The sequence below is a fragment of the Nostoc sp. DSM 114167 genome, assembly GCF_052692655.1.
This window is the reverse complement of record NZ_CP195116.1, coordinates 4,916,371-4,972,364: the sequence shown is the minus strand read 5'-3', so window position 1 is coordinate 4,972,364 and position 55,994 is coordinate 4,916,371. Positions and strand designations below refer to the sequence as shown.

Below are 55,994 nucleotides of genomic sequence, written 5' to 3'. Positions count from 1 at the left end.
ACTGGGGAATGGTGAATATCGCTTAGATGGCGTTCCCCGGATGCGAGAACGACCGATGGGCGACTTGTTGACGGTACTGCAAACGGGTGGAGCAACTGTTAACTTTGAAGGACACTCAGGGTTTATGCCCTACACCGTCTATAGTCGGCAATTCGCTGGCGGAAATTTTCGCTTGAAAGCAAACCAAACAAGTCAGCAACTTTCGGCATTACTGATGATTGCGCCTTATGCTCAACAAGACACAATTGTTGAGGTTGAAGGTACGCTGGTTTCTCAGTCTTACGTGAAAATGACCTGTCGTCTGATGGCAGATTTTGGCGTGGAGGTGATGCAAATTGGCGATAATAAGTTTCAGATTAAAGCAGGTCAACGTTACCAAGCTCGACATTACACAGTCGAACCCGATGCGTCAAATGCTTCTTACTTTTTTGCCGCCGCTGCTGTCACGGGTGGACGGGTGCGGGTAAAACATTTGACCAAACAATCTTGTCAAGGTGATATTCTCTGGCTGAATGTTTTAGAACAGATGGGTTGCGAAATTAAGGATGCGGATGATTACACCGAAGTGACGGGGCCGAAGCAATTGCAAGGCATCGACATTGATATGAATGATATCTCGGATTTAGTGCAAACATTAGGAGCGATCGCCCCCTTCGCCAGTTCACCAATTACCATTCGTAACGTGGAACATATTCGATATAAAGAAACCGACCGAATTAAAGCTGTGGTTACAGAGTTGCGGCGGCTAGGAGTTGAAGTTGAAGAATTCGCAGATAGACTGAAAATTGAGCCTGGCCCAATCACCCCAGCAGCGATTGAAACTTATCACGATCATCGAATGGCGATGGCTTTTGCTGTCACTGGCTTGAAGGTTCCAGGGATTGTAATTAAAGATCCTGGTTGCACAGCCAAGACTTTTCCAGATTACTTTACCCGATTTTCCCAAATGTTAGAGCAATAAGAGCTATTTTCGCTAAACGCATACCAATTCAATTAATGATTGCAATACATTCTTGGGTGAAGACGCGATTCATCGCGTCTCTACAAGAAATGGTGTATTTGTCGCATTCTTTTTTTTATTGGTATTACTTTTTCAATGCCAGAGTTAAGCCATCGGCGATCGCTACTACACTAAGACTAACTCGCTGGTCTTGATGCAGTTTTTGATTAAAGGCACGAATTCTTTTAGTTCTATTATCTTGCACTTCGGGGTCGGCAACCCTACCTGACCAGAGAACATTATCGAGCGCAATCAATCCCCCCGGACGCACTAATTGCAGCGATCGCTCATAATAGCCATCATAGTTGCTCTTATCTGCATCGATGAAGACAAAATCAAAAGTTTCTGCTTCTCCTGTTGCCAGTAACCGATCCAAAGTCTGCAAAGCTGGGGCAATATGCAGTTGAATTTTATCCGCCACTCCAGCTTGTTGCCAATAACGTCTAGCGATCGTTGTAAATTCTTCACTAATATCGCAGGCTACTACCTTACCGTCGCTCGGTAATGCCAATGCCACCACCAGGGAACTATAACCTGTAAATACCCCAATATCCAAAGTTTTCTTAGCTCCCAACAATTGCACCAGTAATGCCAAAAACTGCCCTTGTTCGGGAGCAATTTGCATTCTACCTATGGGATACTGGGCTGTTTCGTGTCTGAGTTGGGTTAAAATTTCCGGTTCTCGAAGAGAGACTGACAGTAAATAGTCGTGGAGGTTTTGTTCGAGTCCTAGTGTTTTAGTTGTCATGGAAATTGGGGATTGGGCATTAGGGATTGGGCATTGGGCATGGAGAATAGCGAATGAGTTTTTAATACTCGTGGACGAGTCTTTAATACTCGTGAATGAGTCTTTTTTACTCGTGGATGAGTCTTTGATACTCGTGGATGAGTCTTTTTTACTCGTGGACGAGTCTTTTTTACTCGTGGATGAGTCTTTGATACTCATGGACGAGTCTTTTTTACTCGTGGACGAGTCTTTGATACTCATGGACGAGTCTTTGATACTCGTGGACGAATCTTTTTTACTCGTAGACGAGTCTTTGATATTCGTAAATGATTTTTTTAAAGCCAAAATTATATTTAAATGCAACTCAGTATGATAAACAAAACGATGTCTACAACGGGCTACGCCTACGCTCAGGATATTTTAAATCATGCCAAACCTTAAAGAAGATGATAACGCTCTGCGCGAGGTGTTGACCCAAGCCAAAATCATCGCTGTTGTGGGTCACTCTGATAAACGCGAACGCACCAGTTATCAAATCGCCCAATTCTTGCGGCACAAAGGCTATACAGTTTATGCCGTCAACCCGCAAATTAAAGAAATTGACGGTCAACCCAGTTATGCTGCACTCCAAGAATTACCCGAACCTGTGGATATTGTTAACGTGTTTCGTCGTTCTGAGTACTTGCCAGAAATTGTAGATGAAGCAATTTCCATCACTGCTAAAACTGTGTGGACACAACTGGGTATCTGGCATCAACCATCAGCACAAAAAGCTATAGATGCAGGACTTAATGTGGTTATGGATGCTTGTATCAAAATTGAATATCTGCGGCTGAGAGTAGGATTAACAGGGAATATTTAGTTTTTATGCCTACAGATATTCTAACAATCATTTAGATTGTAATTCTTATGCAAAAAGCGTAATTTACCGCCGTAGGCATCTCACAAACATTAGACTTCTTGGCATTTGTCGGGAAAAGGGAAAAGGGGAAGGTGGGGTCCCCTCTGGGGATAAGGGGCGGGGGAAAAGGTTCTGCAAAAGTCCCTTTCCCCTTTAACCTTTACCCTTTTCCCCCTCTTGCAAAAGTGCTTTTTGCAAGAGGTCTATTCTATGTATGTGTAGAGATATTGCATACCAAGTGTTTGTTTGAGTTACTTGCTTAAACCCTTCTAGAATAAAAACTATTGTAGGTAATTTTATTACTAAAGTTGTTTTTATTGTGGGAGGTTATGATGAGCCGTCCAATAATTCTTGGTATTGTCGGCGACAGCGCGGCTGGTAAAACAACGCTAACGCGAGGAATCGCTCAGGTACTCGGGCCAGAAAATGTCACGCTCATTTGTACAGATGATTATCACCGTTACGATCGCCAACAACGTGCAGAAATTGGTATCACTGCTCTTCACCCCGACTGCAATCACTTAGATATTATGCAGCAACATCTGTCGCTGCTACGCACAGGACAACCAATTCTTAAGCCAGTTTACAGCCATAAAACCGGCACATTCGAGCCACCGCAGTATATCAAGCCCAATAAATTCGTAATCATTGAGGGATTACTCGGTTATTCTACCCGTGGTGCTCGTGATTCCTACGATGTGAAAGTTTATCTTGCACCCCCTGAAGAACTACGCAGAAAGTGGAAAGTCAAGCGGGATACCCAAAAGCGCGGCTACACAGATGAACAGGTACTAGCAGAATTAGAAAAGCGCGAACCAGATTCAGCAGAGTTTATCCGTCCGCAGCGGCAATGGTCTGATATAGTCATTAGTTTTTATCCACCCACAGGGGAAGATGATGAAACCAATGGACATCTGAATGTCCGTCTGGTACTACGTCCAACAATTCCCCACCCAGATTTTACCCAGATTGTCAACTCTGGCTATGGTAATTCTGACTCAGCGATCCGTCTAGGGTTAGACAGGGATATGAGTAAGCCTGTAGATGTCTTAGAAGTTGATGGTCATGCCACCTTAGACCAGGTGAATAAGCTAGAGCATATTATTTGTTCTGATATGCCCCATTTACGAAGTATTTGCGATCGCGAAAGTAATCCAGAACTGGGTAAAATTGCTGGTACAACTGGAGAAACACTGCAAAGTTATCCTCTGGCTCTGACTCAGTTGATTATTACCTACCACATGCTCAAAGCAACGCAAATTCATCAGTAATTAGCGAAAAGAAAGGGGTTTAAATGGTTTGCGATCGCGTGTAGTGTTGGCTACTGAATTATGCGATACCTACGGCGGTAAACTATGCCCTTTGCTGACGCTATTCAAAGTTCAGATGCAGAAACGCGTCCTTTAATTGGTTCATACTCATCTTCTAGCAACCAGAGTTGAGCCTCTTCTTAATTTGAACAAGTTATAACTTTATAACCTAGTATCGATTTTCTGCATCAAATCCTCTGTATAAAATAGCGGGATGCTTGACCTTTATGAACTGATTCTGTAGCCAGAGGATTACTAACGTAACTGGTAGCCTACACCCCATATACGTAAAATATTACGACAACCATCTTCAAAAGCTTCTTGAAAATTTATCATTTGAAAGCTCGATAGCACCCAAGAAAGCTGCTCATAATCACAATCTTGATAGACAATTGGAATAATCTTATTTTCAAAACGATTCTGTTGGAGGGCGAATATTAACTCCCGCTTAACCCACATTGAACCTACTGAGCTTGGAGAAAGTACTACAAGGAACCAATCACATCTTTTTAGTGCATTTCCAATCTCATCATGCCATTGTTGTGCACCTAAAATGTTCGTTTTGCTGTACCAAACTGGAATGCCATGATGACGTAGAACTTCTGCTAATTTAGAAACAAATTCTTGATCTTGGCTTGAATGGGAAAGAAAAGCTTCACTTGGTATCATTATTTAGAAAATCCACTTCTGTTAAGCAGCAGCTTTTTTGAGAGCTTGGGTAATATTTCTCAAACCTTCCTCATCATGCTCAAGATTTGATAAGTAAATTATCCCAAATTTCTTCAGAATCCAGGGAATTTCTAGTTCTAATTGAGAAATTTGTTCAGAAGGAGCAGCAAGGACAGGAATTACCCGACCTTTATAGCCCTGTTCGCCTAGAGCATAGCCTACTTCGGCATTCATGTAGGGAGAAGAAACTGAGTTAGGCGTTAGTAAAATAACCATTGCATCAGACTCTCGAAGCTCATTAGCAATAACTTCTGCCCAGTTATCGCCTGGAAAGAATTGAGTATCGTCCCAAACTTGGAAATCTGCATTTCGCAGAGCATCAGCAATTTGCCAAGCTAACTTTCTATCTTGAGAGTTGTAGCTGATAAATACCTTCATCTCATCTCCTATCTCAAGTATGTTCGATTAATAGACTAAATCCAATTTTATCTAAATCTTGTGGCAAGTATTTGAGAAGATGGTGTTATCAAAGGTATCTCTACATAGGAACTAGAGGTAAAACTCCCCAAAATTAAAGATTTTCTCAAATAAAGATGATTTTGAGAGCAAACGAGGGATAACTAAGGATAGTTCGATGTGTGGTGCTATTTTCTTAGTTTAATATGACCTATTGCCTCAGAATTGCCGACTTACCTACAAATGAGCGTCCGCGTGAGCGATTAATGACGCATGGTGCAAAAATTTTAGCCACAGCCGAGTTAATCGCAATTCTTCTAGGCACTGGTCAAGGGCCAGGAAAATTATCTGCTGTGGGTTTGGGACAATATATCTTGAGCGAATTAGCCAAACACCAACGCGATCCTTTGGTAGTTCTGCGAGAAGTTAGCCCTGCTGAATTGATGCAAATTTCTGGTGTTGGCCCGGCGAAGGCGACAAGCATTTTAGCAGCAATTGAATTGGGTAAACGCGCCTTTCAATCACGTCCCAATGATGGCACATTAATTGATAGCCCACTTGCTGCTGCTGCTACCCTCAGCCAAGATTTAATGTGGCAGATACAAGAACGTTTTGCAGTGGTGCTGTTAGATGTCAAGAATCGCTTATTGGGTACGCAAGTAATTACCATTGGCACTGCAACTGAAACCCTAGCCTCTCCCCGTGATATTTTTCGAGAAGTTATTCGTCAAGGCGCAACGCGGGTAATAGTTGCCCACAACCATCCTTCTGGGAACCTTGAACCCAGCCAGGAAGATATAGAATTGACGCGTCAGTTATTAGCAGGGGCGCAGCTTTTGGGCATTCCAGTACTAGATCATCTGATTTTGGGCAATGGCAATCATCAAAGTTTACGGGAACTGACAACCTTGTGGGATGAGCATCCACAGGGGGATTAGTGAAAAAGCAGAGGAGCAGCACTTCTCTGCGAGACGCTCCGCGAACGGCTACGCTCAGTGAACGAGGGGCAGGGGGGCAGAGGGGCAGGGGGGACAAGGGAGACAAGGGGGACAGGGGGATAAGGGGACGAAAGGTGAGAACTTGCAACAAGTCTTTCCCCTTGTCCCCAATTCTCCTTGTCTCTAAGTCCTCTTCCCCCTGCTTTAATTATTTACGCCGACCTACTTATTACTTACTTTCCTGCATACTTCTAACTAGTTTAGTCACTAGCTTTCTGGGAGTAAATCTTACAGATTCAGCAAGTAACTTATTTTTAATTCCAGGAACGACAACAGTTTTGTTTTCAAATAGACCACGATAGCCGATTTCGGCTACTGTTTCCGCAGTCATAATTTTTTGACCGCTTACTAGCTTTGAGTCTTCCATTGCGGCTCTTTGTTGAAAACCAGATTCGGTAGGCCCTGGACAAAGCGCCGTTACAGAAACGCCTGTACCTTCTAATTCATTTGCGATCGCTTCTGAAAATGATAAGACATAAGCTTTACTAGCGTAGTATACTGCCATCAGCGGGCCCGGTTGAAAAGCAGCCGTGGAAGCCAGGTTTAATATTTTTCCAGACCCCCGTTTAACCATACCTTTGAGAAATAACTTGGTTAAATGTGTCAGACATAAGATATTGACTTGTAGCAATTGCATTTCAGCATTCAGGTCAATTTCATTAAATAATCCGTAGGTAGCAAACCCGGCATTGTTCACCAACACATCAACATTAATCGATGCTTGTTCTAGCTCAGTGAAAATTTCTTCTGGGGCTGATGGGTTAGACAAATCCTTGGAAATAACTTTGACATCAATGCCAAATTTCTTTTTCAATTCATCGGCAATTTTATTCAGCTTTTCCAGGCTTCTAGCTACCAACACAAGATTGTAACCATCTTGAGCAAATAATTTCACAAATTCATAACCGATGCCGCCAGATGCACCAGTAATAAGAGCCGTTTGTTTGCGATTAGTCTGCATAATTTTTCCTTTTGTTATTTGTTATTTGTCATTTGTTATTTATTATTCTCCTCTGCTCCTCGTTCACTGAGCGTAGCCGAAGTGCTGCTCCCCTGCTCCCTTCATTGCCATTGGGAAATTTCCAAGCGAACTGCTGCATTTGTTCCTAAAACTTTTTGACCGCGTTCAGGTAAAGTAACATACGCAACATATACATCTGAACTAGATTCGGAAGTTGGATTTAATTTTGTTACTGGCTCTTTATCTTCAGAATTCCAACTGTATTTAGCCTCATAAGTGCTATTTGATTCGGCAACATCAGTAATTAGATAGTCAGACCACAAAGGTACTTGGTCGAGATGATGGTCGCGTAACCAATTCGTCTCTTGTTTTGTAAAGGAATGCAGTGCTAAACGCAGGGCATATCTACAGGTATTATCATCATTGACTGAGTTTCTGGGGATTAAGAAAGCTGTAAATAGCGGAATAGGTTTATCTGTTCGGGTTAACTCTTGTGTAATTGGGCAATAATGAGCGATCGCTTGCTCATATATTGGAATAGGAAGACCACGCAAAGCCACTCTAGTTTCCAGTTGATAAAAGTTTTTGTCCAGGTCTTTTAACTCAACATTGCTCAGAGAGAGTTTTATCTGGATATCACCAAACAAAAATCGTTGCAGGTTTTGATAACCTTCTTCGGAGTTCAATATGCCATAAGGCCCACCATGAGAGCGATGAACATAAGCACGATGAGATCCAAGGATATAAGCTTTATCAATCTGAACTAGACCATCACTTTTCACTCCAACAAGATTGCGTGAAAGACCAAAAGCTTCTTCATAATCATGTGCATTCGTGCCGATTAGAGAAAAAACGCGGCTTGGCGAAAATGCAGGATCTATACTTTGTAATTGTTGTAGCTGAAAGTTATCGGGTAACTCAGCCGTTGACTTTATACCAGGTGTTAAATACTGGTACATCCGCAGAGGGCCAAAGTCATCAGAATTATTCAATTGAAACCTGTCCCTAAGATTTTCAATTAAGCCACCCCCGACCTCAAAATAAATACCGCCATGAGGTGTAGCGTAGGTAAAGAATTTGTCAATGCTATCGCCAGCTTGCTCGCCTTGTTCTGGATAAATCTTTTCAATCAAACTGCGACAAACAAGGCCGCCCATTGAGTGGGCAACCAGATAAATTTTATCAGCACCCGTCGTTTTTTTGACATTCTGGATCAAGTCTCTTAAACCCTTAGCTATCTCCTCCATCTCCTGCCGGACTACACTTGAGGAGCCAAAGCTAGATGTAGATATATCATAAAATCGATAGATCCAAATAGTTTTATGAAGTCGATCGGACAATCTTTTAATTTGATTGCTCACATTCTGATTATCAACAATCGGTTGATAACCATGATCGGTCATTAGCCGCAGCAATGGACTCTCGAAAAAAAACTTCTGAGGATTTTCCTTCTCATCTACTCGAATATGAGTTGAACCACTATTGAATCCATAAAATGGATCGTTGACTGTTTGCTCAACGTCTTTTTGTGTACCTGCATATCCACGAACGAAGACGATTGGTAAATACTGCATATATATCCTTGCTATTTAATCAATATTTTTTCTCGTTCCCAGATTTAACCTGGAAACGAGTGCAGAATATCAAGACAAGTTGTCTTAGTACAAACATTTTATTAATTCGTAGCAAATTCTCTGCGTTTAAAACACTACGATATTACATGGGAGCTGTACTTAGAAAGTTTTCACGAACTCAATTAGGGCTTTCTTGTCTTCATCTGGGAGATTTGAGCCAAAATAATGACCCTCATCTTCTACAAAGTCAGGAGATTTGTTGGCTCTTAAAAGTACACGTGCCAATTTACCCTTAATTCCACCGCCTGGTTTCAAGTCTTGAAAAAGGTTGCCGAGATTGAGAGATGTAATCGCTTCTCTCATATTGATGCTTGCCAGCAAATTCACAGGTGTACCTTTAGGAACAGGAAGCTTAAATCTGGGATTCGGATCTCCTGGGGGAAGCTCTAATTTAGTATCTTGAGATGTTCTGCTGATAATTCCCTCACGCTTTTCAGGCCACAGCAGCTTTTCCATCGCATCCGTATAGGCTTCTACACGTCCTTTCACTGAAGGATCTTCGTTGTAAAGTCCTAGTGTGTTGTTGTGAAGAAGTGGTGCTGTTGCCCAAATGCTCACTAGTGAAGGTGTACGGTAATATCCCAAACCGCCATCAGGTATCTTAAATTCGATGGGTTTTTCCCGATCGAAGGGGTTGTACAGCGTCAAAGTCCCTGGTGATGGCAGTTCTTTGAACGTCTTCGAGGAGAACTGATCCCAAATATGCCCCTTAGCGGCATTTGTCCCTAGCGATCGCGCCGCATTAGTACCAATTAAAGTAACTGGATAACGCTGGTCATCAGACAAGAAGTTGTGGTCGAGGAAATTACTACTGAGTACAGACTCTTCGTACCATTTTTGAGCCTGTTCGGGGTCAGCTGCGATCGCAGCAGGTGGCTTTTTGCTGGAATGGCAACTAGCACAAGTGCTGGCAAAAACTAGCTTGCCACGTTTGAGAACTTCTTCATCTTTAGTCAAGAACTTTTCACCATCTGGTGCATCTTTCAGGTGCATCGGCTTGATGGTTTTTAAGAATGCTTCGGCATCAGCCATGCGTGCTTCTGTCTGTCTCCAGCCTTCGCACTCCTTCCGCGCTTTTTCGATATCAAAAGGTTTTTGGGGAGTTCTGCCTAATAAAGGCTCATGGAGACTTGTCCAGTAATCGCCGCACATCCCAATGTTGACGTAAACGCGTAGTGAGGCATTTGCCACTCCTGTAGAGTCCGCACCATCCTTGAGAATATGATTAACATCCTTGGTTGAACCATCGTTCATTACCTCTGGATATTTGGGGCGATCGCCTAAATTAAAAATGGCATTAATCGCATTCGGATTGTTAATATGATCGGTGGCAATCCGAGAAGTATCAGATGTACCAGGTTTTTGAGAGTCAAGTACTTGCTTAATAAAACTATTATCCGCAACGCTGCTTCCAAATAATTTGTTTTCCTTGATGTACTGATTACCCAATGCTGGTACCAAATTTTCCCATCTTGGATGTTCCTTGTCTTTGGGTGGATTGAGGGGATTTAATGCTACGTGACAGATGGCGCAGGACTGCCCGATTACGTATGGAGGCTCAACTTGTGAAGTTTTGGCATATTCAACAGGGTTCCATTTTGTCGAGTCGAAGTTGGGGTTTTGGAACTTACGCAACCCAATAACGCCAGTTGAGAGCGGATCTTTACATTTATCTAGCCACAAACCGTATTCATCTGGTGCTGTCGCCTTTTCACATCCAGGATCGTTAATTGCACCATAACGTTGCAATCGCTCGTCATGCATACGCGAGTCAATCAGCTTTAACAGATCGACACCACCATGCGTTCGCTTGGCTAAATCGCGATAGTACTTAGAATTACCGCCAGTCCATAAGTACCAAGTGCAACGACCCCGTTTCTCGGCATCTGTCAAATTCTCCTTTGTGTACTCTGGGAGATAACCGATACCCTCGCAGTTATCAGGATATTCAGATACACCCGTATCTGAATACTCGGTACTTATGGACGTAGGTATTTCACTATACTCATCGGCTAGAGCTGTAGGCGTTCCATAAAAGCCGCAGACTATAAACACAGTCACGAATAGGAGGAGCAGACAGCCCTTAAAAATTAGACTTGTCTTTTTCATAAAACTCTCTGGTTATAACACCTAAACCTTTTCCATTGCACCTCACATTTGCAGAGGTACACTAATGCTTCATCACCAATTTCCCATTTTCCAGATTTAGTCTTGGGATATTTTGATGATTAATGTACCTTACTGAGGTTCGTTATATATGAAGTTACTACACAAATTTGTAAAACGTCATCAATAAACTTTTATACATTTCTCAATCAAAACTTTAAAAATTTGTAAATTTACAATGGTCTTCAATAACCAATTTGCTATGGTTATATCGATTTCCTACCTACTTGGTTAGGTTTGTAACAAATTGTTAGCAGCTACTTTTAGTTACTTTTAAGGTTGCCTTAACCTTTTAAGAAAAATAAAAGACGGAAATTTTGACTTTTTTTAAGAATTGCTCTGTAAATACCGTAGGTTTACAAATTGCAAAAGTCTTTATATAACTGTAAAAACCAATAAGGATAAATATCCATGCTGAAACTGGTTAAGTAAATTTAAGTAACAAAAACTTAATATTTAGCGCTCCCATCCGAAAACTTCCACTGTAGATTTGTAGACATAAAAAACTGCTCTCCCAGAGACACTAGAAATAATAGTTCTCTGGCGAGACTGTTAGCGCTACGAATAATTTCGATATGTAATTTTATTGCCGAAACAACAGAGAAACACAGAGAAACACATGGAAAACGATATTATATTTGAGCCATTGAGATTCCGTAATCTCACAGTAAAAAATCGGATATTTCGCTCTAGTATTTCTGGCAGATGGGATAACTATGATGGTTCAGGTACTCAAGCCCGAATCAACTGGGAAGAAAAGTTTGCTCGTGGTGGTGTAGGAGCGATTATTAGTTCCTTTGTCCCAGTCGCCATCCGGGGACGAATTATGCCCAATTACGCCACCATTAACTGTGATGAGCGCATTCCATTTTGGCGAAAAGTAGGAGAAAGAGTCCACGAATATGACTGTAAATTTATTTTGCAATTAAGTCATTCAGGGCGACAGCAAGATATTGGTGGTGTAGAAAACTTAGGAAAAAAAGCCTTAAGTTCCACTAGCCAAACTGAGCCATTCCACGGCTTTTTGTGTCAAGCGATGACACTAACAGAGATTAAAGAAACAATTCAATATTTTGCCGATGGTGCTAGACGTGCCCGTGAAGCAGGTTTGGACGGGGTGGAATTGCACAGTGCTAATGGATATCTTTTTAATCAATTTCTCAGTTCTGGAATTAACGACCGTCAAGATGAATATGGTGGTTCATTAGAGAATCGAGCGCGGTTTTTGCTAGATGTAATTAGAGCAATCCGCAAAGAAGTAGGCAACGACTTTCATCTGCAATTCAAAATTAGTGCCGTTGACTATAACAACGCCGTCACCTTTTGGGAAAAACCAGGTAATACCATAGAAGATTCTATCCAAGTTTGTCAATGGGCAGAAGAAGCTGGGGCTGATGCCGTGCATGTGTCAACTGGTAGCTTATTTCCTCACCCACTCAATCCCATTGGTGATTTTAATTTCGATATCATTACTAAAACCTATGATTCCATGTTGTCAAGTGGTGTCGAAACTACACGCAACTACATTTTATTTCGCAAAGCATTTTTGCATCCACTGTTTAGTTTTTTATGGAATCGCGTGAAAAAGCAATTGCCTCCTCAAGCATTTAGTGGTGACGATGTAAAAGACCCTAAAATCAAGCAGCTACTAATAGAGAACCAAGGTAGAAACTTACTAGATTCCAGAGAAATTAAAAAGCACGTTAATATTCCGGTATTATGTACAGGTGGTTTACAGCAAGCTTCTTATATTCGTCAGGCAATTAGCGAACATTATTGTGATGGGGTGACAATGGCTCGTACCCTAATTGCTAATAATGACTTAGTTAAATCTTTTCAAGCAGGTAAAGACTTGGCAGATAAACCCTGTACTTATTGCAATAAATGTCTGCTAAATGTCATTGAAAATCCCTTGGGTTGTTACGAGCAGGATCGCTTCAATAGCTATGAGGAGATGATGGAAGAAGTAATGTCAGTCTTTCATGAAACTCAGTTTGCAAATTTATCTAGATAAAAAAGCGATGCGTATCGCATCGACAATTTCGCTTACAAATAATCTCGAAAATATGGGGAGTGTTTCATGACTGAACAAACAAACCCTACCCTACTTCCAACCTCAATCAAGGGAATCTTCCAGCGGATTTGGGTTGTAATTGTAGGTATTGTAGCAGTAGCAGTATTTTTCCTTTGGCCTGTTTTGTCCAACTCCCCAGTGGATTATGCTGATATTGAAAACCATTTTAAATATGGTTCAATCGGTAGCGAACCGGTCAATGGCATCCCTTACTGGATTTGGAAAGTTTTACCCGAATTATTCCCAGATAAATTACCTGGAAAAGATTATACTTCTCTGGGATTTATCAAAGAAGCTGACAAAGATTTACCTATAGGTTTTTCGCAACGGCGAGTCTTTATCGACCGAGTTGGGTTGAATTGTGCTGTATGCCATACAGGAACGCTGCGAAATACCCCTAATAGCGAACATCAAGTCATCACGGCAATGCCTGCGAATGTAGTTAATTTGCAGGGATATATCAAATTCTTATCAACAGTTGGTGTAGATGAGCGCTTTACTGCTAACCGGATGTTGCCAGAAATTGAAAAAATCAGTGGTGGTCTTAATCCCATTGAAAAATTACTTTATCGCTTCATTGCAATTCCTCAAACCAGAGATGCACTAATTAATCAGGCATCTCGACTTAAGTTTGTTGAAAAACAACCAGATTGGGGGCCAGGAAGAGTAGATACTTTTAATCCTTATAAAGCAATTCAATTCCATTTCCCAATGGATAAATTGCGTGAGGATGAACTGATTGGTACTTCTGATTTTCCCTCAGTTTGGAATCAAAAACCCCGTGAGGGATTGCAGTTACATTGGGATGGTAATAACACTTCAGTTGATGAACGAAATAAGAGTGCAGCTTTAGGCGCTGGAGTTACTCCGACAACAATTGATTTGCCTCGAATTCAGAGAGTTGCTGATTGGTTATGGGAACTACCACCACCAAAATATCCCTACGAAGTGAACGAAACTACAGCAGCGAAGGGAGAACAGCTTTTTGAAAGCAATTGTGCTAGTTGTCACGCTTTTGGTGGTGCATATACAGGCAAAGTTGTCCCAATTCAAGAAATTGGTACAGACCCTCATCGTCTTGACTCATATACCTACAAAACGATGTCTAACCAAAATACTCTGTATACAGGGTATCCGTGGCGCTTTAAAAATTTCCGCAAGACGAATGGCTATGCAAATATGCCACTTGATGGTGTTTGGTTGCGTAGTCCTTATCTGCACAATGGCTCAGTTCCGACCTTACGGGATTTACTAGAAACACCAGAAAATAGACCTAAAGAATTCTATCGTGGCTACGATGTGATTGATAGAGCAAAAGTTGGCTTTGTATCCGATGTCGGTGTAGAAAACGGTAAGCAATACTTTAAGTTCGATACTACAAAACCTGGAAATAGTAACAGCGGTCATTTATATGGTACCGATCTTCCTACAGAAGATAAAAATGCACTAGTTGAGTACATGAAAAAGCTTTAAAAGGAGAAAAAAATGAATAATTACGCTAAATGGTTTAGTCGTGTTACTTGGGTTGGCATTATTGTTAATATGCTTTTTGTCATTCCTTCTTGCTTCTTTCCAGAATTAATGCTGACGTTCCTTAAAATGCATATACCAGAGCCAATTATCTGGGTTCGCGCTGCGGGAATGCTGTTGTTTATTATTAGTGCATTTTATATTCCTGGGGCACTTGACCCGTACCGATATCAGGCAACTGCCTGGATATCAATATTTCCTTCAAGAGCTTTTGGTTCAACATTTTTCATTTGTGCAGTACTTTTCTTTGGGCAAGATAAAGGATTTTTATCCATTGCCTTTGTAGACCTGTTTTTTGGATTAACGGAACTAATTCTTCTGACCTTAGCAATGCGTAGCAAAATGCAATCGCTGCAATTCCAGTGAAGCAATTCTCCTAATTTTATCCCTAGTCTAGTGTGGGTATATTTCCTGCACTACAAACAGATTCTTCTGCAAAGGAGCAAAAAAGTGCCATGACAATACTCAAAAATAAAATAGGTAGGGTAATCACAAGCATTGTTTTAATTGTGGTTCTTTTAGCTGGTGTAGTTGGGTATGTGGGATGGTACAACCTTTTTCGAGAGGTTCCCACATATTATGAATCGTCTGAAGAACACTTTAAATATGGTTCTATTGGCACAGAAGAAGCGCAAGGTGTTCCCTATTGGATTTGGCTGGTATTACCACGAATATTCCCTGATAAATTACCAGGAGCAGGTGGTTATACTTCCTTGGGAATCACATGGGAAGAGGGTAAAGAAATGCCAGTTGGGTTTACGAAAAAAACCATTGGCTTCCCTCGCGTCGGTATAACTTGCGCTGTTTGCCATACTGCTACCTATAGAAGAACAGAGAAAGATAAACCCACAATTGTAGCTGCGGCTCCTGCTAATAAGTTTGATTCACAAGGCTATTTACGATTTTTGAGTGCAAGTGCTGGCGATCCCAGATTTACGGCAGATTATATCCTTGACGAAATCAAATATAATTACAACCTTTCCTGGTTAGAAAATTTACTTTATCGCTATGTGCTAATTCCTCAAACTAAGAAAGCACTGCTGCAACAAAAAGAAGACTATAGTTGGACAGATTCCCGTCCTAACTGGGGCCCTGGTCGAATCGATCCTTTTAATCCAGTTAAATTCAATACTTTAAAGTTGCCTAAAGATAACACTATCGGCAACTCTGATATGATGCCTCTTTGGAATCAAAAGATGCACAAAGGGTTTGCACTCCATTGGGATGGCTTAGAAACTTCACTAACAGAAACTGTTCAAACTGGAGCAATTGGTGATGGTGCTACTAAAAAATCACTTCCTGTAGCCGATTTACAAAGAGTAGAAGATTTTATTCAAGAACTACCACCTCCTAAATATCCATTTGCTATTGATGAGCAAGTGGCTGCAAAAGGAAGTCAAATTTTTGCTAATACTTGTGCATCTTGTCACGCTTTTGGTGGGGAAAGAACAGGTACTGTTATCCCTGTGGAAGAAGTTGGAACTGACCGCCATCGGTTAGATATGTGGACGCAAGAAGGAGCAGATACTTACAATCATTTTGGTGATGGCTACCCTTGGGACTTCAAAAACTTACGTAAAACCAATGGGTATGTATCCGTTTCCCTAGATGGATTATGGTTAAGAGCGCCATATTTACATAATGGTTCAGTCCCATCTCTACAAGATTTGTTAGAAAAACCAGAGAATCGTCCTCAAGTTTTCTATCGGGGATATGATGTCTACGACCCGAAAAAAGTTGGTTTTATTACTGAAGGAGATGAAGCCAAAACTATAGGTTTTAAATACGATACCAAGGTAACTGCTAATTCCAATCAGGGACATATTTATGGCACTGATTTATCTGATGAGAATAAAAAAGCTTTGATTGAATATCTGAAAACTCTGTAATGAAGTTTGTTTGCTAAATCCTGACATTAATCATTTACTAGCAACCGCTAAAAAAGCGAATTGGAGATCATCGTGAAACCATATTTACCACAAAAAGACCCTGATGTTAATGTCCGAATCAATTGGCTAGATAAAAATCGAGAAGAGTACAAATTTAATTACGATTATCTAGCTCCTCTACCAGTAATTGATAAAGTTCCTCATAAGGAAATATTCTCGGCGGAATATACTGCTAAACGTTTGGCAAGTATGGCAACTCTTGCGCCAAATATGCTAGCTGCCAAAGCCAGAAACTTCTTAGACCCACTAGATGAATTGGAAGAATATGAAGAACTTTTGTCACTCCTACCAAAACCCGATGTCATAAAAAATTACAAAACAGACTCTTGTTTTGCAGAACAACGACTCTCTGGAGCGAACCCATTAGCTATCCAAAAAATTGATGTATTACCTGAGAATTTTGCTGTCACAGATGCACATTTTCAGAAGGTTGCAGGTACAGAATTTACTTTGGAAAAGGCGCTTAAGGAAGGCAAGCTGTATTTCTTAGATTATCCTTTGTTATCTGATATTAAAGGTGGTGTCTATGAGAATGTTAAAAAGTACCTTCCCAAGCCACAAGCTCTATTTTATTGGCAAAGTAGTGATAGTCCTAATGGTGGTTCTCTAGTACCTGTTGCTATCCAGATTAATCATGACTCTGGTGCAAAAAGTGTAATTTATACACCAGATGACCCCCATTTAGATTGGTTTTTGGCAAAAACCTGCGTTCAAATTGCTGATGGCAACCATCAAGAATTGGGTAGTCATTTCGCCTATACCCATGCAGTTATGGCTCCGTTCGCGATTGTCACTGCGCGGCAACTAGCAGAAAATCATCCCATCGCTTTACTGTTAAAACCCCACTTCCGTTTCATGCTATTTGATAACGATTTAGGACGCACTCAGTTTTTACAACCTGGAGGCCCGGTTGATGAGTTTATGGCAGGTTCATTAACGGAGTCTCTTGGATTTGTGGCGAAGGTTTATGAAGAATGGAGTGTTGAAAAATTTACCTTCCCTCGGTTAATAAAAAGTCGCGGAACGGATGACCCAGAACTTCTACCGCACTTTCCTTTCCGGGACGATGGTATATTAATTTGGAATGCCGTCGAAAAGTTTGTGGCTGAATACTTGCAACTCTATTACCAAACCTCACAGGATATCAGTGACGACTATGAGTTGCAAAATTGGGCTAGAGAATTAGTAGCTCAAGATGGTGGTAGAGTCAAGGGAATGCCAGCCAAGATTGAGACTCTAGAACAACTGATTGAAATCATCAGTGTGGTAGTATTCACTTGCGCTCCTCTACACTCTGCTTTGAATTTTTCTCAGTACGAATATATGGCTTTTGTACCCAATATGCCCTATGCAGCCTACCACCCAATTCCAGAAACTAAGGGTGTGGATTTAGAAACTATCATGAAGATACTTCCTCCCTTTAAACAAGCTGCCGATCAGGTGATGTGGACTGAGATTTTAACATCATACCACTATGACAAATTGGGTTTTTATGATGAGGAATTTGCCGATCCCTTGGCGCAGGAAATTGTGGTGCAATTTCAACAGAACTTGCATGAAATAGAACGGCAAATAGATATTAGAAATCAAACTCGTCCCATACCTTATAACTACTTCAAACCTTCGGAAATTATTAATAGCATTAATACTTGAACTGGGGATTGTGAATCAATACTCTTTGGTTAAGGCAAGAGACGCGATGAATCACCGTCTCTACAATCATCAGACGCGATGAATCGCCGTCTCTACAATCATTTTTTTAGAGATGGGGGTTTAGCGAGCGAGAATTGTCATCAAAAACCTTAACCGAACTGTATTGGATTGGGAATTAGGAATTGGGGACACTTCGATCCAAAACTTTTCTTCGCTGAAATTGGAGAATATTGAAGGCGGTCCGTTGAATTCATCTCAGAAAAAAGAGGTATAACAATGTCAAATCAGCAAGTAACAGTCACCGCTCGATTAAAAGTAAAGCCAGGTTTGGAGGAGGGATTCAAACAGGAATTTCAACCTGTAATAGCTCTTACACTTGCAGAAGAAGGTTGTATTAATTACGATTTACATCAATCTGTTGAAGAGCCATCTTTGTTTCTGTTGCATGAAAACTGGGTCAGCCAAGAAATTTTGGCTCAACACTTAGAGCAGCCGTATATTAAAGCTTTGAACGAAAAGTCAGGACAATTTTTGGTTGAACCACCTGAAGTCAGGTTATGGCAGCAGATTGCGAACAATTAATTCCTAGCTGGTGATAAGAATGACATCAAGGGTGTTATTGTATGGTGCAACTGGCTATGCTGGAAAACTCATTGCTGAATCTGCTAAAAATAACGGACTGGAATTAATTTTAGCTGGACGCAATCAAAGTTCACTAGCAGCTGTAGCCAATGAATTAAGTTTGGACTTTCGGGTTTTTGGCTTAGACGATCCGCGATCGCTCGTTCGCTCTCTTGAGGATATAATTGCTGTCATCAACTGCTCTGGGCCTTTCTCCAAAACCTCAAAGCCACTTGTCGATGCCTGTCTCCAAACTAAAACTCACTATTTAGATATAGCTGGCGAAGTACCGGAATTTCAGGCGCTACAAGCACGAGATACTGAGGCTAAAAGTGCAGGGATAATGCTTCTTCCTGGTGTGGGATTTGGGGTTGTCCCTACTGATTGTGTAGCTGCTTACCTCAAACAGAAGTTAGCAATTGCAACGCGACTGATTTTAATCTATGAAACAATGGGCGGTGTATCTCAGGGAACTGCAAATACAGTACTGCCAACTTTACATCATATCGGGGTAGTCCGAGAAGCAGGTAAGCTCATCCCATCTCGTCCAGCATCGAAAAGACGTAAAGTTGATTTTGGTTATGGACCCGTGACAGCAGTAACAAACCCTTGGCGTGCTGATATTATTACTGCGTTTCAGACTACGGGTATTCCCAATATTGAGGTTTATACCGTATTTCCTAATCCCGTGCGCTTCCTGATGGAGTTGAGCCAGTATTTGGAATGGTTATTTAACTCGTCTTTATTCCAAAGTGCTTTAGCAAGTTTAATTAAAACTCTACCCACTGGGCCAACGGCAGCAGAACGAGCCAAGGGGCAAGTTAGAGTAATTGGTATTGCTGAGGATGAAACTGGTCAACAAGTAAGTGCAAAACTCTTAGGGCCGGAAGCATACGATTTTACGGCATTGGCGGCTGTAGCAGTTATCAAACGGGTAATTAAAGGCGAAGTTAAGGTAGGATTCCAGACTCCTGCATCTGTATATGGGGCAGATTTTGTCCTTGAAATTCCGGGAGTTATTGGGTTCGAGTAAAATTAGGACTGACGCGAAACTAAATACCAATTCAATTGATGATTGCAACACATCCTTGGGTAAAGACGCGATGAATCGCGTCTCTACAAATGGTCTATGTGTTGCATTCTTTTTTCAAATTGGAACTATACGCGCTCTGGGGCAATTCATGAATAGGTTTGATATCTTTTTCAGTCCAGAGGATAGTTTGTTTTGGTAAAAAATTTCCGATTTGGTGATGCTAGTACTCAATTTGCTGAGAATGTAAATACCAACTGCCCGCATCACAATTATTGCTACGACTGTTACCATTATGTGTGGCGAACTGCAAACATAAATCATCAAAACTGCAATCAAGGCAAATTTGAAACCACAATAAATTGCAACTAGAGGTGGTCTCAAAACCACAATAATTGCGGCCCAAACCACAATAATTGCAACGAAACTGCAAACAAGCATTCTGAAATCCACCTCAGCGAGATTACTGGCAATCCGTCAAGTATCACAGCTTAACGCTGGGAAAAAGACTCCAGGAATTGATGGCAAAACAACCTTATAGCCGTCCACGAAAGCTGCCACAATTATATCCACATTTAGCATTTTGCGAAAACGCTCGAACATCGCTAGTTGGATGCCTAAGCCAGAAAGTTAGTTGCATTCCAGCAAGCTTGCGATCGCCCTTACTAGCTCTTCTGGCTCGACAGGTTTGGTCAGGTGAGCTTGAAATCTGACTTGCAGTGTCCGCTGCCGAGCAACGTCTGAGGCATAGGCGGTTAGCGCGATCGCCCGTCACTTAGTTGAACTCCATAACGGTACAATTTCTGCCGAAAGTGCTGGATTATCTGTTCGTAGGTATCACAATGAAGTCGAAATCTCTCAGAAGCTATCCGAAAAACCTTGAGGAGTCGAATCAGATGTTCAACAAAAATCCGATTACTAGAAAAAACTTTATTTTCGGCTTTTTGCTCTGCACTTAATTCTCCATTCCGGGGTTTCTTATGTTGTCGTTTCTAGCAGTTGGTTGGTGCCGAGATAGCACTTGTATTGTGTTTCAACAGGAATAATAACGTGTGAAGCAGCGACTAAGCTCATAATGCTTAGAATTCCTAGAGAAGGCGGGCAATCAATCAAAATATAATCATACTGGGCTAGGCGGCGAGAGAACATAGGCGATAGGTAAAATTTACCATTTTCCCTGTTCATGCAACAACGCCCTTTCGATATGCCATAGGCTTGCCAGCCGTCATAACCAAGCATAAAATCTCCGGTTGAAAATTGGGGATGGTTAGATTTCATCACTTGGCTAACTGTGCCACCGACCATCACAGACCCCAGACCCCAGTTCTACTGGAGCAGCATAAGACTCGCGGTCGTATGAGCGATCGCGCATATAAGGGTCAAGGGACAGACAGATCGTCCGATTAAGAACTTCGCCTTCCCCTGGTTCTGGAATTGGTGTTTCGACAAGGGCGAAGTCGCTTTCTTTCGGTTCTCCAATCGGACGGCTTTTGAGTAAGATTTGTTGGTTAATTGAACTAGTCATTGGTTGTGCGTGCTTATTTGCTGGTTTTTTCTATCAAAACTCCAAGTCATCTTGAAAGCACCCTTGTTATATTAGCTTGTCTAATGTAATAGGCAGATCGCGAATCCGTTTGCCTGTAGCGTGATAGACCGCGTTGGCGATCGCGGCTGCGGCTCCAACCGTGCCGATCTCGCCAATTCCTTTGGTGCCAATCGGGTTGAGATGCAAAGCTTCTTCCTCGACAAAAAAGGCATCAATGGGGGGAATATCAGCATTCACCGGAATCAGGTACTCAGCGAGATTCGAGTTCACAATTCGTCCCGAATGCGGATCGACGATGCTCTGCTCCATCAATGCCATACCGATGCCCCAAATAATTCCGCCAATCAACTGGCTGTGGGCAGTTTTGGGGTTAACGATCCGTCCGGCAGCAAATGCGCCGACATAACGGGTGACTCGTAGTTCGCCTAATCCTGGATGAAATTGTACTTCGGCAAAATGTGCGCCGAAGGAGTAGTGAGTAAATTTCTTGGTTTCTTCATCAGGCTGAACCTGTTCCTGTGCTGAAATCGATTCCATTTGGTGCTGCTGCAAAATTTCTACATAGGTCTGTCCTTGAGTAGGATTATCCTTGAGGTAGCAACGTCCATTATCCACCGTCACCTCAGCTTCGGTATGCCCGTAAAGAGGAGAGTTGGGATTGTTGAATGCTAAATTGAGCAGTTTACGCTGTAGGGATGTGGTAGCAGCATATACCGCAGACCCAACGCTAGCAGTTGTCTTAGACCCAGCTGCAACAGGAGCTTCGGGCATCTGAGTATCGCCTAGTTCAAACCGAATCGATGCCACCGATAGCCCTAAGGTATCTGCTGCAATTTGCTGCATGACCGTGTAAGCACCTGTGCCTGGGTCGCAGGTACTACTCTGCACGAGGACATTGCCATCAGCAAACAGTTGAGCCGAGGCAGTCGTCCCAGAAAAGCGGGCATCATAGGCCATCGTTGCCATTCCCCAACCTACAAGGCGATCGCCATTTCGCATAGAACCGGGTTGTGGGTTGCGCCGATGCCAGCCGAATCGCTCTGCGCCTTGCTGATAGCACTCCTTGAGCGACTTACTAGACCAAGGATCTCCCGTTTCTGGGTCAACGTCGGCGTGATTACGTAAGCGTAGTTCGATTGGATCGATTTGTAAGGCGTATGCCAGTTCATCCATTGCCGACTCGATGGCAAACAACCCTGGTGTTTCTCCAGGCCCACGCATAGTATAGGGGCCGCTAAGATTGCTGGGAGCGAGACGGTAAGTAGTGGTAACGTTCGGGCAAGCGTATATTTTGCGGCTAGTGCGCTCGACTGGTGCAACGACCCGATTATCAAAGGTTGAAGTGCGAGCGATCGCGTGATGTGTCAGCGCTGTCAGTTGCCCAGTTGAGGTTGCACCTAACTGAATGTGGTGTTGAATGAGCGGACGGTAGCCGACACCTGCAAATTCCTGTCGGCGAGTCAGAACCAGCTTGACCGGGCGATTGACCTGACGAGCAGCGATCGCTGCTAGTACTACGTGCGTCCAAGCAGGGCCTTTGTAGCCAAAGGAACCGCCCACAAACTGCTGAATCACGCGGATTTTTTCACGCGGCATTTGCAGCCACTGTGCGACTGCATTCCGAATGCCGTAAACCCAGGTAGTCGGTTCGTATAACGTCAGGAAATCACCCGACCAAACTGCGATCGTGCCATGAGGTTCGATGGCGTTGTGGTGCTGCATAGCGGTAGTGTAAATCTGGTCGATCCGAACAAAGGCATCTGCCAGTCCCTTTACTGAATCACCTTGGACGATATCTGGTGGTTTTCCCCAAACGTTATCGGGTGGAAAGGCACGTTCCATCGCTTCTTGCATCGTTACCGTAGGTGGTTCTTCTTCATAACGAACCTTTACTAGTGATGCGGCACGATCGGCCTGCTCCAAAGTTTCTGCAACCACAACCCCAATGTGTTGCCCACTATAATAAATTCGGTCATCTTGAAGCGGAATATACTGCTCTCCCGCACCTCCTCCTTGACTGGCACTATCTAATGTAACTCTTGCAGGTGCAATTGGCGGCGCATTCAGATGTGTGAGTATTGCCAGTACACCGGGAGAAACTTTGGCTGCTTTTGTATCTATCGACACAATGCGTCCGTTGGCGATCGTGCTGTTAATTAAGACTGCGTGAACTAAGTTAGGAATCGGCATTTCGGCACAGTAATGTGCGCCTCCGGTCACTTTTAGCCGTCCGTCTACGCGATCGACTGCTTTTCCAATTACCGGATTCATTGCTCACCTCCTGTAACCTTAAAGAATGCCTGTACTAGCGTGCGCCGCAGCAGTTCTACTTTAAAGTGGTTGTATTGCTGTGGTTTAGCATCGTGGATTGTTGCAAAAGCGGCTGCTTCAAAAGTGGATGCATTCGCAGGTGAACCGATGAGAACTCGTTCTGCCTCAGTTGCTTTCCAGGGTTTTGTACCAACTCCACCCAAGGCAATCCGTGCATCGGTAATTTGACCATCTTGAACGTCCAAAGCCGCAGCTACTGAAACCAGAGCGAAATCATAGGAGGCGCGATCGCGCACTTTCAGGTAATGTGACCTAGCCGCAAAGGGTAACGGCGGTAATTCAACGGCGGTAATCAGTTCTCCGGGTTCCAAGACGGTTTCGCGATCGGGAGTGTCTGCTGGCAATAGGTAAAAGTCGGCGATCGCAATCTGCCGAGTTCCATCCGCGTTTTGCGTGTGAATAATGGCATCCAGGGCAACTAATGCCACCGCCATATCAGAAGGATGGGTGGCAATACAGCAGTCGCTGGTGCCGAAAATGGCGTGAATGCGATTGTAACCCCCAATGGCAGCACAGCCTGAACCGGGGATACGTTTGTTACAAAATGAAAATCCAGCATCGGTGAAGTAATAACAGCGAGTTCGTTGTAATAAGTTTCCCCCGACGGTTGCCATGTTTCGCAGTTGGGGAGATGCTCCAGATAAAAGTGCTTCAGACAACACCGGATACTGTCGCTGAATATTCTCGTCGTATGCAACATCACTATTTCGCGCCAGTGCGCCGATGCGAATTCCGCCGTTGGGTAAGCGTTCAATTTGCGATCGCGGCAAATCATTGATGTCGATCAACTGCTGTGGAGTTTCCACACCTTCCTTCATCAGATCCAGCAGATTCGTGCCACCTGCAATAAATTTTGCCTGATGGTCTTGGATCGCAGTTCTCACCGCGATCGCTGCGTCTGATGCACGTAGATAGTTAAATGGTTGCATCCCCCGCCCTCACGCTTGCTGCTACAGACTGAATTGCTGCGACAATATTTGGATACGCTCCGCAGCGACAAAGATTGCCACTCATCAGTTCTCGAATGTCTGCATCCGAGTCTGCTTTGCCTTCACTTAACAACCCGATTGCCGAACAAATCTGCCCAGACGTACAATAGCCACACTGAAAAGCATCGTTTTGGATAAATGCTGCCTGCATCGGATGGAGTTCGTCTCCTTGTGCCAATCCTTCGATCGTGGTAATGGTTTTTCCCACCTGCATCACTGCTAGCGTTAAACAGGAATTCACCCGTCGTCCATCAATCAGCACCGTACAAGCACCGCACTGACCACGATCGCAGCCTTTTTTACTTCCTGTAAGTTCTAACCGTTCTCGCAATAAATCGAGTAATGTCACACGCGGTTCAATTTCGACCGTGTAAAGGCGATCGTTAATTTGGAGGGTAACTGAGATTGTTTCTCTTTGCAGGCGATCGGTTGGTAGAGAGAAATTTGTTGATGTCATCATCCTTATTCCTTCTGGGTTAAACACTCCTCAATCGGCCATCCGAACTGCTCCCACATAGAAAGTTTGTTCCATTCCTTGATGAACTCGGCTAATTTCCCGTTCTCTACCCTGAATAGCTCAATGTTTTTCTGCTCTTGCGGTGTATAGTTGTTTATCATCTTCCCCATGCTTACACCCTCCTTGGATTTTTAGAATTATGATGTCAGGACTCATAGACTCCAATCAGCCGTGCTTGCTCAATCACATGGTCAGCGATCGCATTAAGCAGTTGCTCGCGGTTGATATTTGGCTTCAGGTCAAGTTCTGCATCTAGGGCATACAACCAGAAATAGTAATGGTGAGGCCCATGTCCCTTTGGTGGAGCCGGCCCGGTATACCCTGGCTGATTAGTACTGTTCATACCTTCAGTAAATTTACTACCACCCGCCTCGGCAATCTGGTTAACCGTTGGCCCAATCCCATAGATTAGCCAGTGAGTAAACCCCTGTGGCAGGGGCGCATCTGGATCGTGGCAGATGAGTGCTAATTGCTGGGTTCCGGCTGGCAGTCCACTCCATTCCAAGGGAGGTGAGATGTTTTCACCGTCGCTGGTATACTGTTTCGGGATACGCTCACCAGAAGTAAATGCAGGGCTGGAAATCTGTAAATCCTTGATATTCAACGCCATTGTCTATTTCCTTTGGCAACAATCAGTGCACCTGTTACAACGGCCAAGGGACGGGTCAACGTCTGATTCATAATCTTCAAATTACAAGCTTTTAACTCTTACCATCCTACGGAAGCAATAGTGCGATCGCGTCTTCCTAGTGAAAGAGAACAACGGGAGCAACGCGAAAAAGTGAGATCCTCGTGAAATAAGCAGGGGGAGAAAGAGTTTGAGCCTTATTTACTTTTCTTTACATAGTTTGGTTTTATTGCATCGACTTACTTAATTGCTGAGATAACCAGTCCAAAAACTGTTGAAAATATTCTCCATTAAGTTTTGGATATTCATGTTGAAAATGTTTTCCCGTTAAGGGAGCGATCGCATCATCATTTATTTTTCGGTTGGCACCTGAGCTACAAACAGACTTGCTGGCAGAATCTACCCTAGACTCATTACATAATTTTGATTATTAGCTCCTGCGCAATCGCTACTTTAGGTTTATTCCAACAGTGCAGCCGTTATTATCGGTGCGACGATCGTTACCCCTCTGATGTTGCCAATTCGCGGGTTAGCTTTTGGTGCTTTGCAAGGGGATAATTGCTGTAGCAGTAGGCACGATGTTAGCGGTGGCGATCGCCTTGATTCTGGGTTTGCTGGTGGGATTGCCCAGCTATGGTAGTGAAGTGTTAGCGCGATCGAGACCAACGCTGTTAGATTTGGGAATTGCGATAGCGGCTGGTGGTATTAGTGGCTACGCGAAAATTGAGACAAAAATCTCTGGTAGTTTAGCAGGAACTGCGTTTGAGTGTCCGAGCAAGAGAACCTGTCACACCTCGGCAAGTGGAGTTATTAGAAGAATTTATCAAACGAGAGATGAGGCAACCATTCACTCTAATTTTTGAAGTTGGTCAAGTGGAGGAAATTAGAAATTCTGAACCCACACCCTGAACTTGCTAATTTGGCATGAATCCCCAGTCAGATTCTTCTGGTTCTAGGTTTAAGTTTGATTTCGATCCAAATAACGAAGAATACAAGAGTTGGTTTAGGCATGTCCATTGTTGAATCCCCAGTGAGTTAATTCGGCAGTCACCGTCTGCCGAATCTCTAATACCCATTCCCCATTCCCCATTCCCCATTCCCCAAAAGTTTCAGTTACCCTGAATCCCTACAGAATTACTTTTGAGTTGTAGGGGCTTGCGGTTGTTCTACGGCGGGCTGCTGTACCAAGTAGCCGAGAGCAGCAGTAGCAAGACCGCCGATAGTGCCTGCGATAGTGCGGTTAATTGCGCCAATGTTTCCAAGGAAAGTAGCAGCACCAGCAGCCAGCCCAAAAATTGTAGTAAGGGTATTGAGAGTTGATTTAGACATGGTATTACTCCTGATTCGTGTGTTGATAGTATTCCCAGTTTTGATAGAAGCCCCAGTGATATGCCAGTGACATGAATGAATTAACGATCGCAGAAGATCCAAAAGAATTTCTTAGACAGATGATGAGTAGTTTTTCGGAAAGGATGTGGTCTGCTGGTTGGCTTTCAGGGCTTGAGTTTATCCTATGGAAAAAGGTCAGGGAATGCTCGGATGACCTGACCTTAAGGGAGATTGCTGACTTTAACTTCTACGCAGGATTAGCTGGTGGATGGTGGATGTGGGACAAAAATCAAAAATGTGAAGTGTTTGTCGATCTAAGTCGATGGCTAAAGATTTACTCTCATTCTGTCAACGGACAGCGCTAACTAGCTGGCTTGTCGGTAGCAGGGTGCTGCACCAAATAGCCAAGTAGTGCGGTTGAAATGCCTGTAATTCCGGCAGTATTACTCCCAATCATTCCAGAACTGCCAAGTACCCCGGAAACCCCAGCAACTAAACCTAAAATTGTAGAAAGACGATCTAAAGTTTTCTGAGACATTTAAAATTACTCCTTATTAATGTAGCTGGTAACTAAAATTTGTCATCTCGAATTTGAAAGTTAGATTGCTTATTCAGGAATCCAGCTATCTGTTTGACCCAGCTTGCCAGCCTATCGAATTTGTGTTTGACCATATTTTCAATACCATTAAGCCGATACTCAACAAAAAGTTTCTTCTCGTTGTATTCGGTTAGATGCACGTCTACTTTTTTCTCAACGGTATATAAGCGATCGACAAAGCTATCCTTAAGTTGATCGACAGCTGTCAATAAAGTAGTTTCAACTCTATTTATTTTGGCATTGATATTCGCTTCTACCTGTGCCAATCGGTAAATAGCACCCACTACAGTGAGCAGTCCAAGAATAATGGTTAGGGCATTATTAACATCAATTTTCATAATCTAAAGTTAAAGCGAATCCCTTCTTAAAGGTTTTAGCCTAAGTATGAAATTTAAATCTTCCTCGCCCAGAACTTGCGACCAGAAAAATAATAATTGACAGCCGATGCATTCTTGCCATTGATAGACCATACAAATTCATGCAGTCCATCAGTAGGAATAATAATATTCCTGGTGAGTATTGCATTAACGATGGTAGAGGGAGAATATAAATCCATGTCGTCAAATGCCAACACTCCATCAATCTCTAGCTTCAGTCTGCCTACATTATTGTTGCAAACTGTAATAAGTTTTAGTTCGTAAGTTCCAGCAGCAAGAAGCTTTTTGAATGAAAATGTATCCCCATTAGCAGAAGGGTTTTGATACACTTCAATTCCATAACCAATAGCAGTGTTTGTATCGATTCTTAGCTGTCCACCCTGCTCCACCAAGCTTTCATCATGCCAGTGAGTAAAGCTGGTTGGAAGCAATAATTCGGAAAATTCTTGTTGGTTGAATAAAGGCATTTTAAGTTAGCTCCCGCACCAAAGCATTACCATTGGCAGCAGACCAAATACCACTAATTACGCCAGTGTAATTAAACGGCACTTCATAATATCCACTTGCAAATAATTTGGCAGTGAATGCGCCGGTCGTTGCTGTTGCACCCAATTCTAGATATAGAATAGCGGTGCTATCATTCCAAATTGTTGCACCTTTGCGGTTGGAATTGGCAGCCAAGATTGTCACGCTAGTAGTACTAGAAGCAACAGTGGTTGGTGTTGAATCATCACTGGTTGATTGAACTAGTGTTGCGGTAGCCGGATTATATAAAGCCATTATTCAATACACTCCGTGAAAGTTAATTTACAGTTGCTAGCAGAAATAGCCGAAACCTTTCCAATATAAAGATTGGATTGGTTAATTTCGTAACTTCCTCTCGGTCTTAAAACAATTCCTCGACCAATAGCGCCTTTGGATTTATCACCCAAAATCAAAGTGATATCAGAAGAAGAATTGTTAATGAAAGCTGCGTATTCTCTGCTGCTATTGGCGTTGAGAACTGTATCGCCAACAGTAGCGGTCAAATCCTTTACCCCATGAGTGCAATTGCTAAATTTAGCAATTTCAATCGTGTTAGAGGAATTGTTAATCATAATTAATCAGTGGGGTCATCAAGGTTGTCAACGAATAATGCAGTGTCAACTTTGACTCGCACAGTAAATTCAAATTCTGGTGCTTCTGGTGTGCCTGTTATTTGCTGCGATGCAAATTGAATAGGTGGAAGATTAGCGTTAATTCTTGATTCATTCACCTGATCTGTTAGTGCAGATAACGCTTGCATCAGCTTGACAATACCTTTAACGCAAGAAGTATTAAGCGTTAAATTATCGGCTGTTGCTAAGTTGAAATTGAGTTTTACTTGATTATTCCCAACAAATTCAATTGCACCTGCGGCTAATTTTTCAGATAAAGCTGAAAAGCTCAATGTCGTCATAAATTATCAATCTTGAATTCAATAGTTTCTAACTTTGACCTGACTGCATTAACAAGGTCTTCTGTTGTATCCGTTTCTGTGCCGAGATATTCCCAAACGCCCAAAGTTACCTGTTCGATCCACGGCATTGCTTCAAATCGCAAGCGGTAATTACTGGTAAGTTTTGGAAAAATTACTAACTCAATGGCATTGAGCTTGATTAAATGGCGATTGCCGTCTATTTCAGCAGAGGGAACCTGCCCCAATCCCTCAAAAATCACTGTGTCATCAATGTGAATGCCGCTGATTTGTTGGTAGAAGTAACCGGCTCTAACCCAACTTGGCTTGGCATTTAACCAAGAAGCACCGACCAAAAAAACGTGCTTGTCGGTTAGGTAAGGAAGCTCAACCGGGTCAATGAGAGGAGCGCGGATTCTGCGGTTTTGGGGATTGCCTACCAACTTTTGATAGTAAGTTAACTCCCATGCCCCGACCGCTGTCAGGTCGAGGTTGATTGTCATACTCCAACTAATTCCCAGTTATCAGCTAGTTCAAAAACGTCAAATTCCTGTTCATTCAGGAAATCAAGAAAGGTATCCGGGTGAACTTCTCCCCGCAAAAAAGCCGCTGTCATTTGCGCGCGCTGGAGCATGAGGTTAATTTCTTCTTCATACTCCAGTTGAGATTGCCCTGGATACCAAATTGCGGGAGTTTCTAACTTATTCTCCACTGCCAGTTAAAACAAAGTATTCAGGAGTGAACCAAACTCGACCGTAAGCACCGCCTAGCTTACCTTTCACCGCGGTGAAAACGGCTTTAATCTCAGTATCCAGTGCCGATGCCGATTGAATGCTCATAGGAGCGGTATAACTGTATTGCACGTTGCTTCCACGATTACCAGGCGCATATCTCTTGTATGGACGCTTGCTACCTAACGCTCGAATAACTTGGGGAGAACCATCTGCCACTGTTGCGTGGACTTGTGCTGGTTTTGCTCCACGAGGGAGAGAATCTTCAGAAGTGGCATCCACTAAATTTAATTCTGTTTGTCCAAAAAACTGCACACTTTTTTGGGAAGCCTGTACTTTATATTTTTTCGCAGTTTCTCCAGCGGCAATTTGCACTGGTTTGTAGGCTACGGCAATTTTAGGGTTATTGCGGCTAGGCGCGCCATCTTCTCTAGCTGGCGGCGTGTAAGCTTCTCGTGCTTGAGCGTATGCCAATTCCTTCTGAATTTGTCTGAGGCTTTTAACTCTACCCATAATCGTCTTATTGTGTTGAATTGACTGGTAAATAATTTCTCTAAATCCAGTCATAGCCGATATTTTGGGTCAATTTTCTTAGCCGGATTACTTAAAGTAGTCCACCAAATTTTCGGAGTAATTCTCAACCAACCCGCTCGATCACACTTCGGAGTCTAGTGCCCCCGACTGACACCAAGTTGACTGGGTTAGGTTGCCCCCAAATCAGTAGTTGAGCGTAACGGAATTTCACATCAGCACGGCGACGTTTGATTGGTTTTTTGACGGTGCGACTGTAAACCCGATGAGTACCTGGGGACAAGGAATAAGTGCGATCGTTTTCGATGTACTGGAAGAAATCACGCTCAAATGGATGCTCTTGTATTTCTAAAATTGACCTGATGGTGCTTTCTGCTTCGGCTTTACTACTTACAAGTAATCGCAAATTATACCCGCGAGTTTCATCTGTATATGTTGCCTTAAAATGTCCTTTACTCCAAACAAGAGGAGGAGTAGCAAAGATATTTTTAATGTTTCTAGCTAACCTTTCTGCGTCACTTCTACTGATAGTTTCACTGGATTCTGTCATTAATCTAAAGGTAATTTCTCCTTCAAGCTGCGGCAATCCATCTCCATGAGTTTCATGGTCATACGCTTCTAAAAAATATAGTTTAATCTGTGGTTTAAAGGTTCTATCTGTTTGAGCATCATAAACAGGTACCCCATAAACAGGCCGTTGTAATGCTTGAGCGTGTCCACAAGTGACTTCAAACAACCACATTCGCATCAATGTCATTGTTGCAGTATCTTCATCCTTAATTAAGCAGGTGTGTTTTAACCTAGCTTTTGGGGTGCTGATATCGTTGTCTTCTTGATTTTTGAAATAACTTGTTACGGCTTTGTTGTGGTCAAGCCTAACTAAATCTTGTAAGTTCTCCCACTCGCTAAAACCTTCTGGTAATGGCATTAATCATCAGCCTCCTTATCTGAATCTGCAATAGCTAATCCTGTTGCACTAACTAACTTATCAGCATCAAAACCAGCTTTTACCTTTACCGCTTCCGGTGGTTGTACACCTTGTTTTGAGCCGTCTTCTTCACCTATTGACTTGCCTAGCTCATTCTTTAATTCTCCAATTTGAGCAATATTTTGCTCTACTGAGACAACCTCAGAAGCTACTTGATCCACTTGAGAAACAACGTTAGTAACACCTTCTACTGTGGTAAAAAATTTATTGTGAAAGTTTGGCTGTGGATTGAACCACTTGTAAGCGCTTTCCCCAACTTCGCCCCATTTACGCAAAGCATTGCCGATTAAAGCTACATAACTGCCAACAACTTCTAAAGCACTTAATATTGAATAACCAATAGACTGCAAAGCATTAAATATGTTTGCAGTGGCTTGATATATTCGATTAGCTTTTTTGTAATTAGCTACTAATCCTGTATAATTTTCTTCTCCAAATATGGCTTTGAAAAAGTCGGCAGTCCATTCAGACATGATGCTTGCAAAACCAGATTCCTCACCTTTCTCATTTTTCCATTTAAACCCTACTGCTTGAGAGATATTATCAATAGCTGCAAATAGAGTTTGAGCTAAATTATTAGAAAGCATCAGGGCATTGTGGAAAGTAGTAATTAGAATCAGAATGTTGAGGATTCTATCTACTTGCAATGTTTGCCATAATCTAGTGAAAGTCCCAGATAAACCGCCAGGAAGTAAATCTCCAAGTTTTGTATTGATTAATTCTAAAAGTGCTAATTGTGCAGCGTTTGCACCAGCATTAATTTTGTCTAGAAGATTAGCTGTATTTTGATTGTTATTTTGGTTAATCTTTTCGGCGGAATCATCTATTGCTTTCCCCAAACATTTGCCTGGTTGAGCAATTTCACAAACTGCACCTTGGGTGGTTTCTTTGTTTGCAGCTTGCACGGTAGGAGATTTTGCGATCGCGTCTGGTATGCCCTGTATCGCTGGTGTCAGTGCTGCCAGTCCGGTAGCGATAGCTGTCAGGCGTTTGATCTGTTCATCAAAATCTTTCTTTTGCTTTTCTATGGTTTCGTTGGTTTTATCGGTTGCTACCTGTTCGGGTGTTTTCGGTATTGGTTGAGCTTTTGCCTTTGGTACGGGGCTATTGCCATCACTAATCGGTATTGGTTGCGCGGTTTGTGGAACGTAGGGGGGATATGCAAACGTGGATGGATTCGTGGCTGTAGTTGTAGCCGTACCCTCTGATATCGGGGATACGCGAGGTACTGGTATATCTTCTGCCTCGGCGAACGGTAACGGCTGTGGCGCGTTTTTGATCGCTGGCAACATCCCACCAAGATTTGACGGTTGGTGTTCTGGATTGGGCAAGTACGACGGTGCAAGTCCACCGTGACCGGGAAAATAAGGCGCTCCATTGGGCGTGTTATTTGACGGTTTGGATGGCGCTGGCGCTATCTCTCGGATCTCGCCCCTCCTAATACCACCCCCAGGTACACCAGATGAAATGATATTTGTAATGTTTATGGGATTTTGAACTAGTTGCGCTGGCGCATTACTTGCTGGTGGCGACGATACTTGAATATCAGCAGGTGTATCGGGTGTACCTCCGATGTGTGTGATTTGTATGTTTCGCAGGTTGTAAGGTACTGTCGCGGGATAAAAGCCGCTTCCTTGGTGATATACTTTTGAGTTTCCATCTGCATCCTTGGCGATAATGTCAACGCCTGGGGAGCCGACACCTGGAAAATTGGCAATACCAATTGACTCTATAGGCCCGACGACCTGGACGCTTACAACTTGCTCGTCGCCTGGATTCCCGTTGAATGTCGTTGAATATTGTGCTTGTACTTGATATATTCCTCCTTCACTCTGACCGCCTTTAAACGGTGCGTAGTTTGGGGTAAAGCTTTCAAGGTGCGCTGCTGTAGATGGCAATGGCTGTGGAAAAAACGCACCTGCGAGTTGTCCACCCACGAAACCACCAATCATGGAACCGACATAAAAACCTATTGGTCCACCAACAGCAGCGCCGATTAACCCACCAGCATAACCACCCGCTGTTACTGCTACAGCAGTTGTGGCGGCTTGTTGTACAGACTGCCCCGCGATCAATGCACCCGCAAAAGTAAGCCCAGTGCTGAGACCAGGAATAGCAAGCCTACCCGCCGCTTGTGGTAACGACTTTGGTAACGACTGACCGATACCGCCAATCGTGTTGCCAATTGCTTCGCGTATCGTTGCCGAACGCGGTAATGCAGTCGGCTCCACCAGTGGATCGGCGTATGCAGCAGTGCCTTTTGGTGTTGGCGGTGGGCTACCAGTTGATGGTAGGGGTTGACGTTCGGGTGTCGATCGTTGAATTTGAGCTAGTGGTGATTCGCGCCGTGTCGGTTGAACAAATTCTGCTTCTACAACTTCACTTCCACTAATACGGTTCCTGAGTTCGTTCCTCTGTGCTTGCTCTCGTTCAAGCATCAGTCTATTTTTTTCGTTCGTGTCAGCCGTTTCAGCCCTAATTCTTTGTTCGGCGGCGGCTTGTCGCTCTAGCCGTAATGCAATCTCTGCGGGACTTTCTTTGTATTCGTAATTTGGCAGTGTACGTTCATATCTGACACGTGCGCTAATAGCCTCGAAGTCAATTGGATCTCCTGCGGGCACACCGCTTGCAGGGCGATTCGTAAGAGAGCCGTGCAACGCCGCATCGCTAGCATCAAGTGAAGCAAATTGGCGTGGGTTTTCCATAATGGTTCACTGATTGCAATTAATTCTGTTTGAATGCTGCGGGTAAGGCAGTATTACTCAATGCCTGGATATACGTCCAGTTCTTATTCGCACCACTCGATTGATCCGGCGAGACTTCCAGGGATAGTCTAACCACCATACGTGTTTTTGCATCAGCAGCAACCCAATAGTTACCCGCTTGGCAAGCGCGCTCCGTGTAACCAACACCCTCAATAACGGTCAAGGTGGAATTTATATTAAAAAGCGCTAAACCTACCCACGCTGCAAGTTTTTCTAGCGTATCAATTTGAGATGGAATATCTGTGGCTGGATTTAATGCTGTCATTTTGAAGAGATTTGTAAATAGTTACTCTCCTGTTTTATGCAAGTTTAAAAAAATCGTAAATGTTCCACTTTTATGTAGAAGTGGAATATTCACTGATGCCGTGTATCCTTTGCCAGCATTAGGATTGAGCGAATATTTACTAATAGTGAATATTTAGGTAATTCCACTTTCACCTCTGATTCAGGTAAAAGCGGAATATGCGAAGTTTATTTTTTACGTCTATGGCAAAGAGTAACAGAAAAGGAAAAGCTGCTGTAATTACAAACGCTGAATATTCCAAAGTCAGGCAACAAATTTTAACAGAAAAATACAAACTGCTTTTAGACATTGGATGGTTCACCGACGAACGCTGGGGGGCTTTGGTGAAACTGAAAGTAGCCGATGTTTATCAGGAACCAGGTATTGCTAAAACCGATATCATTTTTCCTGCAATCATTAGAAAGCACAGGCCAGACGGGACAGCCGATGCCACAGAGATTCCAGTACATGCAATCTTGAAAGAGTCTTTGGAGCGATATAAACCAGCCACAAATAGCGAGTGGTTATTCCCGTCCCGGTGCGGAACTAAGCCGATTGTCTGGAAAAATGCCTACAACATTTTGATGGCTGCGGTGGAGAAAGCAGGGTATGAAGCGAAGGGAATATCCACTCACAGCATGAGACGGAGCTTTGTTAACCGATTGAGAAAGAATGGAATTCCAAAGGAAACTATTCGCACCTTCACCGGACACCGCGATAATAAAGGGCTTGACCCTTACTTTGAGATAGAGACGGATGAGAGAAGAGGCGCGATCGCAACTCTATGAACCCCAACCTGCTATTCCTCCAAATCGAAATCTTCTTCGAGCGCTTGCAGAAAGGGGAATATGACCATCCTGTGTATTTGGCTATGGCACTGGAGAATCTCACAAATCTTGCATGGGATGAAGTCGATCGGGTTTATCCGAATTTGGACAAAGCATGAAACAAGCGAATAAGCTGAAGATCCTAAATTTCAAAAACAACTAGCAAGCGATCGCGCGTTCATCCTATTTGGCGCGATCGCTTTTCATTTTTAAGTACTTAATGAAATTTACTCCCAATAAAAAATTTGCTTTTAAGCAAAATTATCACGATAAATCAATGTTTCTACACCATTATTTGATGGCCCCAGCGCAGCTTCTACTTATTGAGAATACTTGACACTATATGGTCATTGGTCGTTGGGCATTGGGAGTGAAAATTGGCGAGCCAAATCACAATTGCCTTGTCACAGGCAATACAGGCTGATAAAGTACCTGTGACAAGCATTTGAGGTTAAAGATGGCAGGCAAAGGCGGCCGCAGAAGTACAACTTGGCAGGCTCAATGGAACCACGGCAAGACTAAACATATTCGGGTTCCCGCAGCCCTGGAGCAACAAATAATAGAATTTGCTCGTGCTTTGGATTCGGGGCAAGTTGCCCTAGATTCCCAAGTTTTACTGCTAATTGATTCTTTTGTAGAATCAAGAATTGCACAGTTTCACCCAAATCAGTACAGCAGTACTGGCTCAACTACTACGCGGCGCTGGGATGAGCTACGACGATTCAGGAGTGCGATCGCGAAGAACGGTCACGCCAGGAGCGAATTAACTCCTAGTGAAAGCTTGTAAATCAAAAAGTGTAGGTTGGTTCATAATCAACAGTGGTTATTATGGTCGCTGCTTCCAAGAGGAAGCAGTTTTTTTATGCAGTTATTCCCTAGTAATCCCTTGGAAGGTTCTTAGGGAACCAAGATTTTAAAGCAAGTAAAAATTCAGATAGATTAAGCGTTGCGTCCTCCCAGTAACAGTTATGTAAACAGTTGATTAACCATCCTTGAGGATTGTTAATTGCTTGATTTCCACCACGAAGAACAAAGTGCTTAAGAGCTAATCGCACATCTCCAATGTCAAACTCAAAGAGTTGTCTTGTTGTTCGTTTATTTGGGTCAAAGTATATTTCGTACTCAGCACAAGCGGTCAGTATCTCGTGTTGTCTTTCTAACTCCTCAAATTCGGCCGTTGTAGGAGTAATATTATTGCTGCTGCTGTTTAACCCCTGTTCGGCAGAGATATCATTTGAGGGGGGTGAATTGTAACTAGAGTTATGGTTATATAACTTTTTTTCTTGGCGTTTTTTGGGTGGATTTAACCATGACAGAGGTCTAACAAGTAACTTGGTTATCTTCCAAGAATATTGTTTAATTACTTGTAAAACCCGGCATGATACCAGTATTTCAAATATCTTTTTGAGGTAATTATGAGCATAAGGTTTACCTCTGGTCTTAGCTACCCAGGCATTAAATTCTGATAAATCTGGCTCGATTTTAGTTGCTATTTGGCCTTGCCTCATTAGCCACTGCCAGAGAATTTTTGCAGCTGGTGGAATATGGTGTTTGTAACAGTATGCTTCGTGTTCTTCCGTCCACGGAAGATTGATTTTTAGAGTATTTTCTGTCATGATATTATTAGTTATTCTCACAGAGAGCCACCACCGACCTTGTAAATCTGGGTGGCTTTTTGGTTTTTTTTCGGTCAATTAGGAGTTAAGAAAAATCAGTAATAAACTTCCGCATTGCTGACTCTGTTTGAAGTTGACCCAAGACCAGCTTTTGGATTCCAATTTGAAGCCCAGGATGATTTCTAAGCTTTTCGTGTTTTAGCAGGTCGCTAGAGAAGGATTGCCACGCTAGTATTAGCAGTCCTTGGTTGAGATATTCATTGGCCCGATGTTTGGCCCAATCAAGATGTTCAGTCCTGTTCATTGGTTATCAATTGCGAGTATTCTTTTGCTTGATATTCGCTGCTATCTCTTTTATGCGATCCACTAACTCAGGATTTTGTCGGAATAAGTTTGGTAAATCAGCCAAGACGTATGCTGTCAGCACGATCGCTTGATCGGCTTCGAGTTCTGGGTCAACGGTGCGGATATAGTCGAAAAGCTTCTCTAGCTCGTATACAGCAAGGCTTCTAGCTCGAACTACTTTTGATGATGAGATTTTTGATTTTTTCATTTGTCATTAGTCATTAGTCATTTGGTTCCTCAACTGATAACTCAGTGAATTTCACCCAAGCAGAGTCGTATTGCTGTTCGCCGGGTTTTGCTGCCATACCAACTTGGGCAGCTTGCAATGGACTAGTGGGTGGGCTTAACTGAATAACGTAAAGCTCTCTCCTCAAGAAATGTTTGAGGATATTCCCGGTGTAAAAGCAGGGTTTTGCATGGATTATCAGTTCTAGCGCTTCGTCTCTTGTCATAAGTCTTTCTCTCATTTGCGATCGCACCCCTCCACCCCTAACCCCTAACCGCGATCGCAAAACAAAACCGCCCTAACCACAGTCGGCAGGACGGTTTTATTCAGGTTCTTCAGGTTCTTCAGGTTCTTCAGGTTTTTCGAGCGACTGAGCAGCTATGTTGTAAAGTTCTGACTTGATCAGTCTCATTCCTTCATCAAATGAGTCTACAAACTTCTTATTCTCGTCAAGTCGAGCTTCAAGACGTTGGCGATGAGAACCAACATAGAATTTAAAACCTTGCTCTAATAACTCAAGTCGCTCTAATACTTTTCCAATATCGCTTTCTCCAGTGAGGGAGACGGCTGACCTAAGGGTATGTCCCCCCTCGCTATCTTCGCTACCAAGTCCGCCCTGCTCAATCCCATCGTTTTCGCTTTCGTCTCGAATAAGTCCCAGTCCTTCTTGCTCAGGAATAGGGACACGTTCTTTGCGTCCTCGGCCAGTTTTTTCGGTCTCGCCATGCTTTTTGCTCATATATGGTAAACCCATTTTACATACAGAAAACTAATTCTCATATAGAAAACTGTTGACAGGAGGTTTTCTATATGATTAACATAACATTAGTTTCTCACATAGAAAACTATTTTTAGCTCCCCCCTCACCCTTGCCACCGAGCCTGTGAGGGCCCATTCAGGAGCAAGCACCCGCGCCACTGCATAAGCCCCGGTGCGGAAACACCCTGTAATCACCAGAGAACTGAGCGCGGTAACGAGTTTGCCGCGCGGTGATGTTTGATGTCTGCACAATCAACAACCCAGGAAACCAGATGACAACCACAGTCCAAGAACTGATTGAGAAGGAGGAGCCAAAGGAGGAGAAATAAGTAATTGAAAAGGCGATCGCCTACCATCCCTGAACTGGATAGCGATCGCCAAGTCTACGATTATTTGCATTGAGGAAATTGTACCAATGTCAAAGCCAATAGGACATTTCACTAGTTACACCTTAAATGATGGCTCCCTATTGGAATCTCTCCAAGAGGAGTACGGGCCGACGTTTGAGGGAATGAGCAAACGCGAAAAGCTGTTTTTAATTTCGGCGATCGCTATTCAATTGTGCGATCAAGCTCCCGGCAGATGCCGCGATGAAATCTATGTAGTGGGGCATCAAATTAATAGCTCTTTGCCCGTGGGCGACAGAGAGGGATTAATCGAAGCGCTGATTAATCAAGTGCGTTGGGGTCGCAGTCTTTTAGATACGGAGGTATTGCCTATGCAGCAATAAACCCACTAATCACAACACCTCTCATTTATAAAGTTGCACCAGCGCAGGCTGGAAAGCTTGCGCTGGTGTTTTTTTGAAAATTAGGAATTTAGATTATGACTTACAGCAATGGGCTAAGACCTTGGGCGATTTTCCGACGCTTGCCCAGTGGGGAAAATGTTTGTGTTGCTCGACTTCGTAGCCGCACTGATGCCGATGCCTACACCAGCATTCTGCGTCAGGGAGGGGGAATATTTGAGGTAGTTTACGACGCACCTCAGCCACAGGGAGTTAACCAAGGATAGCTCATCTAAATCAATTGCGATCGCGGCAGGAGATGGCGCGTAGGCGCAGCCCGCCGCAGGCATCGCAATTGAAAATCGATTCAAACAAGTATTTAATAGCACACAAGCATGAAAATCAAAACCATTTCTTACAAACGCGTACTCAATCTGGGAAATTACGAAAATAAGCACCTAGAACTGTTTGCTGAAGTTGATGAAGGGGAAGATCCAGAACAAGCTATCTTGCAACTTGCCGATATAGTCGAGCGCACAATCCGAGAATCAGTAACCAAGGAATACAACAGGCAAATGTTACAGGCCGAAGTGAAGAAAGAAAGGTTACTTGACGAGATTGCCGAACTCAGAGCCGAGCTTAGACGGCTTGGAAAAATCAAGGATGAGCCACCTGCCCCAGAACTTGACCCTAACGAACCTGACCCAGATAATATCCCTTTTGAAACTGGGGATACTTCCCAAACGGGCGGTGTCCCCGACGGCTTTTAACTTTAGCGAAAAATTACACCATGACCAAACATGATACTTGGGTGAAACTCAAACCCGGCAGTCCTTACGAGCCAATTTTAGATTTATTTGCAAACGGGATGATACCCATGCGCGACCCTTTCCCGATGGAGCGAACCGTTAACAAAAATGGTGAAGAAGTGGCGCTGTGGATTATCGACGTAGAGCGCCTTAGTAGCATTCAATTTCAGTCCCTAGCCCAAATTATTGCCATCAATTGCAAAGCTGATGCAGTCGCAGTTGCACTTGAGGCAGAGCTAAAAGGTGGCTTTTCCGTGAGTCATGAGTGGGTTGCTTCTATGCAGTGCTGGGTGGAAGGGTTCGCCCGTAGCAAAGAACTTGCTGATTTTTTTGAAACTGCACCACAGTCAGGAACGGTTGAAGGCGCTAGAGCTTTTGTTGAGTTTTGCAATACCCAATATGACCGATGGATTGATGGCAACCAGGAACCACCGCCAATCAACTCCATTGAAGACATCGACCCAAGGCTGAGAACACCGGAACTGGAGCGAATCTTCGAGATGGTACCAATTGAGACTGCGATCGCGAATGGTGGCTTCTCGGTTTTTGATGTTATCACGGGTCGAGCATTCACCGCTGCTCTTAACATTATTGACCCAGAAAACTCATATTCATTAGTTGAGTATGACGAGTTTGATAATGATGAATTTGAGGACGATGAAATTTATGAATGAAGATTTAAATATCCCACAACCAGATCCCAGTTGGGATTACTACATTACTTGGCACACGTTATTAAAAGCTAAATCTCGTCTTGATACTTTAATTAAAGAGATTTCCGAGTTTGAAGAAGAAACTGCTACCCAAAATGAATATTTTGAAGAGCAGCTATTAAAAATTATTGCCAACTTAAACTCAACGCTGCCAAAGATAGAGACTGAGTAACCGCCTGATGAATCGCAATTGCTGCGATCGCGCCACCTACGGCGTGGGCTACCTGACACAGTAGCCGAAACGGTGGCTTTCTCCACCGTCGCGGGTTGTGTCCAAAGCAATCCGCCCCATTGTTTCTAGGGAATGGGGCGTTAAACATGAATCGCGCACCCACATAGTGGGGTGTTAAATCGTTCAAGCGCACCAACCCTAGAGCTACCGGGTTAAACCCAGCGTTAAGAGTGAATCGCGCCCCTCTGTTGGTGGGGTGTTAGGGGATTCAAGCGTCAAACTGGGTTTTCAAATCAATTCGTGTGCCACCACGAATACTAAAAATCCCAATTCTCGGCAGAACCATGACAATTAAATCAATTACATCCTTGGGAGTTGATGTTAGCAAGTCGTCAGTCACTTGCCATATTTTAACTCAATACCCAGTAGGAGGTTTAAAGAACTATTGGCAAAAAACTAGAACTAAAGCCTCGAACTTATTCCCTAGTTTTTACTCTAGTCCAAAGCCGAAAAGCAATCAAAAATCAGCTTTTGATTTTGCTGATTATGTGAGAAATAATAATCCTGATGTCGCCATTTTGGAGCCAACAGGCAATCATTATTCACGTCTTTGGGCACAAATTCTAGAAAGCTTAGAAATTAAGATCCTCTGGGTTGGACACGTTGAACTCAAGCGTTATCGCGGTGGTAAAAACCTACCCAATAAATCCGATGCCGCCGATGCCTTAGCGATGGCAGCATACGCCTTAGACCAAGAGAATTATTTAGAAACTGGAGAACTCAACGGGCGTCAGTTTCTAATGCACCGTCCCGAACCGATTGATGAACTGCGCTCCTTGGTACAGCAACTCGAACACCTTAACCGCGTTCAGTCACCGATAGTTAACTACACCCGCCAGGCCCTGGCGTGGCAATTTCCAGAAAAAGCTCACAGTAAAACTGAGAGTACCAAAGTAGGAAATGTACCGCCCCTGTGGGGTTGGTTAGCACAGCGTCAGCTAGAAGTACATCCACCAACTTATAAATCCATAACCAAAATATACCAGCAATCAATAGCGGTAAAACTTGGACTAGAAATAGATCCAATTGTCCGACTTCATGCTGATTGGTTATGCGACATTGACTTAGAGGAGCAACGCTTGGAAGCTTTGCTGTCGCCTTTGGTCAACCACGAACAATTCAAAACTTATAACCACGTCTTTGACCAGTTCAATTTTGGCCTGAGAATTCGGTCCCGGCTGCTCAGTCGAATTTATCCATTTGAAGCGTTTTTGACCAACGGCAAACAGTTAATTGAGCGAGAGGTCAGGGAAGTAAAGAAAAAGGAGGTCAGCCGCGAACATGGTAAATCTGTAGTCAAGTTTCTCCCCGGTGACGTGAAGCGGGTTAAACGCAACCGCAGCCGCGACGGCTTTAAACTCAGGCTAGGTATGGGTACTGTCTTGGAACAGTCTGGCGATAAGCTCGTTGAAAAAGGTAGTGGTAGCGCCTTGTGCCGAATGAATTTTTGGCAGTATGTGATTACCAAAATCGAAATCAACGGTCGATTGCCCAATAATCCCATTGGTGAGGAAATTGAACTTTATAAAGAAACCCTCAAAAGTAAGGTTGATGCCTCCGGTAAGCAGTTGCTTAATGGTAAGCACTTGCAGGCAAAGTTAGGTTCTAAGGTTGCCAATATGTTGTTTCGGGAGTTATCGAGAGCAATGGCGCAGGCAACACCAGGAGCAAACGCAAAATGAGCGAACAAAATTATGCATTTTACGATCCTGACGATGACGAGTACGACAATCAAGGGAACTTAGATTTTTACGGTGAGTGCCCTAACTGCGCTGATGGTCAAATGTTTATAGACCCAGAAAAGGTTGAAGAACAAATTGCTTTTTGCATTGAGTGCGGGTACGTGAAGGATTTGCAAGAAATTCATTAAGTGATTAAACCCCTACATTAACTGTAGGGGTTTTAAAATCCCTCAATAGTTTAGAGTGAATGAAGAGAGAATCTATCAGTCAAGTCAAACTAACTCTCTAAAACGCAATAGTGGATGTTACCGAATTAGTCAAAGTTTCAATTATTCTCTTGGTTGTGGCTACAGGAGTAGCTTTGCTGTCTCGAAGGTTGGGAATCCCTTATGTTACTGGTTTAGTATTAGCAGGTTTGCCCATCACTGAGTTATTGTCTCGTCGGATTGGTTTAAATCCAACCCTTGTTTTGGATCTTTTCTTACCAATTCTGATCTTTGAAGCTGGTATTAATACAGATGTCAGCCGCTTACGCAGTACCTTTAAACCAATTGCTTTACTAGCTGGCCCAGGGGCTGTGATTTCCAGTGTGATTATTGCCGTCCTGTTGAAATTTGGGCTGGGACTGAGTTGGATACCTGCGTTATTTGTCGGAGTAATTCTGGCAAACACTGATACTGTTTCCATGATTGCTGTATTTAAGGAGATACCAGTGCCCTCGCGGCTTTCCACCATTGTTGAAGGAGAAACTTTATTCAATGACGCTGCTGCCCTAGTTTCCTTCAACTTGATCGTGCAAGTATATTCAACAGGCTCACTCACATTTATCGAGGGAATCCAACAGCTGCTATTTATCTCTCTAGGAGGCTGCGTTGTCGGGTTAGTCTTGGGCTACTTGAGTATACCTGTATTCGCCCGTTTAGATGATGCCCTTGGTAGTCTTTTGCTGACAGTCGCAGTTGCATTAGGAACTTTTCAGGCTGGGCAATTTCTTGGTGTATCAGGCCCTGTGGCTGTAGTTGTTGCTGGATTGATTTTCGGGAATTTTGGGCTTTCTCGCAATACTTCTGCTTCTAGCCGCATCACCTTGTTGAGTTTTTGGGAATATGCCAGTTTTACTGTCAACACCTTTATTTTTCTGTTGATTGGTGTAGAAATAAATTTGGTAACGCTTTGGAAAACTTTACCTGCAATTCTACTTGCAGTTTTGGCTTATCAAGTCGGGCGAGTTCTTACAGTTTATCCGCTACTAGCATTAGTTCGTTGGATTGACCGCCCAATTCCGCTGCGCTGGCAACATTTACTGTTTTTAGGCAACATCAAAGGTTCACTCTCAATGGCTCTGGCATTGAGTTTACCTACAACACTGCCAGGGCGAGAAGTCCTGATAGCTATAGTCTTCGGCTGTGTGCTGGTGTCGTTAGTGGGACAGGGTTTAAGTTTGCCTTGGGTGGTAAAACGTTTAAAATTATCTAAATTTTCCGAAATTCAACAACAAGTTGAAGAGCTGCAAGCCCAATTGATGACGGGTAAAGCAGCACAAGATGAATTAGATAGTCTGTTGAAATCAGGGGTATTACCAAAAGCCGTTTATGAAGAGATGCGTTCAGCTTATCAGGTACGAATTGCCGGTGCAGAAAAAACACTGCGGGAATTATATAATCGTCGCCCTGATGAGGTGGAAGGTAGAAGTGGCAAGAGCAGTAAACTTGAAGCCATTCGCCGCCGTTTACTGCTGGCAGAAAAAGGAGCGCTCAATGAGGCAATGCGGAAGCGAATTCTATCAGAAGAAATTGTGCGTGGACGGATACAAATTCTTGATGAACAATTGTTGAAATTGGAAGACGATTAAATATCAGTAAATCGCAAAGTTTTTTCCAAGAGAGTGAACGTCAAGATTTTGTAAATTGAGATACATTTTTTGCTGAACTATCTGAAATCGGAGGTGAGGAGTAATTACTTTTACTTATATGAAAGCAACTTCTCAAGTGTTCTAACCACATGAAATATAAATACCTTTAACAGTACCAAAAAGTTTTCAGACATCCTCTTAGCTCGACTTTATCCATTTTTTTCACAACGCGATCGCTTAAGCTGAAACCTTTGTAGGACAGTAGTTTTGCTTTTTTAACTTCATCGATAATCTGTGACGTTGAAAAAGTATTTGCCGAAAAGCTAAGGTTTTTGTCGGATAAAGAAAACCGAGTTCTTAATTTTGGATAAAGTCGAGCTTAGAGGATGTTGGTGATTGCGGAGGTGTATAGATGAGAATAACTGTTGAGGAGTTGTTGGAGCAGTATGCTGCTGGGGAAAGAGATTTTACTGGAGTTGACATTTTTCTGGAATTGAGGGAGGAAGGAATGTATGGCATCAATCTGAGTGGAGCTAACTTCAGATATGCCAACTTGCAAAGACTTATTACCTGTAGCCAAGGAATCAATTTGAGTGGCTCTGACTTGAGAGGTGTCAACTTGGAATACGCTCATTTTGAACGAGCCAACTTGAGCGGGGCTGATTTGAGTTACACCAACTTGTGGCGAGCTTGTTTTGACAACGCCAATTTGAGTAGAGCCGATTTGAGTGGCGGCACCTTGGATGAGGTTATTTTCTTCAAAGCTAATTTGAGGGAAGCTAATTTGAGCGGTGCTAGCTTGAGCCAAACTTGTTTCCTTTGTGCTGATTTGACTGAAGTTAACTTCAGTTTTGCCAGGTTTTATCAGACCGACTTCTCCGAAGCTAATTTGACTAGAGTTAACTTCAGAGGAACTCAGTTGGAAATCATCGATAATATCGAAAGTCTTGTACTTTGTGAAAGAGTTGTTTTCAAAGATACTCTTTTCAAAGATACCATCATGCCAGACGGTACTATCAGAACTAAATATATTGACTGAGAAAGCTATCAATTCTGTGTCGCCTAGAAGATATGTAAATAATTAATATTGAATGCTCAAATTAAGAAAATTCAGGACAAAGTTTCTTACTTTAATTGCTGTAAACGAGCAATGTCAAGAGGAATATATTCCCATGCGGAGCATAGGAACGAGGAATTAACTTGATTAGGAATTACGTTAACGTCCCGTAAAGCGAGTCCGCGTACTCTGTAAGAGTTGCAAGCTACACTTTTAGCGTCTGGTAGAGAGCGTGATTACGAATTATTTTAAAAGCGATCGCTTATCGTTATTTTGACTTTTAATTACCCTACTAGGACTGATAAAAGAAATTCCTTGCTGAAAGTCAGTGCCAATCATGACTGCTTCTACTATCGGTTCGGATAGTTCTGTTTGCGCTACCCACTCGACAATGAAGTTTGCGCCTAAACCTCCACTAGTGTCATTTCTATTGATAAAAAAATCTGTCGAAGCTAGCGCATCAAGTTGAATAGGGCGCTCTAAATACTGTTTAACTAGTTTCCCTTCTGAGTTGTAGTAGCGCACAGAAGTAATAATAATCGGATTGGTCAAATCTGTATTCCGAATACTAAGCGTAACTGCTAACTCAAAAATCTCTTGGCGATTGTGATGATAGATATGAGAGTAGACTGGAACATAAAGAGTTTGACCGCTTGCTATCTTAAAATTCTTATCCAGGGTCACTGTTTTTTGCAATGGGGTTGCTGGAATGGCATTGGGTTGTGACTTGGGTGTTGATTGACAAGATACAAGAAAAATAACAGCGATCGCTAAATAAATATATCTATACAGCTTCATCAAAATTCACCAATTTTTTTATATGTGTAGCTAACCCTACCTAATAAACAGTTTAGGTAGGAACTGCGCTCAACATTTTTGTTCAATAAAATCAATGACTTGATGTAAGCATCTTGGTTTAGTCACAATCAGCACAGTTGAATGAGGTTCCAGTATTGTACTGCCGTTAGGAATGATTAAATCTTCGTGGGGATGGGATTGATAGCCAATAATTAGCGAACCAGTAGGGAATTGGGAATCTTGAGCAATTTCGGCAACGCTACGACCGGCAACATAGCAATTGTTGGGGATGGAAAGTTTCAGAACCTCAATCTGTCCCTGCTCAAAATGCATCATTGATTCCACTTGGGGATATTCAATGGCGTTTACCATTGTTGAAACTGATAGTTCAACAGTACTGATAATATGGTTGGCTCCAGCTATCCGTAGTGGTTCGGCAAAATCTGGGTGGCGCATCCGACTCAAAATATGGGTGACGCCGTAGTGTTTCGCAAGAGTTACCATTGCTAAGTTTAAGGCATCACTTCTCAAAACTGCTGCCAAGGAACCAGCTTTGCGAATCCCCGCTTCTAACAATACTTCTGTACTTACAGCACTGCCTTCAAAAGCCATTGCTCCTACTTGTTCGCGGGCATAGCGGCAAGCGATAGGGTCAATGTCAATTACGGCAACAGTATGTCCTAGTTCTACCAGTTTTTGCGCTAAACTTAGCCCCACTAAGCCTGCTCCACCAATCAGTACGTACATGATTCCTGATATTCTTTGAATTTTTACTTCAGTTTACAGGTTAACAAATTGTCATTTGTCATTTGTCATTTGTCATTAGTTATTGGGCATTAATTCTACTTCTACAGCGATTGGAGGTTTTTTAATTGTAATTTTTGAATTGATATTTTTCGAGTAACTCTTTAACTTGAGCGGACACTAAAGGATGTGGATCTTTTTGTAACTGGGGGAGGATTTGCTGGAGAACGCGATATGAAACCATATTTAAATATGCGATCGCAGCTTCTCTGACAAAGCCGGTGGGATGACGCAAACTCATTAGTATCTCAGAACTGGTCAGTCTAATGCGTGTCACTTGAGCATAATGAAAACAACAAGCTAGACACCAATCAGAAAGAAAATTACCTAACATCAGCAATCTGTGGAGGCGATCGCTAACTATCATGTTCTCATATTCTACGATCTTGGCTTCGACAAGATATTGCAATTTTTCTGTTTGTGGTCGGTTGTCTAAAATATTCAGCAATAAAGATTTTGAAGGCAAAGTTATGGTATGCTCTAAGATTTCTAACCCCCGCGCTAAGTTTACCACTGAGAGCGATCGCAGATTGAAGGATGCTGCTTGCATCTTTTCTGGCGAGTAAAGCAGTTTCAGTAAGAGTAGCAGCCGCTCTTTGACATCTAATTCCAATTCTAGAAGGGCGCGTTGCAATAATTCCGAGACAATCACAATCCTTTGATTGGATTGATAATTTTCTTTTTGGTCTAGTGTTTGGAAGTCAATGTATGCGGCGTAAATTTCACCTAAAAATTTTAATTCCTGCTTAATTAAATTTTCTACCCGACTTTCATAAAATCGATCTACTAAACCTTTAATTCCTGGTTGTTTGTGGATTTTTAGTAAGCTGCGGAGAATATGATCTCTAGTAGTACCCCAGGAGATTTCCAAGTTTTCCCATAAAGTCTCCAATGCTTGCTGGGTACCGACTTGAGCAATGGTACGCCAAGCATACATCCGCACTACTTCTGGTTTGTAAATATTGGTTGCCAACCGCAACAGCATTTCTAAAGCTTCATTTTCCAGTCGCACTAGGGCTGACATGGCTGTACTGCGGGTTGATTTGTAATAAAGTGCTGCAATCAGTGCCGAATAATACTCTTCTAAATGAGTGGCTGAAATCATTTCTAATACGGCACAGCGCACCCGTAACGACTCATCTTGTAATAAATTCGGGATATGAATCCGCAACGCCTGCAAATAAACTGCTTCTCTGAGCGCTCTGACTCCATTCACCCGTTCCCGTTCTTGCTTATGAGTCAGCATCCGGCGCATGGTTTGAGTAGCTGCTACCTTTTGCATCGGCGTTCCCTGGCGTAAGACTAAAGCGGCGGCGGTGGCGCGGATGAGTGAGTTTTGTCGGGGGTGTAAATATCCTTCTAAGAGGCTTAAATTAGGATTTGGTTCAGCCAGCCAAACGTAGCGCAACGCTAAAGCAAAAACTTCGGGGTTCGTTTCTTGGGATTCTTCTAACAAAGGACGGATGGCAGCTAAATAAACCGGGTTTACGCCTCCCATCAGCATCACTTCCAAACTTTGGCGCTGCAAATCTGGAGTTAACTTCACTAGTAGCGGGGCTAAAACTTCCGCCGCGCCTTGGGAGTCAATTTGGGCTAAAAGTTCAATACAAGAGCGTTTATCAGCCTCAGAGCCTTTTTCTGCTAAAGCTTTGACTACACCCTGTTTGAAAAATCGCAAGCCGACATTGCTTGCACTCAAGTGACCCCGCGCCACACTCAAGACTAACAGTTCCACATAGCGCGATCGCAATTCCCAAACTACTGTTAAACAAGTGCCAGTTATCAGCATGGTTTCTGCTACTAACACCCATTTTTGTAGTGATACGGGTACAAACCGCCCACAAACCAAGATAGTTACAAAAATTAGCGCTCCTGTCAAACCTGTGGCGATCGCTTCAGCAGTTCCGCCAGATAAAGTCTGCATCCGGCTGCGAATTCCCTCTGGAATCGGTTGGTACAGGATGGGGCCGCTACTCATGACAAAGGTGTAGCGCAGAAGTTCATCGCAGAATTTGACAATTATCAAACCCCAGAAAAAGCTTTGCGATTGGATGGCTGGAATTAAATGCAGCAATACCAGCACTCCTGGGAGTGAAAAGCCGACGGTGATTGGTAAAAGCGTTGCAGTGAAAAATACCCCCATCCGTTCGATGAGTCGGCTGGAAAAAAACCACTGCAACAACAACTCACACAGTCCCAACATCCCACCAAAAAGACCCAAAAAGCTCGCAAGTTCTCGGTCGCTCAAATTGGATTGGAGTTCGCGCAGATACTGAAAATCTATTAACAACCCAATAACTTGCAATAGTCCCACAAAAGCAAACAACTGCCAGACGTAGCGCTTCAGTGGACTTTTAATGAAACGCTCTTGTGAAGCTTGTTGTTCAGGAGCTAGTCTTTGTGGGGTTTCAGGAAAAGCTGCTCGATAATGATGAGTTAAATAGAATAGAATTCCCGATCCTAATAAAATCACCATACAGGCGATCAGGATGATCTTATTCAGCGTGGTATATTGCAATAGCCAAGGTAAACTAAAGCCACTGATTACATCTGCTACTAAAAGCCCACTACTCACCAGTGGGTAAGTTCGTTTAATCTCCCGAATATTAAATATTTGATTGGCGACGATGGAGGTGTTGAGGTCATTGACCACATAAAGTGCATCTACCCATAGCCGCAGCAGAAAAGCCGAAATCACTGCCAGATAGGAAAAATGCGATCCCCAACGTAATACAACTAATAAAACTAATGGCATCAACATGCAAGGTGCGATCGCCACAATTACCCGACGTAAGGGAAAAATCTTTTGCAGCCAAGAGTATAAAAAAACCAGTCCGGCACTCATTGCCGCACTAGCAATGTACATCCACGGCAGTAGATGAGTCCCATATTCATCCAAAAACAGCGCCACCGTACTGTCTTCTGCCCACCGCAATCCTACACAGACAATTGTGTAAAAAAGAAACATTATCTGAGTGCGTTCGCTCTCCTCTGGTCGGAGATTCACCCACTGTAGTAGTCGTGGTAAAGCAACTTTATTTGCAGCCAACCAGTGATTTTTCAGTTCCATGCAGTTTTATTTTCTGGTAGTATCACCGCGCATTGGGAAGCGGGGCAGGGGGCAGGGGGCAGGGAGCAGGGAGCAGGGGGCAGGGGACAGGGAGCAGGGAGCAGGGGGCAGGGGACAGGGGGCAGGGAGCAGGGGGACAGGGGGAGAAAAATACTTTTTGTCTTCCTTGTCTTCCTTGTCTCTCATTTCCTGGAAATAGCAACAGTCCTGAGCAACTGAGTATTATGTTTCCCATTCAGTCTTCAGGACTATCGATTTTAGATAAATTTAAATAACCTCAAAACTTTGGGCGCATATTGCATCGGAAAGAAACATCAAAAAATCCCCTGGCCAGAAGTCAGGGGATTTTCAAACTTAGTCTATTAAACAGTTAGAGAATTATTTTTTAGGCGAGATGAGCATCATCATGTTTCGTCCTTCTTTTTTAGGCGCTTGTTGAAGCTCACCAAAAGGCTCTAAATCCGTTGCCATTCGCTTGAGCAAATCTTCTGCTAGGTCGCTGTGTTGAATTTCTCGACCCCGGAACATCACAGTTGCTTTGACTTTATCGCCATCTTTCAAAAAGCGCTCTGCTTGCTTAACACGCACATTGTAGTCGTGTTCTTCTATTTTGTAGCGCATCTTAACTTCTTTGACATCAGCCGTGTGCTGTTTTTTCCGGGCTTCCCGCGCCTTTTTCTCCTGTTCAAACTTGTATTTCCCGTAGTCCATAATCCGACAAACCGGCGGGTCAGCTTTATCGCTGATTAGCACCAAATCTAGCTCTTTTTCTTCTGCTAGTTGTAGTGCTTCTTGTGGGAGCATAATTCCCAGTTGGGCACCGTCAGTGTCAATGACCCGAATTTTCGGGAAGCGAATTCGTTCGTTAATTTGGGGCAGATCGCGAGTTCTTTTCTTCTCAATCACAGCCATTATGATTTGTAGGAGCTCTTAAATGAAGGATTTAGTGTGGTCTAAATTGCTATGCCTCAGAGGCAAAATACAGAAGTAACTCAGGACTGAAAACATAGTCTCCAGTTCTAGGGTAACTAATCTATAAAATAGTTGCCTCGTTGTATTTGTCATTTTACTCAGTCTGAGAGAATTTCTCTGCAATAGTTAATCTAAATTACACAACCTAGACTCATATTAAATATTATTACAATTATTTAGCAAGACTTTTGGCGATCGCGTAACCGCTCACTGTAGGCGATCGCATTGAGCAACATCATCATAACTCGCCCTTAAGCGTTTTCATTAAAGAGTCCAGTCTTGGTGATGGTTGGTGGGCTTTTAGAGAAAGCATTATCTCCCCAACCCCAAATCTTTGATGAAAACCTGTACACAAACAATAAAGTTGGATACTCAGAGTGGCTAAAAGCCCTGATTTTCCGTTTGATATCGAACAGGCTTGAAAAAATAAAGTTGGAAACTCTAATCCAATTTCTCTTCTACCTAGCCTTCGCTGCAAATAATAAAGTTGGAAACTGTCACATAAGTATAAGTACTTGTCTGTGCTAGGCAATTGAGCTTTTGACTGAGAAGATAAAGCGCGATCGCACTCACTCTATATCTATGACTAGAAAATTCCGGCATTGCATAATGGTGGTATGAATTGAGGTGAAACTAGATGGAATGTCCGCTTTGTGGGTCGTTCCATATCCGTAAGAATGGAAAGAAAAGAGGTAAGCAGAATCACATTTGCTGTGATTGCGGCGTGCGTTCCGCTCCGTTTCGCTAACGCCAATTCATTGATCGCCAAGAACCACCCCAAGGATACAGTGATGAAATGAAACGGGAATGCCTGAAAATGTACGTTAATGGTATGGGATTTCGTGGCATCGAACGGGTCAAAGGTGTGCATCACAAGACATTGATTACTCACCCAAGAAATCAAACACCGCCAAAGCGAGGGTAAAGCTCTGGGCAATCTGGGAGTTGCTTACTCTAATTTGGCCAACTATGCCAAAGCCATTGAGTATGGAGAGCAATGGTTAGCGATCGCTAATTCATTTGAACCGAATTCAGGTTATAAGCTAATGAGCATTTAAGTTGTTGCATAACATCAGGGCTGAAGCCCTTACTACGAGCGAATCAGTCTGGAAAAATGAATGACGATTAGCTTATAATCAGGTTTTTTTGTTGAATAATTAAGGGACCAGAAGTGAGCCTAAAGCTTCTAAAGCAGTTGCGATCGCTTCCTTAACCAATGGCAATTCTGTTGTTTTTGGACGCAAACTTGCACGACGCACTAGTTCCCATCTTTGTGGACACAAGTTCTCTTGGCGAAAGCAGTCTGCTGCCCACTGAACTCTTCTCACAGCAAACTCTTCTCTAGTTTCGCTCAGTTCCCTTACCACATTTGCGGTCATTGGTAGTTTATTGAGGAATTTCTTGATCCAAGCACTAGCAGGATAATTGAGGGAATTAGCGATCGTTGTCTGAGTAATCCAAATAATTGGATTGACATTCTCTTTTAAGCGCTGTGTTGCAACTTTAACAGCTTCCATCGTTGTAGCATCTCGGCTAGCCCAATCCACACCCGATAAACCATTTTTAGCTTGGGGTGGTGGCAGATGCTCCTTGAGCCACTCTCTATCATAGTTATACAATTGTGCATAAACTGCTGGTATTTGACTTCGCAGTTGAGTGCGTCCTAGTCTAGGATTATTTGCTATTTTTTCCAACCATAGGTTTCTGTAAGACTCTAGTACTTCTGGGGCAAGGATATGCGGACCTACAAAGCGAGGCTTGAGAGATGCACATAACTCAGTTGCTCTTGCCCTAGAGTTAGGTCGAGGAAAAGTCAGTTTCAGCAAAGCTGCTTGGCGGAGAACAGTTGTGGCTCTAACTCCTAAACGCTTTTCTAGATCATTGAGGGTGAGAGACGATTCCTTCCAAAGAGTTTTCAGGGATTTTTGCCAAATAATTCCGTAAACTTTGACTCTACAAAATTTGAAGCGATCTTCTGGTGATTTATCAGGACCTATCCTGAAGTAAGCAAAACCGCAGGTGCAAGCAAAATTACCCGTTGGTCTGTGAGTCTCCTGGCTGTATGTAATTCGACATTCACTGATTACAGGCTTTTTGAAGTTTTTGCAAACAGGGTTTAGGCAAGGCCAGGGAGCATCACCAAAGGGTTTAGGTGCTTCTTTTAGCTCAAAAAACTCTTTTGCTGTAAATCCCAAGAAATTAATAAGGAGCAGATGGCGTAGTGGATGGTGAACTCTTCTAGGAAAGTGCATAAGCTCACAGAGCCAGTTACCACGACTCTGCTCATTAAGTTGACATTGGAGAATCTCTAAAACTTCAGCAGGATAGTAATTTTTGAAGTTTCTCAAAAATTCCTGAAGCCGAATCCTGCCTGCGTAAGTGACTAACTCTGGATTATTCATTGCTAATGTTCGGTAATTAAGATACAAAGACTCTAAACCAGGAACAGATTGGCAATCATTGAGTAGCCATTCCACTTCACTAGCAATCTTTAACAGAAATTTGTGACAAATATTTGAGAGGTTTATTTGACGGGGATATACGTTAGCAGTTATGCGTTCTGCGGAAATAAATTCATAGAGCCGTCTGCGATTATGGGTCTGTAAACTACTTTGCTCTAGAAACACTTCGTGAGTGGGACAAACTTCGACACCTGACACTTGATGGAGACGATGCCAGTAGGATTCGCCAAACTGCTCTCTATCCTTTTGTATACAGATTGGACAGAAACGAAGATAAGTAGGCATCTGGATGGAGCCAGCGACAATTCCTAAACGCGTATGGATTTTTGAACCATTATCACTGCACATATCCTCGAAAACTAGCTGAAGCCTATCCGGCGGAAGGAAAGGTCTATAAAAGGGCAGCAATGTATAGTTGTCAATCAAATACTCAGCTGTATAACGGTGTCCAGCAGGTAAATTTGCAATAAATTTATCTAGCCGACTTGGTAGATCAAAGATTGCGATCGCGTTTTTAGTTTGGAATAAATCACGAATGGTTGATCTCTGACTAGGGTACAGAACTCGATCGTGAAATCTAGCACAAATGCTGTAAAACAATTCATCTGGATAAGAATCAGGAAAACAACCAAGCATTAAGTCTTCCTCTACCAAATTTTCTGAAATAGAAGCCTCGGAAGGCGGGGTATATGTAGTTATAGAAGTATCTAGAGAATTGCAATATTTCATAGCAGTAACAATTGCGTCCTGCACTTTTGGTACTGTTAAGAATTTTGATCCCTCTAAACCTGCTTTACGCAAGAACTGCCATTGTGTTAGGTATATCCTGTCTTGACGGAAGTGTTCAGCAGCCCAGTAAATTTTACGAATAGTAAAGTCTTCCATTGTCTCAACTACCTCAGCCAGTGCTTTAGTTGTTAACGGTAGCTGATCGATTTGCTTAGTAATTCGTGCTGTTTGACCAAGCTCTTTACCAATTGCTTCTACACTTACCCTTATAGGTTTATCAAGAGAGTTTTTCAGCCTTAAGCCTGAGAGCCTCACTGCATCGGCTAGTTGAATGTCACGGTTTTCCCAATCCAACTTGGGCATTCGCTGCGTTTCTAATTGAGTGGCAGGCAGATTATTCTTTAGCCATTCAAGATCATTTTGATATAACCAACGATGAATACGCTGAAATCTTTGTGCAAAAGCTGACCTTCCCAGCCCAGGATTCTGTTTTATAGCTGACAGCCATTGCTGTCGATAAGACTCCAAAGTCTCTGCTGCCATAGCAATCTGAGAATCCTTCTGCCGAGGCGGCGTTAAAGCTCCTTGAATTAGACGAGCACTTGGTCTAGGGAAGATCAGATTTAAACGGCCAGCTTGACGCTTGATGGTTGTATGATGAACTCCAAGTCGTTGTACAATCTCCACAAGTTTAAGTGTCGAATCATTCCATAGCTTTGTCAAAGCTGTATCCCATACAGGTCCATAGGTCTGTACTTTTATTGTTTGAAGTTTATTCTTGGATGATGAATCATGGTCTGTTCGGGAGTAAACAAATCCACAGAAAGTACAACTAAATATACCTATAGGTTTGCTATTGTTTCCATTAAGTTGTACACGACACTCCTTTATTTTTGCTTTGTTAAAATGGTCACTTGCAGAGTTAAGGCAAGGCCAAGGGCCTTTTCCAAAGGGTTTGTATTCAATAGGCTGGATTTTAAAGAAATCTTCGGCTCTATAGCCGAGAAAGTTCATTACTAGTAAATGACGCAGAGGATGATGTGATATTTGATTTGAGGTTGCAAACCATGATATTGGCCACTGTTTTTTAGTTAGTTTATCAACTTCTGATTGTAATAGTTCTAACAATTTAGGCGAGTAATAACTTTCAAATGCTTTTATAAATTCAGATCCACGCAACCTGCCGCTAAAGGAAGTTAATCCTTGAGTTCTTAAAAGAAAGTAGTATCGCTCATACAAAAGGTCAAAATTAGCACTCAGACACTTTTGATTTAATAACCAAGCAGCATCTTCAGCTATGTTCAATAAAATTTTATGATGTGAGTTTGATATATTCAATTGACGTGGCGATGTTTTATGTATTTCTTGTTCAGCTGAGGTAAATTCATATACTCTTTTTCTATCTTGTGTCCTTACACTACTTGTTTCTAGAAAAACAAGATGAGTAGCGCAAACTTCTACACCAGGCAATTGGTGAACACGATGCCAATAGGATTCTCCAAACTTCTTGCTATCCTGATCTCTGCACAAAGGACAGAATTGCAGCCACTTTGGTGGCTTAATCTCACTATTTAAAATACCTAAAGA

Annotated in this window: 61 protein-coding genes and 5 pseudogenes (2 of these 66 only partly in view); 28 read left to right on the top strand and 38 right to left on the bottom strand. The window is 42.9% G+C overall.

What is annotated here, in order from left to right:
- Positions 1-961, top strand: partial view of a 3-phosphoshikimate 1-carboxyvinyltransferase gene (gene aroA, locus NSTC731_RS21185; protein ID WP_445626665.1) — the 3' portion only. The gene continues 320 nt to the left of window position 1, outside the view; 961 of the gene's 1,281 nt are visible here — the last part of the coding sequence; its start codon lies beyond the left edge, outside the window; its stop codon occupies positions 959-961.
- A 124-nt stretch (positions 962-1,085) separates the two neighbouring features.
- Here aroA and NSTC731_RS21180 read toward each other — a convergent pair whose 3' ends face one another.
- A complete protein-coding gene (locus tag NSTC731_RS21180) occupies positions 1,086-1,748 on the bottom strand; it encodes a class I SAM-dependent methyltransferase (RefSeq protein ID WP_445626664.1) in 663 nt (220 codons plus the stop codon).
- Between the two features lie 406 nt (positions 1,749-2,154).
- Here NSTC731_RS21180 and NSTC731_RS21175 point away from each other — a divergent pair, with 406 nt between their 5' ends.
- Positions 2,155-2,589, top strand: a complete 435-nt coding sequence (locus NSTC731_RS21175; protein ID WP_445626663.1) for a CoA-binding protein — start codon at positions 2,155-2,157, stop codon at positions 2,587-2,589.
- A gap of 371 nt (positions 2,590-2,960) precedes the next feature.
- Positions 2,961-3,899, top strand: coding sequence for a phosphoribulokinase (locus tag NSTC731_RS21170; RefSeq protein WP_445632137.1), 939 nt, complete (start codon positions 2,961-2,963; stop codon positions 3,897-3,899).
- A 294-nt stretch (positions 3,900-4,193) separates the two neighbouring features.
- Here the strand turns inward: NSTC731_RS21170 and NSTC731_RS21165 are convergent, their stop codons facing one another.
- Entirely contained in the window at positions 4,194-4,607 is a 414-nt protein-coding gene (locus tag NSTC731_RS21165) for a toll/interleukin-1 receptor domain-containing protein (protein ID WP_445626662.1), read from the bottom strand.
- A gap of 21 nt (positions 4,608-4,628) precedes the next feature.
- Positions 4,629-5,045, bottom strand: a complete 417-nt coding sequence (locus tag NSTC731_RS21160) for a toll/interleukin-1 receptor domain-containing protein (RefSeq protein ID WP_445626661.1) — start codon at positions 5,043-5,045, stop codon at positions 4,629-4,631.
- 224 nt (positions 5,046-5,269) lie between these two features.
- On the opposite strand from NSTC731_RS21160, the gene radC reads away from it, so the two are divergent.
- Positions 5,270-6,001 (top strand): RadC family protein, encoded by a 732-nt coding sequence (gene radC, locus NSTC731_RS21155; protein ID WP_181928965.1) that lies wholly within the window; start codon positions 5,270-5,272, stop codon positions 5,999-6,001.
- Between the two features lie 229 nt (positions 6,002-6,230).
- On the opposite strand, the gene NSTC731_RS21150 is transcribed toward radC, so the two are convergent.
- From NSTC731_RS21150 to NSTC731_RS21140, 3 genes are all read right to left on the bottom strand, one after another.
- On the bottom strand, positions 6,231-7,022 hold the full coding sequence (locus NSTC731_RS21150; protein WP_445626660.1) for an SDR family NAD(P)-dependent oxidoreductase: 792 nt from the start codon (positions 7,020-7,022) through the stop codon (positions 6,231-6,233).
- Positions 7,023-7,123: 101 nt separating this feature from the next.
- Positions 7,124-8,596: an esterase/lipase family protein gene (locus NSTC731_RS21145; protein ID WP_445626659.1), complete on the bottom strand. Its 1,473-nt coding sequence runs from the start codon at positions 8,594-8,596 to the stop codon at positions 7,124-7,126.
- A 159-nt stretch (positions 8,597-8,755) separates the two neighbouring features.
- The gene (locus NSTC731_RS21140) at positions 8,756-10,765 is read right to left on the bottom strand and encodes a hypothetical protein (RefSeq protein ID WP_445626658.1); all 2,010 of its coding nucleotides are present in this window, start codon (positions 10,763-10,765) and stop codon (positions 8,756-8,758) included.
- A 676-nt stretch (positions 10,766-11,441) separates the two neighbouring features.
- Between NSTC731_RS21140 and NSTC731_RS21135 the strand changes: the two genes are divergently transcribed.
- The 9 genes and pseudogenes from NSTC731_RS21135 (at position 11,442) to NSTC731_RS21095 (ending at position 20,392) form a co-directional block, all read left to right on the top strand.
- The gene (locus NSTC731_RS21135) at positions 11,442-12,836 is read left to right on the top strand and encodes an NADH:flavin oxidoreductase (protein WP_445626657.1); all 1,395 of its coding nucleotides are present in this window, start codon (positions 11,442-11,444) and stop codon (positions 12,834-12,836) included.
- Positions 12,837-12,902: 66 nt separating this feature from the next.
- The gene (locus NSTC731_RS21130) at positions 12,903-14,369 is read left to right on the top strand and encodes a c-type cytochrome (protein WP_445626656.1); all 1,467 of its coding nucleotides are present in this window, start codon (positions 12,903-12,905) and stop codon (positions 14,367-14,369) included.
- A 12-nt stretch (positions 14,370-14,381) separates the two neighbouring features.
- Positions 14,382-14,792, top strand: a complete 411-nt coding sequence (locus NSTC731_RS21125; RefSeq protein WP_445626655.1) for a hypothetical protein — start codon at positions 14,382-14,384, stop codon at positions 14,790-14,792.
- A gap of 89 nt (positions 14,793-14,881) precedes the next feature.
- Entirely contained in the window at positions 14,882-16,315 is a 1,434-nt protein-coding gene (locus NSTC731_RS21120) for a c-type cytochrome (protein WP_445626654.1), read from the top strand.
- Between the two features lie 72 nt (positions 16,316-16,387).
- Positions 16,388-18,028 (top strand): lipoxygenase family protein, encoded by a 1,641-nt coding sequence (locus NSTC731_RS21115; RefSeq protein ID WP_445626653.1) that lies wholly within the window; start codon positions 16,388-16,390, stop codon positions 18,026-18,028.
- A gap of 276 nt (positions 18,029-18,304) precedes the next feature.
- On the top strand, positions 18,305-18,610 hold the full coding sequence (locus NSTC731_RS21110) for a putative quinol monooxygenase (RefSeq protein ID WP_445626652.1): 306 nt from the start codon (positions 18,305-18,307) through the stop codon (positions 18,608-18,610).
- Between the two features lie 19 nt (positions 18,611-18,629).
- Positions 18,630-19,682: a saccharopine dehydrogenase family protein gene (locus NSTC731_RS21105; protein WP_445626651.1), complete on the top strand. Its 1,053-nt coding sequence runs from the start codon at positions 18,630-18,632 to the stop codon at positions 19,680-19,682.
- A 415-nt stretch (positions 19,683-20,097) separates the two neighbouring features.
- A pseudogene (locus NSTC731_RS21100) lies at positions 20,098-20,217 on the top strand (reverse transcriptase N-terminal domain-containing protein); the annotation flags it as partial.
- Positions 20,201-20,392 (top strand): hypothetical protein, encoded by a 192-nt coding sequence (locus NSTC731_RS21095; protein ID WP_445626650.1) that lies wholly within the window; start codon positions 20,201-20,203, stop codon positions 20,390-20,392. The pseudogene NSTC731_RS21100 and the gene NSTC731_RS21095, both read left to right, overlap by 17 nt.
- Positions 20,393-20,434: 42 nt before the next feature.
- On the opposite strand, the pseudogene NSTC731_RS21090 reads toward NSTC731_RS21095, so the two are convergent.
- From NSTC731_RS21090 to NSTC731_RS21060, 7 genes and pseudogenes are all read right to left on the bottom strand, one after another.
- A pseudogene (locus NSTC731_RS21090) lies at positions 20,435-20,602 on the bottom strand (hypothetical protein); the annotation flags it as partial.
- 64 nt (positions 20,603-20,666) lie between these two features.
- A pseudogene (locus NSTC731_RS21085) lies at positions 20,667-20,858 on the bottom strand (AAA family ATPase); the annotation flags it as partial.
- Positions 20,859-20,964: 106 nt separating this feature from the next.
- Entirely contained in the window at positions 20,965-21,204 is a 240-nt protein-coding gene (locus NSTC731_RS21080) for a hypothetical protein (RefSeq protein WP_445626649.1), read from the bottom strand.
- Positions 21,205-21,270: 66 nt separating this feature from the next.
- Entirely contained in the window at positions 21,271-23,496 is a 2,226-nt protein-coding gene (locus NSTC731_RS21075) for a xanthine dehydrogenase family protein molybdopterin-binding subunit (RefSeq protein WP_445626648.1), read from the bottom strand.
- Entirely contained in the window at positions 23,493-24,485 is a 993-nt protein-coding gene (locus NSTC731_RS21070; RefSeq protein WP_445626647.1) for an FAD binding domain-containing protein, read from the bottom strand. The genes NSTC731_RS21075 and NSTC731_RS21070 overlap by 4 nt, the downstream gene beginning before the upstream one ends.
- Positions 24,472-25,005 carry a (2Fe-2S)-binding protein gene (locus NSTC731_RS21065; protein ID WP_445626646.1) on the bottom strand — a complete coding sequence of 178 codons (534 nt, stop codon included), beginning with the start codon at positions 25,003-25,005 and terminating at the stop codon, positions 24,472-24,474. The genes NSTC731_RS21070 and NSTC731_RS21065 overlap by 14 nt, the downstream gene beginning before the upstream one ends.
- Before the next feature lie 202 nt (positions 25,006-25,207).
- Entirely contained in the window at positions 25,208-25,672 is a 465-nt protein-coding gene (locus NSTC731_RS21060; protein ID WP_445626645.1) for a YbhB/YbcL family Raf kinase inhibitor-like protein, read from the bottom strand.
- 356 nt (positions 25,673-26,028) lie between these two features.
- Between NSTC731_RS21060 and NSTC731_RS21055 the strand changes: the two are divergent.
- Positions 26,029-26,599, top strand: a pseudogene (locus NSTC731_RS21055) (DUF389 domain-containing protein).
- Between the two features lie 225 nt (positions 26,600-26,824).
- Here NSTC731_RS21055 and NSTC731_RS21050 read toward each other — a convergent pair.
- The gene (locus NSTC731_RS21050; RefSeq protein ID WP_445626644.1) at positions 26,825-27,019 is read right to left on the bottom strand and encodes a hypothetical protein; all 195 of its coding nucleotides are present in this window, start codon (positions 27,017-27,019) and stop codon (positions 26,825-26,827) included.
- Between the two features lie 71 nt (positions 27,020-27,090).
- Between NSTC731_RS21050 and NSTC731_RS21045 the strand changes: the two genes are divergently transcribed.
- Positions 27,091-27,384 carry a hypothetical protein gene (locus NSTC731_RS21045; protein WP_445626643.1) on the top strand — a complete coding sequence of 98 codons (294 nt, stop codon included), beginning with the start codon at positions 27,091-27,093 and terminating at the stop codon, positions 27,382-27,384.
- Here NSTC731_RS21045 and NSTC731_RS21040 read toward each other — a convergent pair.
- The 12 genes from NSTC731_RS21040 to NSTC731_RS20985 form a co-directional block, all read right to left on the bottom strand.
- On the bottom strand, positions 27,381-27,557 hold the full coding sequence (locus tag NSTC731_RS21040) for a hypothetical protein (protein ID WP_445626642.1): 177 nt from the start codon (positions 27,555-27,557) through the stop codon (positions 27,381-27,383). The two genes, NSTC731_RS21045 and NSTC731_RS21040, sit on opposite strands and share 4 nt — an antisense overlap.
- Before the next feature lie 32 nt (positions 27,558-27,589).
- The gene (locus NSTC731_RS21035) at positions 27,590-27,955 is read right to left on the bottom strand and encodes a hypothetical protein (RefSeq protein WP_445626641.1); all 366 of its coding nucleotides are present in this window, start codon (positions 27,953-27,955) and stop codon (positions 27,590-27,592) included.
- A gap of 53 nt (positions 27,956-28,008) precedes the next feature.
- Positions 28,009-28,461, bottom strand: a complete 453-nt coding sequence (locus tag NSTC731_RS21030; RefSeq protein ID WP_445626640.1) for a hypothetical protein — start codon at positions 28,459-28,461, stop codon at positions 28,009-28,011.
- Position 28,462: 1 nt separating this feature from the next.
- Complete coding sequence (locus tag NSTC731_RS21025) at positions 28,463-28,774, bottom strand: hypothetical protein (RefSeq protein ID WP_445626639.1); 312 nt, start codon at positions 28,772-28,774, stop codon at positions 28,463-28,465.
- A complete protein-coding gene (locus NSTC731_RS21020) occupies positions 28,774-29,091 on the bottom strand; it encodes a hypothetical protein (RefSeq protein WP_445626638.1) in 318 nt (105 codons plus the stop codon). Before NSTC731_RS21020 ends, NSTC731_RS21025 begins: the two co-directional genes overlap by 1 nt.
- A gap of 2 nt (positions 29,092-29,093) precedes the next feature.
- Positions 29,094-29,432 (bottom strand): hypothetical protein, encoded by a 339-nt coding sequence (locus NSTC731_RS21015; RefSeq protein ID WP_445626637.1) that lies wholly within the window; start codon positions 29,430-29,432, stop codon positions 29,094-29,096.
- Positions 29,429-29,932: a hypothetical protein gene (locus tag NSTC731_RS21010; protein ID WP_445626636.1), complete on the bottom strand. Its 504-nt coding sequence runs from the start codon at positions 29,930-29,932 to the stop codon at positions 29,429-29,431. The genes NSTC731_RS21015 and NSTC731_RS21010 overlap by 4 nt, the downstream gene beginning before the upstream one ends.
- Positions 29,929-30,141 carry a hypothetical protein gene (locus NSTC731_RS21005; protein ID WP_445626635.1) on the bottom strand — a complete coding sequence of 71 codons (213 nt, stop codon included), beginning with the start codon at positions 30,139-30,141 and terminating at the stop codon, positions 29,929-29,931. Before NSTC731_RS21005 ends, NSTC731_RS21010 begins: the two co-directional genes overlap by 4 nt.
- A complete protein-coding gene (locus tag NSTC731_RS21000; protein WP_445626634.1) occupies positions 30,131-30,727 on the bottom strand; it encodes a hypothetical protein in 597 nt (198 codons plus the stop codon). The genes NSTC731_RS21005 and NSTC731_RS21000 overlap by 11 nt, the downstream gene beginning before the upstream one ends.
- Positions 30,728-30,797: 70 nt before the next feature.
- A complete protein-coding gene (locus tag NSTC731_RS20995; protein ID WP_445626633.1) occupies positions 30,798-31,619 on the bottom strand; it encodes a hypothetical protein in 822 nt (273 codons plus the stop codon).
- Positions 31,619-34,384, bottom strand: coding sequence for a hypothetical protein (locus NSTC731_RS20990; RefSeq protein WP_445626632.1), 2,766 nt, complete (start codon positions 34,382-34,384; stop codon positions 31,619-31,621). Before NSTC731_RS20990 ends, NSTC731_RS20995 begins: the two co-directional genes overlap by 1 nt.
- Positions 34,385-34,403: 19 nt before the next feature.
- Positions 34,404-34,709 (bottom strand): glucose-6-phosphate dehydrogenase, encoded by a 306-nt coding sequence (locus tag NSTC731_RS20985; protein WP_445626631.1) that lies wholly within the window; start codon positions 34,707-34,709, stop codon positions 34,404-34,406.
- 221 nt (positions 34,710-34,930) lie between these two features.
- Here NSTC731_RS20985 and NSTC731_RS20980 point away from each other — a divergent pair, with 221 nt between their 5' ends.
- From NSTC731_RS20980 to NSTC731_RS20970, 3 genes are all read left to right on the top strand, one after another.
- On the top strand, positions 34,931-35,515 hold the full coding sequence (locus NSTC731_RS20980) for a tyrosine-type recombinase/integrase (protein WP_445626630.1): 585 nt from the start codon (positions 34,931-34,933) through the stop codon (positions 35,513-35,515).
- Positions 35,512-35,673, top strand: a complete 162-nt coding sequence (locus NSTC731_RS20975) for a hypothetical protein (protein WP_445626629.1) — start codon at positions 35,512-35,514, stop codon at positions 35,671-35,673. The genes NSTC731_RS20980 and NSTC731_RS20975 overlap by 4 nt, the downstream gene beginning before the upstream one ends.
- Positions 35,674-36,011: 338 nt before the next feature.
- Complete coding sequence (locus NSTC731_RS20970; protein ID WP_445626628.1) at positions 36,012-36,341, top strand: hypothetical protein; 330 nt, start codon at positions 36,012-36,014, stop codon at positions 36,339-36,341.
- Positions 36,342-36,429: 88 nt separating this feature from the next.
- Here the strand turns inward: NSTC731_RS20970 and NSTC731_RS20965 are convergent, their stop codons facing one another.
- From NSTC731_RS20965 to NSTC731_RS20940, 6 genes are all read right to left on the bottom strand, one after another.
- Entirely contained in the window at positions 36,430-37,170 is a 741-nt protein-coding gene (locus NSTC731_RS20965; protein ID WP_445626627.1) for a hypothetical protein, read from the bottom strand.
- 85 nt (positions 37,171-37,255) lie between these two features.
- Positions 37,256-37,474: a hypothetical protein gene (locus NSTC731_RS20960; RefSeq protein WP_445626626.1), complete on the bottom strand. Its 219-nt coding sequence runs from the start codon at positions 37,472-37,474 to the stop codon at positions 37,256-37,258.
- A 6-nt stretch (positions 37,475-37,480) separates the two neighbouring features.
- Positions 37,481-37,723, bottom strand: coding sequence for a hypothetical protein (locus NSTC731_RS20955; RefSeq protein ID WP_445626625.1), 243 nt, complete (start codon positions 37,721-37,723; stop codon positions 37,481-37,483).
- Positions 37,724-37,736: 13 nt separating this feature from the next.
- On the bottom strand, positions 37,737-37,967 hold the full coding sequence (locus tag NSTC731_RS20950; protein WP_445626624.1) for a hypothetical protein: 231 nt from the start codon (positions 37,965-37,967) through the stop codon (positions 37,737-37,739).
- A gap of 96 nt (positions 37,968-38,063) precedes the next feature.
- Positions 38,064-38,480, bottom strand: a complete 417-nt coding sequence (locus NSTC731_RS20945; RefSeq protein WP_445626623.1) for a hypothetical protein — start codon at positions 38,478-38,480, stop codon at positions 38,064-38,066.
- A 272-nt stretch (positions 38,481-38,752) separates the two neighbouring features.
- A complete protein-coding gene (locus NSTC731_RS20940; RefSeq protein WP_445626622.1) occupies positions 38,753-38,899 on the bottom strand; it encodes a hypothetical protein in 147 nt (48 codons plus the stop codon).
- Positions 38,900-38,915: 16 nt separating this feature from the next.
- Here NSTC731_RS20940 and NSTC731_RS20935 point away from each other — a divergent pair, with 16 nt between their 5' ends.
- The 5 genes from NSTC731_RS20935 to NSTC731_RS20915 all read left to right on the top strand — a co-directional run bounded on the left by NSTC731_RS20935 (position 38,916) and on the right by NSTC731_RS20915 (position 40,921).
- On the top strand, positions 38,916-39,230 hold the full coding sequence (locus tag NSTC731_RS20935) for a hypothetical protein (RefSeq protein ID WP_445626621.1): 315 nt from the start codon (positions 38,916-38,918) through the stop codon (positions 39,228-39,230).
- 95 nt (positions 39,231-39,325) lie between these two features.
- The gene (locus tag NSTC731_RS20930) at positions 39,326-39,514 is read left to right on the top strand and encodes a hypothetical protein (RefSeq protein ID WP_445626620.1); all 189 of its coding nucleotides are present in this window, start codon (positions 39,326-39,328) and stop codon (positions 39,512-39,514) included.
- 108 nt (positions 39,515-39,622) lie between these two features.
- Positions 39,623-39,997 (top strand): hypothetical protein, encoded by a 375-nt coding sequence (locus tag NSTC731_RS20925; protein WP_445626619.1) that lies wholly within the window; start codon positions 39,623-39,625, stop codon positions 39,995-39,997.
- A gap of 20 nt (positions 39,998-40,017) precedes the next feature.
- Positions 40,018-40,710 (top strand): hypothetical protein, encoded by a 693-nt coding sequence (locus NSTC731_RS20920; RefSeq protein WP_445626618.1) that lies wholly within the window; start codon positions 40,018-40,020, stop codon positions 40,708-40,710.
- Positions 40,703-40,921 (top strand): hypothetical protein, encoded by a 219-nt coding sequence (locus NSTC731_RS20915; protein WP_445626617.1) that lies wholly within the window; start codon positions 40,703-40,705, stop codon positions 40,919-40,921. The genes NSTC731_RS20920 and NSTC731_RS20915 overlap by 8 nt, the downstream gene beginning before the upstream one ends.
- Here the strand turns inward: NSTC731_RS20915 and NSTC731_RS20910 are convergent.
- Positions 40,875-41,108 carry a hypothetical protein gene (locus NSTC731_RS20910; RefSeq protein WP_445626616.1) on the bottom strand — a complete coding sequence of 78 codons (234 nt, stop codon included), beginning with the start codon at positions 41,106-41,108 and terminating at the stop codon, positions 40,875-40,877. The genes NSTC731_RS20915 and NSTC731_RS20910 overlap by 47 nt on opposite strands.
- 157 nt (positions 41,109-41,265) lie before the next feature.
- Here NSTC731_RS20910 and NSTC731_RS20905 point away from each other — a divergent pair, with 157 nt between their 5' ends.
- The 4 genes from NSTC731_RS20905 to NSTC731_RS20890 all read left to right on the top strand — a co-directional run bounded on the left by NSTC731_RS20905 (position 41,266) and on the right by NSTC731_RS20890 (position 45,554).
- The gene (locus NSTC731_RS20905) at positions 41,266-42,663 is read left to right on the top strand and encodes an IS110 family transposase (RefSeq protein WP_445626615.1); all 1,398 of its coding nucleotides are present in this window, start codon (positions 41,266-41,268) and stop codon (positions 42,661-42,663) included.
- Complete coding sequence (locus NSTC731_RS20900; RefSeq protein WP_445626614.1) at positions 42,660-42,851, top strand: hypothetical protein; 192 nt, start codon at positions 42,660-42,662, stop codon at positions 42,849-42,851. The genes NSTC731_RS20905 and NSTC731_RS20900 overlap by 4 nt, the downstream gene beginning before the upstream one ends.
- Positions 42,852-42,961: 110 nt before the next feature.
- Positions 42,962-44,515, top strand: a complete 1,554-nt coding sequence (locus tag NSTC731_RS20895) for a cation:proton antiporter (RefSeq protein ID WP_445626613.1) — start codon at positions 42,962-42,964, stop codon at positions 44,513-44,515.
- A gap of 412 nt (positions 44,516-44,927) precedes the next feature.
- A complete protein-coding gene (locus NSTC731_RS20890; protein WP_445626612.1) occupies positions 44,928-45,554 on the top strand; it encodes a pentapeptide repeat-containing protein in 627 nt (208 codons plus the stop codon).
- Between the two features lie 261 nt (positions 45,555-45,815).
- Here NSTC731_RS20890 and NSTC731_RS20885 read toward each other — a convergent pair whose 3' ends face one another.
- The 4 genes from NSTC731_RS20885 to infC all read right to left on the bottom strand — a co-directional run bounded on the left by NSTC731_RS20885 (position 45,816) and on the right by infC (position 51,156).
- Complete coding sequence (locus NSTC731_RS20885; RefSeq protein WP_445626611.1) at positions 45,816-46,370, bottom strand: DUF3124 domain-containing protein; 555 nt, start codon at positions 46,368-46,370, stop codon at positions 45,816-45,818.
- Positions 46,371-46,439: 69 nt separating this feature from the next.
- A complete protein-coding gene (locus NSTC731_RS20880) occupies positions 46,440-47,117 on the bottom strand; it encodes a potassium channel family protein (protein WP_445626610.1) in 678 nt (225 codons plus the stop codon).
- A gap of 121 nt (positions 47,118-47,238) precedes the next feature.
- Complete coding sequence (locus NSTC731_RS20875) at positions 47,239-50,244, bottom strand: MFS transporter (protein WP_445626609.1); 3,006 nt, start codon at positions 50,242-50,244, stop codon at positions 47,239-47,241.
- 378 nt (positions 50,245-50,622) lie between these two features.
- The gene (infC, locus tag NSTC731_RS20870; protein ID WP_322673183.1) at positions 50,623-51,156 is read right to left on the bottom strand and encodes a translation initiation factor IF-3; all 534 of its coding nucleotides are present in this window, start codon (positions 51,154-51,156) and stop codon (positions 50,623-50,625) included.
- A 697-nt stretch (positions 51,157-51,853) separates the two neighbouring features.
- Between infC and NSTC731_RS20865 the strand changes: the two are divergent.
- Positions 51,854-52,102: pseudogene (locus NSTC731_RS20865) on the top strand (transposase-like zinc-binding domain-containing protein); the annotation flags it as partial.
- Positions 52,103-52,373: 271 nt separating this feature from the next.
- Here the strand turns inward: NSTC731_RS20865 and NSTC731_RS20860 are convergent.
- Positions 52,374-55,994: the 3' portion of a TnsD family Tn7-like transposition protein gene (locus NSTC731_RS20860; protein ID WP_445626608.1), read on the bottom strand. It continues 318 nt past the right edge of the window; the window shows 3,621 of its 3,939 coding nt (coding positions 319-3,939); the start codon falls outside the window, past its right edge — the gene reads right to left on this strand; it ends in the stop codon at positions 52,374-52,376.

Bases quoted from the DNA above. Each gene is read 5' to 3' on its own strand.
- NSTC731_RS20875 (WP_445626609.1), bottom strand. From the start codon at position 50,244: ATGGAACTGAAAAATCACTGGTTGGCTGCAAATAAAGTTGCTTTACCA.
- radC (WP_181928965.1), top strand. From the start codon at position 5,270: ATGACCTATTGCCTCAGAATTGCCGACTTACCTACAAATGAGCGTCCG.
- NSTC731_RS21035 (WP_445626641.1), bottom strand. From the start codon at position 27,955: ATGAAAATTGATGTTAATAATGCCCTAACCATTATTCTTGGACTGCTC.
- NSTC731_RS21165 (WP_445626662.1), bottom strand. From the start codon at position 4,607: ATGATACCAAGTGAAGCTTTTCTTTCCCATTCAAGCCAAGATCAAGAA.
- NSTC731_RS21060 (WP_445626645.1), bottom strand. From the start codon at position 25,672: ATGGCGTTGAATATCAAGGATTTACAGATTTCCAGCCCTGCATTTACT.
- NSTC731_RS21000 (WP_445626634.1), bottom strand. From the start codon at position 30,727: ATGACTGGATTTAGAGAAATTATTTACCAGTCAATTCAACACAATAAG.
- NSTC731_RS20960 (WP_445626626.1), bottom strand. From the start codon at position 37,474: ATGAACAGGACTGAACATCTTGATTGGGCCAAACATCGGGCCAATGAA.
- NSTC731_RS20890 (WP_445626612.1), top strand. From the start codon at position 44,928: ATGAGAATAACTGTTGAGGAGTTGTTGGAGCAGTATGCTGCTGGGGAA.
- NSTC731_RS21160 (WP_445626661.1), bottom strand. From the start codon at position 5,045: ATGAAGGTATTTATCAGCTACAACTCTCAAGATAGAAAGTTAGCTTGG.
- NSTC731_RS20955 (WP_445626625.1), bottom strand. From the start codon at position 37,723: ATGAAAAAATCAAAAATCTCATCATCAAAAGTAGTTCGAGCTAGAAGC.
- NSTC731_RS21045 (WP_445626643.1), top strand. From the start codon at position 27,091: ATGAATGAATTAACGATCGCAGAAGATCCAAAAGAATTTCTTAGACAG.
- NSTC731_RS21010 (WP_445626636.1), bottom strand. From the start codon at position 29,932: ATGACAATCAACCTCGACCTGACAGCGGTCGGGGCATGGGAGTTAACT.
- NSTC731_RS20880 (WP_445626610.1), bottom strand. From the start codon at position 47,117: ATGTACGTACTGATTGGTGGAGCAGGCTTAGTGGGGCTAAGTTTAGCG.
- NSTC731_RS20950 (WP_445626624.1), bottom strand. From the start codon at position 37,967: ATGACAAGAGACGAAGCGCTAGAACTGATAATCCATGCAAAACCCTGC.
- NSTC731_RS21120 (WP_445626654.1), top strand. From the start codon at position 14,882: ATGACAATACTCAAAAATAAAATAGGTAGGGTAATCACAAGCATTGTT.
- NSTC731_RS20965 (WP_445626627.1), bottom strand. From the start codon at position 37,170: ATGACAGAAAATACTCTAAAAATCAATCTTCCGTGGACGGAAGAACAC.
- NSTC731_RS20935 (WP_445626621.1), top strand. From the start codon at position 38,916: ATGTCAAAGCCAATAGGACATTTCACTAGTTACACCTTAAATGATGGC.
- NSTC731_RS21015 (WP_445626637.1), bottom strand. From the start codon at position 29,432: ATGACGACATTGAGCTTTTCAGCTTTATCTGAAAAATTAGCCGCAGGT.
- NSTC731_RS21140 (WP_445626658.1), bottom strand. From the start codon at position 10,765: ATGAAAAAGACAAGTCTAATTTTTAAGGGCTGTCTGCTCCTCCTATTC.
- NSTC731_RS21075 (WP_445626648.1), bottom strand. From the start codon at position 23,496: ATGAATCCGGTAATTGGAAAAGCAGTCGATCGCGTAGACGGACGGCTA.
- NSTC731_RS20905 (WP_445626615.1), top strand. From the start codon at position 41,266: ATGACAATTAAATCAATTACATCCTTGGGAGTTGATGTTAGCAAGTCG.
- NSTC731_RS20915 (WP_445626617.1), top strand. From the start codon at position 40,703: ATGAATGAAGATTTAAATATCCCACAACCAGATCCCAGTTGGGATTAC.
- NSTC731_RS20925 (WP_445626619.1), top strand. From the start codon at position 39,623: ATGAAAATCAAAACCATTTCTTACAAACGCGTACTCAATCTGGGAAAT.
- NSTC731_RS20970 (WP_445626628.1), top strand. From the start codon at position 36,012: ATGGCAGGCAAAGGCGGCCGCAGAAGTACAACTTGGCAGGCTCAATGG.
- NSTC731_RS21150 (WP_445626660.1), bottom strand. From the start codon at position 7,022: ATGCAGACTAATCGCAAACAAACGGCTCTTATTACTGGTGCATCTGGC.
- NSTC731_RS21065 (WP_445626646.1), bottom strand. From the start codon at position 25,005: ATGATGACATCAACAAATTTCTCTCTACCAACCGATCGCCTGCAAAGA.
- NSTC731_RS20995 (WP_445626633.1), bottom strand. From the start codon at position 31,619: ATGCCATTACCAGAAGGTTTTAGCGAGTGGGAGAACTTACAAGATTTA.
- NSTC731_RS21145 (WP_445626659.1), bottom strand. From the start codon at position 8,596: ATGCAGTATTTACCAATCGTCTTCGTTCGTGGATATGCAGGTACACAA.
- NSTC731_RS20945 (WP_445626623.1), bottom strand. From the start codon at position 38,480: ATGAGCAAAAAGCATGGCGAGACCGAAAAAACTGGCCGAGGACGCAAA.
- NSTC731_RS20885 (WP_445626611.1), bottom strand. From the start codon at position 46,370: ATGAAGCTGTATAGATATATTTATTTAGCGATCGCTGTTATTTTTCTT.
- NSTC731_RS21025 (WP_445626639.1), bottom strand. From the start codon at position 28,774: ATGGCTTTATATAATCCGGCTACCGCAACACTAGTTCAATCAACCAGT.
- infC (WP_322673183.1), bottom strand. From the start codon at position 51,156: ATGGCTGTGATTGAGAAGAAAAGAACTCGCGATCTGCCCCAAATTAAC.
- NSTC731_RS20975 (WP_445626629.1), top strand. From the start codon at position 35,512: ATGAACCCCAACCTGCTATTCCTCCAAATCGAAATCTTCTTCGAGCGC.
- NSTC731_RS20900 (WP_445626614.1), top strand. From the start codon at position 42,660: ATGAGCGAACAAAATTATGCATTTTACGATCCTGACGATGACGAGTAC.
- NSTC731_RS21180 (WP_445626664.1), bottom strand. From the start codon at position 1,748: ATGACAACTAAAACACTAGGACTCGAACAAAACCTCCACGACTATTTA.
- NSTC731_RS20920 (WP_445626618.1), top strand. From the start codon at position 40,018: ATGACCAAACATGATACTTGGGTGAAACTCAAACCCGGCAGTCCTTAC.
- NSTC731_RS20985 (WP_445626631.1), bottom strand. From the start codon at position 34,709: ATGACAGCATTAAATCCAGCCACAGATATTCCATCTCAAATTGATACG.
- NSTC731_RS21105 (WP_445626651.1), top strand. From the start codon at position 18,630: ATGACATCAAGGGTGTTATTGTATGGTGCAACTGGCTATGCTGGAAAA.
- NSTC731_RS21050 (WP_445626644.1), bottom strand. From the start codon at position 27,019: ATGTCTAAATCAACTCTCAATACCCTTACTACAATTTTTGGGCTGGCT.
- NSTC731_RS20940 (WP_445626622.1), bottom strand. From the start codon at position 38,899: ATGCAAATAATCGTAGACTTGGCGATCGCTATCCAGTTCAGGGATGGT.
- NSTC731_RS21130 (WP_445626656.1), top strand. From the start codon at position 12,903: ATGACTGAACAAACAAACCCTACCCTACTTCCAACCTCAATCAAGGGA.
- NSTC731_RS21040 (WP_445626642.1), bottom strand. From the start codon at position 27,557: ATGTCTCAGAAAACTTTAGATCGTCTTTCTACAATTTTAGGTTTAGTT.
- NSTC731_RS21070 (WP_445626647.1), bottom strand. From the start codon at position 24,485: ATGCAACCATTTAACTATCTACGTGCATCAGACGCAGCGATCGCGGTG.
- NSTC731_RS21170 (WP_445632137.1), top strand. From the start codon at position 2,961: ATGAGCCGTCCAATAATTCTTGGTATTGTCGGCGACAGCGCGGCTGGT.
- NSTC731_RS20990 (WP_445626632.1), bottom strand. From the start codon at position 34,384: ATGGAAAACCCACGCCAATTTGCTTCACTTGATGCTAGCGATGCGGCG.
- NSTC731_RS21020 (WP_445626638.1), bottom strand. From the start codon at position 29,091: ATGATTAACAATTCCTCTAACACGATTGAAATTGCTAAATTTAGCAAT.
- NSTC731_RS21175 (WP_445626663.1), top strand. From the start codon at position 2,155: ATGCCAAACCTTAAAGAAGATGATAACGCTCTGCGCGAGGTGTTGACC.
- NSTC731_RS21080 (WP_445626649.1), bottom strand. From the start codon at position 21,204: ATGACTAGTTCAATTAACCAACAAATCTTACTCAAAAGCCGTCCGATT.
- NSTC731_RS21030 (WP_445626640.1), bottom strand. From the start codon at position 28,461: ATGCCTTTATTCAACCAACAAGAATTTTCCGAATTATTGCTTCCAACC.
- NSTC731_RS20930 (WP_445626620.1), top strand. From the start codon at position 39,326: ATGACTTACAGCAATGGGCTAAGACCTTGGGCGATTTTCCGACGCTTG.
- NSTC731_RS21095 (WP_445626650.1), top strand. From the start codon at position 20,201: ATGGCAAAACAACCTTATAGCCGTCCACGAAAGCTGCCACAATTATAT.
- NSTC731_RS21110 (WP_445626652.1), top strand. From the start codon at position 18,305: ATGTCAAATCAGCAAGTAACAGTCACCGCTCGATTAAAAGTAAAGCCA.
- NSTC731_RS21135 (WP_445626657.1), top strand. From the start codon at position 11,442: ATGGAAAACGATATTATATTTGAGCCATTGAGATTCCGTAATCTCACA.
- NSTC731_RS20980 (WP_445626630.1), top strand. From the start codon at position 34,931: ATGGCAAAGAGTAACAGAAAAGGAAAAGCTGCTGTAATTACAAACGCT.
- NSTC731_RS21125 (WP_445626655.1), top strand. From the start codon at position 14,382: ATGAATAATTACGCTAAATGGTTTAGTCGTGTTACTTGGGTTGGCATT.